This is a genomic window from Winogradskyella sp. ECml5-4 (assembly GCF_036903175.1).
GTDB classification, from domain to species: domain Bacteria; phylum Bacteroidota; class Bacteroidia; order Flavobacteriales; family Flavobacteriaceae; genus Winogradskyella; species Winogradskyella damuponensis.
Genome location: NZ_JAYJLF010000002.1, coordinates 57,672 through 115,342, shown reverse-complemented (window position 1 = coordinate 115,342; position 57,671 = coordinate 57,672). Strand labels below are relative to the sequence as shown.

The 57,671-nt window shown below is 32.4% G+C and carries 43 protein-coding genes and 1 pseudogene (2 of these 44 cut by a window edge); 17 read left to right on the top strand and 27 right to left on the bottom strand.

The window, feature by feature from the left end; all coding sequences use genetic code 11:
* From VDP25_RS02120 to VDP25_RS02105, 4 genes are all read right to left on the bottom strand, one after another.
* Positions 1–848, bottom strand: the 5' portion of a protein-coding gene (locus tag VDP25_RS02120; protein ID WP_334466276.1) for a hypothetical protein. It extends 268 nt beyond the left edge of the window; only the first 848 of its 1,116 coding nucleotides appear in the window; its start codon is at positions 846–848; its stop codon lies off the left edge, out of view.
* Between the two features lie 156 nt (positions 849–1,004).
* Positions 1,005–1,868, bottom strand: a complete 864-nt coding sequence (locus tag VDP25_RS02115; protein WP_334466275.1) for a DUF5694 domain-containing protein — start codon at positions 1,866–1,868, stop codon at positions 1,005–1,007.
* 299 nt (positions 1,869–2,167) lie between these two features.
* A complete protein-coding gene (locus VDP25_RS02110) occupies positions 2,168–2,542 on the bottom strand; it encodes a GreA/GreB family elongation factor (protein ID WP_334466274.1) in 375 nt (124 codons plus the stop codon).
* 384 nt (positions 2,543–2,926) lie between these two features.
* Positions 2,927–3,181 carry a hypothetical protein gene (locus VDP25_RS02105; RefSeq protein ID WP_334466273.1) on the bottom strand — a complete coding sequence of 85 codons (255 nt, stop codon included), beginning with the start codon at positions 3,179–3,181 and terminating at the stop codon, positions 2,927–2,929.
* Between the two features lie 427 nt (positions 3,182–3,608).
* On the opposite strand from VDP25_RS02105, the pseudogene VDP25_RS02100 reads away from it, so the two are divergent.
* Positions 3,609–4,480: pseudogene (locus VDP25_RS02100) on the top strand (IS110 family transposase); the annotation flags it as partial.
* A gap of 53 nt (positions 4,481–4,533) precedes the next feature.
* Here the strand turns inward: VDP25_RS02100 and VDP25_RS02095 are convergent.
* The 4 genes from VDP25_RS02095 to VDP25_RS02080 form a co-directional block, all read right to left on the bottom strand.
* Complete coding sequence (locus tag VDP25_RS02095; protein WP_334466272.1) at positions 4,534–5,238, bottom strand: hypothetical protein; 705 nt, start codon at positions 5,236–5,238, stop codon at positions 4,534–4,536.
* 153 nt (positions 5,239–5,391) lie between these two features.
* A complete protein-coding gene (locus VDP25_RS02090; protein WP_334466271.1) occupies positions 5,392–6,006 on the bottom strand; it encodes a hypothetical protein in 615 nt (204 codons plus the stop codon).
* An 88-nt stretch (positions 6,007–6,094) separates the two neighbouring features.
* Positions 6,095–8,242 (bottom strand): M3 family metallopeptidase, encoded by a 2,148-nt coding sequence (locus VDP25_RS02085; RefSeq protein WP_334466268.1) that lies wholly within the window; start codon positions 8,240–8,242, stop codon positions 6,095–6,097.
* Positions 8,243–8,427: 185 nt separating this feature from the next.
* A complete protein-coding gene (locus VDP25_RS02080) occupies positions 8,428–9,141 on the bottom strand; it encodes a peptidylprolyl isomerase (protein ID WP_334466267.1) in 714 nt (237 codons plus the stop codon).
* A gap of 2 nt (positions 9,142–9,143) precedes the next feature.
* Here VDP25_RS02080 and VDP25_RS02075 point away from each other — a divergent pair, with 2 nt between their 5' ends.
* Both VDP25_RS02075 and VDP25_RS02070 read left to right on the top strand, forming a co-directional pair.
* Positions 9,144–9,788 (top strand): NUDIX hydrolase, encoded by a 645-nt coding sequence (locus tag VDP25_RS02075; RefSeq protein WP_334466266.1) that lies wholly within the window; start codon positions 9,144–9,146, stop codon positions 9,786–9,788.
* 49 nt (positions 9,789–9,837) lie between these two features.
* Positions 9,838–10,638 carry a lysophospholipid acyltransferase family protein gene (locus tag VDP25_RS02070; RefSeq protein ID WP_215925823.1) on the top strand — a complete coding sequence of 267 codons (801 nt, stop codon included), beginning with the start codon at positions 9,838–9,840 and terminating at the stop codon, positions 10,636–10,638.
* 1 nt (position 10,639) lies between these two features.
* Here the strand turns inward: VDP25_RS02070 and VDP25_RS02065 are convergent, their stop codons facing one another.
* Together VDP25_RS02065 and VDP25_RS02060 are read right to left on the bottom strand one after the other, a co-directional pair.
* Positions 10,640–11,272 carry a hypothetical protein gene (locus tag VDP25_RS02065; protein ID WP_334466263.1) on the bottom strand — a complete coding sequence of 211 codons (633 nt, stop codon included), beginning with the start codon at positions 11,270–11,272 and terminating at the stop codon, positions 10,640–10,642.
* 4 nt (positions 11,273–11,276) lie between these two features.
* Positions 11,277–11,771, bottom strand: coding sequence for an RNA polymerase sigma factor (locus VDP25_RS02060; RefSeq protein WP_215925821.1), 495 nt, complete (start codon positions 11,769–11,771; stop codon positions 11,277–11,279).
* Between the two features lie 137 nt (positions 11,772–11,908).
* Here VDP25_RS02060 and VDP25_RS02055 point away from each other — a divergent pair, with 137 nt between their 5' ends.
* The gene (locus tag VDP25_RS02055; RefSeq protein ID WP_334466864.1) at positions 11,909–13,180 is read left to right on the top strand and encodes an NAD(P)/FAD-dependent oxidoreductase; all 1,272 of its coding nucleotides are present in this window, start codon (positions 11,909–11,911) and stop codon (positions 13,178–13,180) included.
* Positions 13,181–13,183: 3 nt separating this feature from the next.
* Here VDP25_RS02055 and VDP25_RS02050 read toward each other — a convergent pair whose 3' ends face one another.
* A complete protein-coding gene (locus VDP25_RS02050; RefSeq protein WP_334466244.1) occupies positions 13,184–13,909 on the bottom strand; it encodes a lysoplasmalogenase in 726 nt (241 codons plus the stop codon).
* A 161-nt stretch (positions 13,910–14,070) separates the two neighbouring features.
* On the opposite strand from VDP25_RS02050, the gene VDP25_RS02045 reads away from it, so the two are divergent.
* Both VDP25_RS02045 and VDP25_RS02040 read left to right on the top strand, forming a co-directional pair.
* Entirely contained in the window at positions 14,071–16,215 is a 2,145-nt protein-coding gene (locus tag VDP25_RS02045) for a TonB-dependent receptor (protein WP_334466861.1), read from the top strand.
* 91 nt (positions 16,216–16,306) lie between these two features.
* Positions 16,307–17,038, top strand: coding sequence for an energy transducer TonB (locus tag VDP25_RS02040; RefSeq protein ID WP_334466241.1), 732 nt, complete (start codon positions 16,307–16,309; stop codon positions 17,036–17,038).
* 150 nt (positions 17,039–17,188) lie between these two features.
* On the opposite strand, the gene VDP25_RS02035 is transcribed toward VDP25_RS02040, so the two are convergent.
* The 5 genes from VDP25_RS02035 to thrA form a co-directional block, all read right to left on the bottom strand.
* The gene (locus tag VDP25_RS02035) at positions 17,189–17,539 is read right to left on the bottom strand and encodes a ribose-5-phosphate isomerase (RefSeq protein ID WP_334466238.1); all 351 of its coding nucleotides are present in this window, start codon (positions 17,537–17,539) and stop codon (positions 17,189–17,191) included.
* A gap of 57 nt (positions 17,540–17,596) precedes the next feature.
* Entirely contained in the window at positions 17,597–18,403 is an 807-nt protein-coding gene (locus VDP25_RS02030) for a hypothetical protein (RefSeq protein ID WP_334466235.1), read from the bottom strand.
* A gap of 67 nt (positions 18,404–18,470) precedes the next feature.
* Entirely contained in the window at positions 18,471–19,760 is a 1,290-nt protein-coding gene (thrC, locus tag VDP25_RS02025) for a threonine synthase (RefSeq protein ID WP_334466232.1), read from the bottom strand.
* 85 nt (positions 19,761–19,845) lie between these two features.
* On the bottom strand, positions 19,846–20,772 hold the full coding sequence (locus tag VDP25_RS02020) for a homoserine kinase (protein WP_334466229.1): 927 nt from the start codon (positions 20,770–20,772) through the stop codon (positions 19,846–19,848).
* 25 nt (positions 20,773–20,797) lie between these two features.
* A complete protein-coding gene (thrA, locus tag VDP25_RS02015; RefSeq protein ID WP_334466226.1) occupies positions 20,798–23,269 on the bottom strand; it encodes a bifunctional aspartate kinase/homoserine dehydrogenase I in 2,472 nt (823 codons plus the stop codon).
* 484 nt (positions 23,270–23,753) lie between these two features.
* Between thrA and VDP25_RS02010 the strand changes: the two genes are divergently transcribed.
* Positions 23,754–25,307 carry an NAD(P)H-hydrate dehydratase gene (locus VDP25_RS02010; RefSeq protein WP_334466224.1) on the top strand — a complete coding sequence of 518 codons (1,554 nt, stop codon included), beginning with the start codon at positions 23,754–23,756 and terminating at the stop codon, positions 25,305–25,307.
* Between the two features lie 61 nt (positions 25,308–25,368).
* Here VDP25_RS02010 and VDP25_RS02005 read toward each other — a convergent pair whose 3' ends face one another.
* Entirely contained in the window at positions 25,369–26,406 is a 1,038-nt protein-coding gene (locus VDP25_RS02005) for a TlpA family protein disulfide reductase (protein WP_334466222.1), read from the bottom strand.
* Between the two features lie 133 nt (positions 26,407–26,539).
* On the opposite strand from VDP25_RS02005, the gene hutH reads away from it, so the two are divergent.
* On the top strand, positions 26,540–28,069 hold the full coding sequence (hutH, locus tag VDP25_RS02000) for a histidine ammonia-lyase (protein WP_334466220.1): 1,530 nt from the start codon (positions 26,540–26,542) through the stop codon (positions 28,067–28,069).
* Between the two features lie 7 nt (positions 28,070–28,076).
* On the opposite strand, the gene VDP25_RS01995 is transcribed toward hutH, so the two are convergent.
* Complete coding sequence (locus VDP25_RS01995) at positions 28,077–28,448, bottom strand: hypothetical protein (protein ID WP_334466218.1); 372 nt, start codon at positions 28,446–28,448, stop codon at positions 28,077–28,079.
* A 100-nt stretch (positions 28,449–28,548) separates the two neighbouring features.
* Positions 28,549–31,098: an ATP-dependent Clp protease ATP-binding subunit gene (locus tag VDP25_RS01990; protein ID WP_334466216.1), complete on the bottom strand. Its 2,550-nt coding sequence runs from the start codon at positions 31,096–31,098 to the stop codon at positions 28,549–28,551.
* A gap of 273 nt (positions 31,099–31,371) precedes the next feature.
* On the opposite strand from VDP25_RS01990, the gene gyrA reads away from it, so the two are divergent.
* Both gyrA and VDP25_RS01980 read left to right on the top strand, forming a co-directional pair.
* A complete protein-coding gene (gene gyrA, locus VDP25_RS01985) occupies positions 31,372–33,930 on the top strand; it encodes a DNA gyrase subunit A (protein ID WP_334466214.1) in 2,559 nt (852 codons plus the stop codon).
* A 26-nt stretch (positions 33,931–33,956) separates the two neighbouring features.
* Positions 33,957–35,246 (top strand): tetratricopeptide repeat protein, encoded by a 1,290-nt coding sequence (locus tag VDP25_RS01980; protein ID WP_334466212.1) that lies wholly within the window; start codon positions 33,957–33,959, stop codon positions 35,244–35,246.
* 48 nt (positions 35,247–35,294) lie between these two features.
* Here VDP25_RS01980 and VDP25_RS01975 read toward each other — a convergent pair whose 3' ends face one another.
* Both VDP25_RS01975 and VDP25_RS01970 read right to left on the bottom strand, forming a co-directional pair.
* Positions 35,295–36,044, bottom strand: coding sequence for a C40 family peptidase (locus tag VDP25_RS01975; RefSeq protein ID WP_334466209.1), 750 nt, complete (start codon positions 36,042–36,044; stop codon positions 35,295–35,297).
* A gap of 9 nt (positions 36,045–36,053) precedes the next feature.
* Positions 36,054–37,232: an acetyl-CoA C-acyltransferase gene (locus VDP25_RS01970; RefSeq protein ID WP_334466206.1), complete on the bottom strand. Its 1,179-nt coding sequence runs from the start codon at positions 37,230–37,232 to the stop codon at positions 36,054–36,056.
* Positions 37,233–37,346: 114 nt separating this feature from the next.
* On the opposite strand from VDP25_RS01970, the gene VDP25_RS01965 reads away from it, so the two are divergent.
* The gene (locus tag VDP25_RS01965) at positions 37,347–39,398 is read left to right on the top strand and encodes an HD family phosphohydrolase (RefSeq protein WP_334466203.1); all 2,052 of its coding nucleotides are present in this window, start codon (positions 37,347–37,349) and stop codon (positions 39,396–39,398) included.
* Positions 39,399–39,502: 104 nt separating this feature from the next.
* Here the strand turns inward: VDP25_RS01965 and VDP25_RS01960 are convergent, their stop codons facing one another.
* The 4 genes from VDP25_RS01960 to VDP25_RS01945 all read right to left on the bottom strand — a co-directional run bounded on the left by VDP25_RS01960 (position 39,503) and on the right by VDP25_RS01945 (position 44,858).
* Positions 39,503–40,654 carry an alpha-hydroxy acid oxidase gene (locus tag VDP25_RS01960; RefSeq protein WP_334466200.1) on the bottom strand — a complete coding sequence of 384 codons (1,152 nt, stop codon included), beginning with the start codon at positions 40,652–40,654 and terminating at the stop codon, positions 39,503–39,505.
* 76 nt (positions 40,655–40,730) lie between these two features.
* A complete protein-coding gene (gene fucP, locus VDP25_RS01955; RefSeq protein ID WP_334466198.1) occupies positions 40,731–42,035 on the bottom strand; it encodes an L-fucose:H+ symporter permease in 1,305 nt (434 codons plus the stop codon).
* Between the two features lie 90 nt (positions 42,036–42,125).
* The gene (gene aldA / locus VDP25_RS01950) at positions 42,126–43,565 is read right to left on the bottom strand and encodes an aldehyde dehydrogenase (RefSeq protein ID WP_334466195.1); all 1,440 of its coding nucleotides are present in this window, start codon (positions 43,563–43,565) and stop codon (positions 42,126–42,128) included.
* 393 nt (positions 43,566–43,958) lie between these two features.
* Positions 43,959–44,858, bottom strand: coding sequence for an AraC family transcriptional regulator (locus tag VDP25_RS01945; RefSeq protein ID WP_334466192.1), 900 nt, complete (start codon positions 44,856–44,858; stop codon positions 43,959–43,961).
* 192 nt (positions 44,859–45,050) lie between these two features.
* On the opposite strand from VDP25_RS01945, the gene rhaD reads away from it, so the two are divergent.
* The 6 genes from rhaD to VDP25_RS01915 all read left to right on the top strand — a co-directional run bounded on the left by rhaD (position 45,051) and on the right by VDP25_RS01915 (position 54,681).
* Entirely contained in the window at positions 45,051–45,845 is a 795-nt protein-coding gene (gene rhaD / locus VDP25_RS01940) for a rhamnulose-1-phosphate aldolase (RefSeq protein ID WP_334466189.1), read from the top strand.
* Positions 45,846–45,860: 15 nt separating this feature from the next.
* Positions 45,861–47,648, top strand: coding sequence for an L-fucose isomerase (locus VDP25_RS01935; protein WP_334466186.1), 1,788 nt, complete (start codon positions 45,861–45,863; stop codon positions 47,646–47,648).
* 65 nt (positions 47,649–47,713) lie between these two features.
* Positions 47,714–49,024, top strand: a complete 1,311-nt coding sequence (locus VDP25_RS01930; RefSeq protein WP_334466183.1) for an FGGY family carbohydrate kinase — start codon at positions 47,714–47,716, stop codon at positions 49,022–49,024.
* Between the two features lie 19 nt (positions 49,025–49,043).
* Positions 49,044–50,045 (top strand): class 1 fructose-bisphosphatase, encoded by a 1,002-nt coding sequence (fbp, locus tag VDP25_RS01925; protein WP_334466181.1) that lies wholly within the window; start codon positions 49,044–49,046, stop codon positions 50,043–50,045.
* A gap of 41 nt (positions 50,046–50,086) precedes the next feature.
* The gene (locus VDP25_RS01920) at positions 50,087–54,217 is read left to right on the top strand and encodes a hybrid sensor histidine kinase/response regulator transcription factor (RefSeq protein WP_334466179.1); all 4,131 of its coding nucleotides are present in this window, start codon (positions 50,087–50,089) and stop codon (positions 54,215–54,217) included.
* A 104-nt stretch (positions 54,218–54,321) separates the two neighbouring features.
* Complete coding sequence (locus VDP25_RS01915; RefSeq protein ID WP_334466176.1) at positions 54,322–54,681, top strand: hypothetical protein; 360 nt, start codon at positions 54,322–54,324, stop codon at positions 54,679–54,681.
* Between the two features lie 429 nt (positions 54,682–55,110).
* Here VDP25_RS01915 and VDP25_RS01910 read toward each other — a convergent pair whose 3' ends face one another.
* On the bottom strand, positions 55,111–56,697 hold the full coding sequence (locus tag VDP25_RS01910) for a hypothetical protein (protein WP_334466173.1): 1,587 nt from the start codon (positions 56,695–56,697) through the stop codon (positions 55,111–55,113).
* A 71-nt stretch (positions 56,698–56,768) separates the two neighbouring features.
* Positions 56,769–57,671, bottom strand: partial view of a T9SS type A sorting domain-containing protein gene (locus VDP25_RS01905; RefSeq protein ID WP_334466170.1) — the 3' portion only. The gene runs 1,023 nt beyond the window's last position; 903 of the gene's 1,926 nt are visible here — the last part of the coding sequence; the start codon falls outside the window, past its right edge; the stop codon is at positions 56,769–56,771.

Below are 57,671 nucleotides of genomic sequence, written 5' to 3'. Positions count from 1 at the left end.
GATTGATTAATTGTTAAATATTTTTTTGGAATATTAAAATAGCCTCCTTGACTCAATGTGATATTTATTTTAGGTTGAAGGATATTTGTTTCAATTTCATTAATAAGGTTGTTGTTTTCAAATATTCGTTTTAAATTTTCAATAGTTTTTGTGTCGCTTTTTTTATTTAAAATAAAAAAGTCAAAAATCAGAGACGTAATTTCTTCATATTCGTATTCCGTTTCTTCGAGTATGGCATCTAGCATTATTTCTTCAATTTCCTTATTCATAAGGTTTTCAGATTTTGCCTCATCTAATATGGCGTCAAAATCAGGTATAACTTCTAATTTCAAAACATGGGATAAATCTTTAAAGAAAACAAGTCGTTTCGTTTTATAGTCGAGTTCTGGTTTGTAATGAAATAAAACTTTACTTATCAAACTATATTCATCTAAATCATAATATGTGGTGGCTAAATCAAAAATGGAAGGCAATGAAAATATTGAATCATCTAATTCAAATTCATCATAGTAATTCAAATATTTAAATTCATAATCTATATGAAATGTATACGTTTTTAAATTTTCTTTTGTTGTCTTATCAAGGAAATCTAGATAAAATTCATCGTTAAAAGGGAAGTTAATTTTTAAACCATTTTTAGATTTAATATCAAATTGTGAGCTGTTATTTCCGCCATAGATATAATTATATATTAAAATATCAGAACAAACCTCCTCTATAAATGCTTTGCTTTTTTGCATTTCTTTAGGAAACTGTTCTAAACTATATAAGCTTTTAAGAAAGTTTTGAGCATTAATAGGACATATTGAAAAAGTAAGTATTAATGTAAGTAGTAGTGTTTTTCTCATAGTTTACAATGGGTGTTGGATAAAATTCGTGGCATGAATAAACACCTAATTTAGGAAATAAAACCGAATAGCCCCAAGTGTAGAAAACATGAGAAGTAACATCTACAAGAGGATTATAAGTAGGCCAACGCCAGCAATTACTTCAGAGGTTGTTTTTTATTTTAAATATTCAAGAGTGTTTACCATTTCAAACTTTGGGCTTCTTTTCATAAACTCTCTTAAAAAAGCAGTATGCGCTGCTCCCATAATTATAAATACTCTATCTTTTTTTGTCATTGGAATTCTGTTTAGATTAGAATATATTTTCATATTTCTATGATAAAAGATGGCAGCATTGTCAGCACCTTCAAATCCATCATCTATTCCAACGTAAAGAAGTTTGTCTGCATTGGTGTTTATTGAGTAGTCAAGGTGTATTGGCTCATTAATTAATTTTAATTTTTCGAGTAAAGATAATTTGTCATAGTTAGCTTCACGTTTAGCCATTTCGGGATATTCTTTAAATGGTTCGTTTGTAAGTTGTAAATAGGTTTTTGAATCAATAGCGTTTTCATGGTCGGGACTGTTTTCAATAAAATCTCCAACACTGTAATTATAGCCCATATGATTATCAATCCCATATATTTTTTTTACATTACTTAGCCTACCTACATCAAATCCAATCATACTACTTTCCCCATAATTTGTATTTAATGTAGAAGGGGTATTTAAGAACTCTTGGTAGGCCTTATTGATCTCGTCATTAAATTTTGGTAAGTTCTCGATACATATTATTGTTGGTTTAAATTCCGCTAACATTTTAGAAATTTCTCTAATTTCTTTTTGTGCATCATCACTATGTTCATCAAATTCTGTTTTGTTGGCATCAGGAGTATAACCAAAGTGAAATGTTCCAAAGTTTAGAACTTTTATTTTGTCACTTTTTTGTTCGGTTAAGCTTTTATTTTTTAATTCCTGCGATTCATTTTTAGTATTACAGCTTAAAAATAAAAGGCATAAAAGTAAAATTGTTTGTTTCATCTGTCAGTTTTTAAATTGGCGACAACGGTCTCAATATGGTTTGTGATGTATATATAAAACTAATTTAGCAAAAATGAAACGAACTAAAGGAAATTCTGCTAAAATTTCTAAGTAGTTGAGATCTAGCTAATAATGACGCACGGTGATGTGAGTTGTTTTTTATTCTAGGTGAGGTTAATATAACTCTAATCTTCAGATTAAAGAGAGATTATCTTTTTCTTAGCCTGCAAGTATATTAATTGTATTAAAAAAATAAAAAGAGTCTTTGTGTTATTAGAACAAAGACTCTTTTTATAAGTTTAAAGATTTTCAACCATTAAAATTTCTAGTTTTCTTTCTCCATCTTTAAAAGGCCAATTTATTATATCGCCTACCTGTCTGCCAATTGTAGCAACCGCAACATCGCATAAAATAGATGATTTTCCTTTTTTGTTATTTGCTTTTGTGGTTGACACAAACGTATATTCTTTTTCTTTGTTTTCTGTATGATCTTTAATTTTTACACGTCGGTTAACTGTAACGATATTATTTGGTAAGTCTCGCCTAAGTACTTGTTTGGCGTTTTTTAATTCTAAAAGTAATAGTTCTTCTTCTTGTTTAGTTACTTTTTTTCTTCGAACATGATCTTTAATCATATCGTATATTCCGGTTGTTAAAATTACATTTTTTGACATAATATTTTTTTTGAATTTCTTTCTTAATACTATGTATAGTTGTGACTCAATCATCCAAAATAGTGTGCAGTAAATAGAGCTGCTATTTTTTGAATGCTAGTAATAGTGTTAAGAATAAAATAAGATTAAATTTTAAGAATAATCGAGAGTATCCCTGTTTTGAGTCGTAACAGGGATTAATTAATAAACTCTTTTGAGTTTTTTAAAAAAATATCGTCATGTAAATAAGATAATGATAGCGCTAATCCGTGAGGATTTTTTTTAAGATATAGAACATAAATTGCTGCCATTGGTATTAAATATAATGAGTTACAAACATAATCATTAGATTTAATATTTACAATGTTATACCTACTAAGGTACTATTAAAATTGTTCTACAGATTTATTCTAAAGCCTCATATTTTTGAGTATAGCGAAACATTTCAAATAGATAAGCTCCATAATCGCCTTTTTCTGTTTTTAATGTAATCGGATTTTTAATTGCATAACCTTGTTTCGATTCGTCTCTTTCAGTTCCAAATCGTATAAAATCGTCTCTAACATCAGGAACAAAAACAAATTCTTTATAATATTTAGTTCCTTTTTTTACTTGACTGCCTTTAATCGGATAATGCTTAATCTTAACTTGGTCAAACATATTAAAATCAAGGTAGTAAAATGTAAATTTTATTCATTCAGTTTTGGGTTTGGTTAAATTATGCACAACGGTTTTGTGTATGATTTCGTTGCGTGGTTAAGCACCTGATTTAGCAAATAAAAACCGAATAGACACGAGCGAAGCGAACTGTGCGTAGCAAAAATCTACGAGGGTTTTCGTAAGTAGGCTAGAACTAGTAATAAATTATATACGGCTTAAGTTTGTAATTCACTAAATTTAATTAATAATCAGAAAGAACAAAAGAGAGCATTAAGGTTACTATACACGGTGAAGCATTTGACTTCGGCAACATTGATAATCCTCTCTCTTTTACTACTTAAACTTCGTTCAGTTCTGTGAGACCTAGATCTCGTTTTTAAGTTGTTGAAATATGAGTAGCGTTGTTCTTTCCAAATTTCAAGTTGTTATGACTAAAGATAGAAAAATTTATGGTATTGACATTAGTAAATCTGTGTTTGATATTTACAATCAAGATACAGGACATTATCAATTACAGAATGATGAAAAGGGTTTTAAAAAACTATTAAAAAGTCTATCAAAAGATGCTTTGGTAGTCATGGAAGCTATACGGGATATTATCATTACAGATTAGCTCAGTTTTTATATAAGAAAGGGGTATTAGTATCTGTTGTAAATCCCTTGTCAGTAAAACGTTTTATTCAAATGAAACTAGCCAAAGTAAAGACCGATAAGAGTGATGCTAAATCTATTTGTGAGTATGGTATTTTTAATGATGTTCCGTTGTACAATGCTCTAACAGATGTACAGGCAGAATGCTTACAGCTCTTTAGGTTATTGGATAGTTACGTAAAAAAGAGTACAGCTACAAAAAATAAGCTACATGGAGAAGACACTCTGGGGATTCCATCCAAAACGGTTTATCGCTCTTTAAAACGAGACTTAAACCATTTAAAGAAAGAGATTTTAATATTAGAGAAGCGCTTATTAGAATTAGTAAAACAAGACCAACAAGAGCAATTAACATTATTGCAAACCATACCAGGAATAGGCTTAAAAACAGCTTTGTTTTTAATCGTAGTAACAGATGGGTTTAAAAAGTTTGAAAGTGCAGCACAGCTTTGTAGTTATGTTGGAATTACACCAACGATTCGAGAATCAGGAAGCAGTGTACGAGGGCGTAGTAGAATAAGTAAAGTAGGCAACAAGAAATTAAGAAATCTTGTGTTTTTAGCAGCCTTTTCAGCCTATAAATATAACAGAGCCTGCAAAGCCTTATTTGATAGAATTGTAGCTAAAGGAAAGCGTGCTGAATTAGCTTAAAGTTGATTGTTTTTTAACTCAGTTCTTTGTTAGGTGGCGTTTTTTTATATTCAGTTGTTAATTTTTCCGTTTATTTCATTCGAGTAAATTTTGTTGTCTCCAAGTCGAAACCTCACTCTAAATTTTGTTTTATTCGTTCCATAATTTTGTCTCAAAGCAGAAATTGCAATTTGATTTGGTGGAAGATAGAATTCAGTCAAACCTGTTCCACAATCATATATAAATTGTCTCTCAATTTGTTTCCAATTACCAATCGAGTCTTGTACTTCTGTAAGCATAGGTAATACATCTCCAAATCCGATAGTCAAAGTGTCAGAACTTTGGTTTTTAATAAAAATAGGATATGACTTTTTATTTACGCGATGTTCAGGTGCTTTATAATATTCCCAAATCCACATTGGAAATCCGATTGTTCTTGTTGTGTCAATGAATATATTTAAGTCTGTAGTCTTTGGACTTCTATATTTTCCCCAATCAATATCCTCAATTCTATATCCGATTTTTGAGGTTTTATAGCATAATTCAATAGAGTCTGTTATTTGTCCAATATAAACTGGTGAAAATTGAGATTCCCTTCTTTTTGAAATAGTGTCAAGAATTAATTCATTTTCAAAATTGTCATAAATAATTAAGTTCGAATACGGTTCGCTGAATTGTTGCTTTAGTTCAGTTTTGGCAATTCCGTTATTTTCCTTTTTGTTTTGACAAGAAGTTAAAATCAGAAGTAGTAATATGATGCTTGCAAAATGTTTCATTCAAATGACACCTAACAGTTTTGTGTATGATTAGTGGCGTGTTTTAAGCACTAAAGTTAGCAAATAAATCACAGATAGAAAGTCCGCGAGGACTTTCGTAAGTAGGCTATAACCAGCAATTAATTATACACGGTGTTACCAAAAGTAATTTTATCAACTTTTTTTATCTAACAACTCCAAATATTTTTTCAGAACAAGATTTTTTCTCTTTTCTTTTTTATATGCTTCATACAACTCTGTATGTTTTTTTAACTCTTTCTTTATGAATTTTTTCGACAACAAAAATCTCTTATTGTTTTTTAATGAAACTACCATAGTTTCATCACCCCCATTTGTGCCAAGATTAGTATTTGGATTAATTATATCATTTCTAGGATAGAAAAAATCATAATAGATATATTTTTCTCCTATGAAATTCGCTTTGAAGTACATTTTATCTTGAAAATCACAATCTTCACAAAATTTAGATGGTAAATAAAGATTTTCGCCGTCTGAAAATCCGAAAATTTCTCCTGTTACATTTCTGTTCTTGTCTTTTTCTTCATCAGAATTAAATTCCATGTAGTAATACGAAATTTGACTTTTGCCTTTAAATACTCCTAAAGATTTGTTTTTTCCTTTTTTTATTTCAAAATTCAGTTCGTAATTAGGATAATTAGATTTAAAATTACTTTTCCATTCATAAACACCTGATTTTATTTTTTGATTTTCATTTTGTGAGTGTGAATTAAATACACTCATTATTAGTAAAATAATTATCAGTCTCATCTTTTTTTTATTTTTGGTAATTCGTTATATCCATATAAAAAATACGCTTATCCATTAAATGAACATGGATAAGCGTGCTTTTTAATTTTTAGATCTTCTGTACAGGGAATCCTCGGTCTCTCATGAGAGCTTCAATCTTAGCATCGCGACCTCTAAATTTTCTGTAGGCTTCTGCTGGATCCATAGCGTTGCGTGGTGCAAATAAATATTTCACCAATTTATCTGCAACGGCTTTATCATAAAAACCACCTTCGGCTTCTCTAAAGGCTTCAGAAGCATCACTAGTTAGTACATCTGCCCACATATAGCCATAATACGCTGTAGCATAGCCTTCACCAGAAAACACATGACCAAATTGCGGTGTTCTGTGACGCATTGGTAGTTCTTTAGGCATGCCTAATTCGTCAAGTGTTTCGCGTTCAAATTTATCGATATCAATATCTGTAGGATCTGCTAGGTGTAACTTCATATCAATTAAAGCCGAAGCTAAATATTCAGTTGTTCCAAACCCTTGATTAAATGTTGAGGCTTTCTTTATTTTTTCAACTAAGGACGCAGGAATTGGTTCTCCTGTTTTATAATGCACTAAAAATTGATTGATAACTTTGTCTGTAGATAACCAACGTTCTAATAATTGCGATTGAAATTCTGTGTAATCTCTAACACCTCCATTTAAGGTTGGGTATTTTACATCGGCAGAGAAGAAGTGAAGGGCATGACCAAATTCATGGAAAAACGTTGTGGCATCATCCCACGATACTAAAACCGCTTCTCCTGGTGCTGGTTTAACAAAGTTGGAATTGTTAGAGGCTAACACATTTTTTTCGCCTTCAAAAGAATCTGAACTTCTATAGGTTGTTGCCCAAGCGCCAGAGCGTTTGCCTTCGCGCGCAAAAGGATCTAAATACCATAAGCCAATATGCTTACCAGAATCTTTATCGGTAACTTCCCAAACCTTCACATCCTCATGAAACACAGGAACAGTACCTTCTGCTACTGGTGTAAATTTATAATTAAACAATTCGCCAGCGGTAAAGAACATGGCTTCTGTTAGTTTATCTAACTGTAGGTATTGTTTTACTTCGTCGCTATCTAAATCGTATTTCTTTTTACGCACTTTTTCTGCATAGTATCTATAATCCCATGGTTCTATGCTTATGTTATCTCCAAGTTCGTTAGCTACAGTTTGCATATCTGCCACTTCTTCTTTAACTCTTGCGGTTGCAGCTGGCCAAACGGCCATCATTAGATCCATTGCGTTTTCTGGCGTTTTTGCCATACGGTCTTGTAATCTCCATTCGGCATAATTATCATAGCCCATTAAGCCCACACGTTCTTTACGTAATTTTAAAATTTGAGCAATGATTTTGTTATTGTCGTATTGGTCTCCGTTATCTCCTCTAGAGTAGTAGTTTTCCCAAACTTGCTTACGTAATTCGCGTTCAGTAGAGTAGGTAAGGAAGGGATCTATTGATGAGCGTGTATTGGTAATGGCGTATTTTCCGTCTTCACCTTTATCTGTAGCAATTTTAGCAGCAGATTTAATAAAGCCTTCAGCTAAACCACCTAACTGATCTTTGTTTAAATAGGTGATGTAGTTTTCTTCATCGTGCAGTACATTGTTTGCGAAATCGGTGTAAAGCGATGATAATTCTTTGTTGATTTGGGCATAGCGTTTTTTCTTTTCGGCATTTAAATTTGCGCCATTCATTTCAAACTGCTTGTAGGTTAAATCAACTACGCGTTGTGCTTGCGGTTCTAAAGGTGTTTTTTGAGACGCTTCATAAACCGTTTTTATACGTTGGAATAGTTTTTCGTTTTGCGAAATTTGAGATCTAAAATCTGAAAGTTTTGGTGCTAATTCGGCTTGTACTTTTCTAAATTCTGCTGAGGATACGTTGCTTCCCATAACACCATAATAGGCAAAGACTCTGCTCAATTCTTTACCAGCACTTTCCATGGCCACAATAGTGTTTTCAAAGGTGGCAGGTTCGGTGTTGTTAGCAATAGCTTCAATCTCGGCAAGGTTAAGCTTCATGGCTTCTTCCATTGCAGGTTTTATAGCTTCAACAGAAACTTTATCAAAAGCAGGAACACCTTGGTAAGGTCCTGTCCATTCTTGGATTAATACATTATCACTCATGTTTTTTTCTGTGGGTTTTTTTATGTCTTCTTTACAACTTGAAAAAAGGACAATGCTACAAATTAAGGTTGCTCTAAGGGAATTAGAAATCATAATTATTAGTTTATGAAAAATGGTTGCTGTTTTATCAAGTCATCAAAATACTGAAAATAGGAATAAACTCTCTTAAATATTTTATAATTTTTTGAAGGAAATCACTTTAGGATTACAGGGATTATATAGGCTTAAATAAGGCTAAAAAAATACGTAATATCTTAAAGTTATTTACGCAATATGCGTTACTCAATCAATTCAATTTTTCTAATATAAACATTATGTAAAGGCCAATCTCCTTCGTCTGTTTTAACAGCATTAATTTGATCTACGACATCCATGCCTTTTGTGACTTCTCCAAAAACGGTATACTCACCATCTAAATAATGGGCTCCACCTTCACGTTGAATTATAAAAAACTGAAATGGAGAGGCTAATTTATAGGCATTTTCTATTTCGCTACTTGGCATAGAAACGGCTCCTCTTTTGTGTGTGTAGCCGCGTTTGGTATCTGGAGGTAATAAATAATGTCCTATATTTTGACGTCTTTTAGCAATGTTATAATCGTCACTGCTTCCGCCTTGTATTACAAAGTTTTTTACGACTCTGTAAAACTGTGTGCCATCAAAATATTTACGCTTAGTAAGGTAAACGAAATTTGCTCTATGGAATTTTGTTTTATCATAGAGCTCGATTTCTATAATGCCAAAATCTGTGGTAATTCGTACTTTGTTTTCTTTGTTTTCTTTTTCGTATTCTAAAAAGAATTCCATCGCATTAGCATCTGTTAGTTTAGGATAGTCTATTTCTTGTTTCTTTTTAGGTGTAACTTTGGTTTGGGCAACTGTAGAATCTTTTGCAATTGTTGTATCTGTTTTTTTTGAAGTTTGTTTATCTTCACAATTCAGAAGTAATAATCCAATTCCAATAACCATTGGAAACAATAATCGAAATTTCATAAATGTTATTTAACACGTTTTTAGAATCTGTAGTAAAAATAAAACATCTAGAGCTTTTTGGCGAAGACTCTCATGCTAAAATGTCTCCTCCTTACCGTTTAGAATTAGCAGAAAAAATGAAAAAGAAGTCTAAAGCGGCTAAAAGAGCAGGAGTTATGGCTTTGTTTTATCCTAATACTAACGATGAAACTCACTTGGTTCTTATTCTACGTAAAACTTATAAAGGAGTACATTCTGCTCAAGTTGGGTTTCCTGGAGGAAAATATGAAGATAATGATAATAACGATTTAATGGAAACTGCCATTAGAGAAACAGAAGAAGAGATTGGAGTCTCAAGGACTCATATTGATGTTTTAAAAACAATGTCTCCTATTTATATACCACCAAGTAATTTTATGGTGCATCCTTATATTGGAATTTCAAAAGAATATTTAATTTTTACAAAACAAGATGAAGAGGTTGAAGAAATCATAGAAGTAAAACTTGCTGACTTTTTAAACGATAATAGCACTATAACTACAACAGTACCAACCTCTTTTGATGAGCATGTAGATGTGCCAGCTTTTAAATTTAATGGCCATATTGTTTGGGGAGCAACTGCAATGATGCTTGGAGAAATAAAAGACTTGTTAAAACAAGTTTTATAATTTAACTTAATGGTTACATTTGTAATTGACAAAATTTGAAAAATTAACTATGGGATTATTCAAAAGAAATCCTTTCGGACATATACTTTGGGTTAAAAAATGGCTTATAAGAATTCTTGGAGCTTTTACACACAGACGTTTTAGAGGGTTTAATGATTTACAAATAGAGGGGTCTGAGATTATTAAGGACCTTCCAGATACTAATGTGCTGTTTATTTCTAATCATCAGACCTATTTTGCAGATGTTATTGCTATGTTTCATGTATTCAATGCTAGTTTAAGCGGACGATTAGACAGCATTAAAAATGTAGGTTATTTGTGGAATCCTAAGCTAAATATGTATTATGTGGCAGCAAAGGAAACCATGAAATCTGGTATACTTCCTAAAATATTTGCTTACACAGGTTCTATTAGTATTGAGCGCACGTGGAGATCTCAAGGTAAAGATGTTAATCGCCAAGTAAAAATGAGTGATATTACCATGATCAAAACCGCCTTAGATGATGGTTGGGTAGTAACATTTCCGCAAGGTACAACCACTCCTTTTAAACCTATTAGAAAAGGAACAGCCCATATCATTAAAACCTATAAGCCAATTGTAGTGCCTATTGTTATTGATGGTTTTAGACGATCGTTTGATAAGAAAGGATTGCGAATTAAAAAGAAAAATATTTTTCAATCTTTTGAAATAAAACCCCCTTTAGAAATAGATTATGAAAATGAATCTATTGCTAGTATTGTTGAAAAAATAGAGTATGCTATTGAGCAACACCCTTCATTTTTAAAAGTAATTCCACAAGATGTACTTGAAGAAAATGAACGATTGAATAGAGAACTTAGAGATATGTAATTTATATTTCTAATTTTTTTAACTCTTGATAATTTCGGTTTAATCGTCTTATTAGAATGCCATAGATTAATTTGTAAAACAACCATACAAGTCCTAAAAATGCGATTGTAATTCCTATAGCTACTAAAGACATAATAACTAATTTTTCGGTAGAAGCATTGCTTAGTTGTTCTGATATTTCAGGATGTTCGTTTATTGAAAAATACAGCGAAATAGGTATACTGATTAATGCAATTGATAGATTGTAAAGCACGTAATACTTAATTATTTTTCTTGTTTTCAAAATACTTTCCATGAGTTTCTTTGCATTATCAGTAACAGATATTGCTTTGTGAGCTCTCCAAAGTAAATACACAAATAAAATGATAACAAGGTAGCTAATGATATTTAAACTTACATATATCCAGCTATGACTCATTTCTTCTAAGTGCGCCTTCATTTTCTCTGAAAGGACATAAGGTAGAAAATTGATGAGTACCCAAAAGACTAATTCAGCCACACTGATATAAAACAAGGTTTTAACAATGGTTGATGATTTTTTGTGACTCATTTTATAGATATCGTTATCCGAAAATGATTTATATTGGTTATCGGATCTCTTCCAATCCTTTTTTAATAATTCTAATTCATCCATAATCTTACGGATTTAGTATGGTTTTTAATTTCTTTTTAACACGATTCATTTTCACTCGTGCATTCACTTCTGTTATACCTAAAGTCGCGCTAATTTCCCTGTAGTCTTTATCTTCTAAATACAAGAATACTAAGGCTTTTTCTATATCATTTAATTGATGTACAGCTTGGTATAAGAGTTTTAATTGTTGTTCTTCAGTATCGTCATATTCTTCTGCTTTAATTTTAAACTGTACAGCATCAAAATCTTGTGTGTTTATGCGTCTTTTCGATTTTCTGTATAACGTAATTGCAGTATTAAGCCCTACACGATACATCCATGTGCTAAATTTAGAATCACCTCTAAATTTTGGATAAGCTCTCCATAATTGTATGGTAATTTCTTGAAACAGATCGTTATGGGCATCAGCATTATTGGTATACAAACGACACACCTTATGCACAATGTTTTGATGCTTTTGTAACTGTTCTACAAAACTATGTTCTAGTTCTTTATTCAATTGATGAAATTGGTTAGTTATTTTATTAGTAGTAGCTAATTGTGTTTTGTTACAAATTTATTTAACTATTGTTTTAAAAGACAATTTTTAGGCTTGATAATTCGTATTTTTGTATGAGAAATTACAATAGATATTTAATGAATATTCCGCAGTCTAACCTGCCAAGAGTTGTCATTGTAGGAGGTGGCTTTGCAGGTATAAATTTAGTTAAACGCTTAGCAAATAAAAATCTTCAAGTTGTTTTAATAGACAAACGTAATTACCATACGTTTCAACCATTATTATACCAAGTATCTAGTTCTGGTTTAGAACCAGATTCTATTGCTTATCCATTGCGGAAAATTATAAAAAAACATAAAACTACTTTTTTTCGTTTGGCAGAAGTTGAACAAATTCTACCTGATAAGAACGAAATTATTACTTCTATAGGTCATTTAACTTATGATTATTTGGTTATTGCAACAGGAACAAAAACCAATTACTTTGGTAATAAGGCCATTGAGTCATCTAGTATGCCAATGAAAACGGTTCCTCAAGCTTTAGACATTAGAAGCTTGATTTTACAAAATTTTGAAAAAGCAGCTATTGCCGATTCTAAAGAAGAACGTGAAGCCTTTCTTAATTTTGTAATTGTAGGAGCAGGACCAACAGGAGTAGAGCTCGCTGGTGCCATAGCAGAGTTAAAGAATAATATTTTACCAAGAGATTATCACGATTTAAATCCTGATGACATGCATATTCATTTATTAGAAGGTGCAGATCGTGTATTACCTCCTATGAGCAAACATGCCTCTAAAAAAGCAGCTAAATTTTTGAATAAATTAGGTGTAAAGGTACATTGCAATACGTTTGTAAAACATTATGATGGCTTAACGGTAACGACAAATTCAGATTTAACAATGGAATCTGAAACCTTAATTTGGGCAGCAGGCGTTACTGGTGCTCCTGTACAAGGTTTAAAAGCAGAGGCTGTAATAGCCGGAGCAAACCGTTATAAAGTCAACCAATTTAATCAAGTAGAAGATTACGCTAATATTTTTGCCGTTGGCGATATTGCTTTAATGACATCTGAGGAGTATCCAAAAGGGCATCCTCAAGTTGCACAACCAGCCATACAACAAGGGGAGTTATTAGGAAAAAATATATTGCGATTAATAGAAAACAAACCTTTGAAACCCTTTGTTTATAAAGATAAAGGTTCTATGGCCACGATTGGTAGAAATAAAGCGGTTGTAGATTTAAAGCATTATAAATTTGGAGGCTTCTTTGCTTGGTTTATTTGGATGTTTGTACACTTGATGTCTTTAGTAGGTTTTAGAAATCGCGTTATTGTACTGTTTAATTGGACCTATAATTATATCAATTTTGATAAGGCAGCACGACTTATTATAAGGCCATTTAAAAAGTAATATTTAGTGCACTTTCAACTTTAATATGCCTAAGACTATTAAATATTGCGCTAAAGCATAGGTCAGCATTATGCTTATATTAGACCATGGAATAGAGGTGTAAAACTTATTGAGCGCCAAAATACTATCTGACACCATAAATAATAAGGCTCCTAAAAAAACGAGTCCATAACTGAGTATATTCACTTGGTCTTTTCGTAAATATGCTGTTGTGGCCATGCTTAATATGACCAACATGTATACAAGAACAGGAATAAATAGTTCACCTAAATTTCCATTTAAAAAATAAAATAAGCTCGCTGCATAAACGAGCAATACGGCTATAAACCCTAAAGGTGATTTGTGTTTATGTCTATGTTTTAAAAATACGATGACATACATGACGTGAGCTGTTAAAAACGCAATCAATCCCAATGTAAAAAAGTGAGGTGAATGGTCTACAAACATCAATAATACATCTCCTAAAACGGAAAAGGCGAGTGCCAATAGCGTTGTCCGTTTTATGGCCTTAGGAAGTGATTCAGATGTTCTTAAAAACAACACAATAAGACTAATCACAATTGCTGGTTTGGCTATGTAATGGATGCTGTTTAGCCATATTATACTTCCTGTTACAAGTTCAACAAGTACAATTATAAAGAAGAGAATGCTGAATTGTTTTTCGGTAGAAGTTAACATATCTGTTGGTTTTAGTAAAGATGTCTTATGTCCAGAACCAAATATATTCAATTCGTCATTGATATTATACAGTTCAGTACAATAGAATTCATATCGGTTTAAAAATCGGTCAAATTTGTACTATCAACAAAAACGAACTTTTAATGACCAATCACATTATGAAATCACAGACTTACGAATACCTAAAGAACCATAGAAATGTGGTGGGTAAAATGCTAGTTACAATCATTACACTCTTTATAAGTATAATTACGTTTGGACAAACTACCATTTCAGGACAAGTAACAGATCATAAAGGTGAAGTTGTTATTGGTGCCAATGTGTATTTAGAGGGGACTTATGATGGCGACACTTCAGATGAATATGGTAAATTTTCGTTTTCTACTGATGAAAAAGGTGTACAAACCTTAATTATTTCTTTTTTGTCTTTTGAAACCAAAACAATTATCGGAGATGTTTCTAAATTTTCAAACCTTCAAATTAAATTACGAGAAGACGTTGAATCCTTAGATACTGTAATTATTAGTGCTGGTACTTTTGAAGCAGGTGATAATTCTAAGGTTTCTGTTCTAAAACCGTTAGATGTGGTAACAACAGCAAGTGCCTTAGGCGATTTTGTTGGAGCCTTACAGACGCTGCCAGGAACGTCAAATGTGGCAGAAGATGGCCGTTTATTTGTACGTGGAGGTAATGCAGATGAAACTCAAATTTTTATAGATGGTATTCGTGTGTTTACACCGTATGCACCAACGACTAATAATATGCCAACACGTGGACGTTATTCTCCATTTTTATTTGATGGTATTACATTTTCAACAGGAGGTTATTCTTCAGAATTCGGACAAGCTTTATCGAGTGTATTACTTCTAAATACCATTGACGAACCAGACCAAGAGAAGACAGATATTGGTATTATGAGTGTTGGAGCAAGTATAGGTAATACACAGAAATGGGAAAAATCGTCTTTAAGTTTTAATGCTAGTTATATTAACCTGGCTCCTTATTTAGCTGTTTTTAAAGATAGAAACGAATGGAAAACCCCTGTTTCTGGAGCGCAAGGTGAAACTGTTTTTAGACAAAAACTAAATAATGGCATGTTGAAATTTTATGCGGCTTTTGATGCTTCAAAATTTGAATTAAATCAAGAAGATATTAATTATGAAGAAGGCATCGATTTTAAATTGAAGAATAATAACTTCTATCTCAATACATCTTATAAGGGTGTTTTAGGACATAATTGGACCTTAACTTCAGGCGTGAGTTATACTTATGCTAAAAATAAGATAGGCATTCAAACTAGTACAATTAATGCTACTGAAAATTCCGCTCATTTAAAGTTGAAATTAAAAAAACGATTTAATAGTCGGTTTAAATTGAGTTTCGGTGCCGAACAGTTTATTACGGATTTTAAGGAAAATTATAATGAAGGTTTTATTGACGAAACCTATGGCTTTAACAATAATATAACTGCTGGATTTGCTGAAGCAGATGTCATTTTTTCTAAAGCCTTGGCGTTAAAGATAGGAGTGAGAGCAGACCATAGTTCAATTTTTAATGCTATAGATGTGGCTCCACGAGCAGCATTGGCTTATAAAAGTTCTAAAAACGGACAGTTTTCTTTAGCTTATGGTAACTTTTTTCAGAATCCCAATAGCAATGTTTTAAAGTTTAATCAAGATTTAAGAGCACAAAAGACATCACATTATATATTTAACTATCAATATGTAAATGATGGTAAACTATTTAGAGCAGAGGCTTACAGAAAGGATTACGACGATTTAGTAAAGTTTGATACTGATATTGCGCAGTTTGATAGCAATTTTAATACATCAGGACAAGGCTATGCGCAAGGAGTTGATTTCTTTTGGAGAGATAATACGAGTATAAAAGCAGTAGATTATTGGGTAAGTTATTCTTATTTAGATACAGAACGCGATTATAGAAACTATACAACTACTGCACAGCCAAGTTATGCTACAAACCATAACTTATCTATTGTTGGTAAATATTGGATTGAAAATTGGAAAAGCCAAGTAGGATTATCTTATGGATTTTCTTCAGGTCGTCCCTATACCAATCCTAATACTAATGCATTATTAAGTGAGCGCACAAAAGCATTCAATAGTTTAAGTGTTAATTGGGCGTATTTATTAAGCCCACAAAAGATCTTATATTTTTCTGTTAATAATGTCTTAGGCTTTAAAAATATTAATGGTTACCAATATGCAAATACATCAGATTTTAATGGACAATTTAATAGACGCGCTTTAACTCCAGCAGCCGATCAGTTCTTTTTTGTTGGATTCTTTTGGACCATAAGTGAAGACGGAAAAGAGAATCAATTAGACAATTTGTAATGCTTAAGGTGTTGATTCTAAGTGAAACATGATATATGTCATAAATTTTAAGCGTTATGATGCGTAAATTTATGTAACAAAATTAAACGTCATGGAACTCAAGAAAAACCCAAAAGCCAATGTAGGTCGAAACAGTAGTTTATTTTTTGCTGTTGGCTTAAACGTAATGTTACTCCTAACATATATAGGATTAGAACATAAGACTTACGACAGAGAAGCTACAAAGATTGATGTCTTAATGGTAGATGATTTAATAGATGAGGATATCCCTATTACAACTATTGAAATTGCTCCGCCACCACCTCCAGCTCAAAAACAAATTGTAACAGAAGTCATAACTATTGTTGAAGATGTTGAAGATGTTGAAGAGAGTGTTATAGAAAGTACAGAAATTGGTCAAGATGATATTATTGATGAACGAGAAGTTGGAATTGAAGAAGTTGCTGTTGTGGAAGTTGAAGAAGAAGTAGAAGTTCCTTTTGCGGTAATTGAAAGAGTGCCAAGATTTCCAGGCTGTACAGGAAACAATGCAGAGTTAAAAGCTTGTTTTGAAAAAAAAATACAAGAACATTTACAGAAACATTTTAAATACCCAGAAACTGCGGCAGAACTTAATATTCATGGTAAAGTATTTGTATTCTTTTTAATAGATAAATACGGAAAGGTGACTAAAGTTAAAAGTAGAGGTCCCGACAAACTTTTAGAAACTGAAGCAGAGCGAATTATTAATTTGCTACCAACAATGGAACCCGGAAGACAGCGAGATATGAACGTAGCTGTACCTTACAGTATTCCAATTAATTTTAAGTTAGAAACACAATGATTTTAATAACAGTTTTAACTTAAGTTGTAGTCGGTTTAGTTTAATAAAATGTCATTTTGAGGATAGTAAAAACAAAAATAATTAAGTTTTTTACAATTCTTAAAATGACTTTTTTGCGTTCTATATTAAATAGAAGCAATGGATAAAAGGTTAATTAAACCAAACTGCATAACCTTCTCTTCTTAATTCTAAAGCAATTTGTTCTTCAGCTTTTAAAGCTTCGGCTCTGGTAAAAAAAGGATCAATATGATTAAAAAGACTAGGGCGTAAATAGGTGCCATATTGCTCTACAATATTTGAAGATATTTTATACCCTTTTTTATTCCGATGTCCTGTTTTGTGTTGTAAAAAGCGTTCTTTAGGTGTTTTACTTGTCATACCAACATATAAACACTCTAAAACACCATTAAACTGCGGATTTGCTTTTCTAAACTTAGTGTTTTCAGTAAACACGCGTTTAGAAAGTTCTATGACATATATGGTATATAGTGTTTTAGACATTTTAGGAAAACTAGATTTCTTACTGTTTAAAATAAGGAATTTTAAATGATTTAATAGCTAGTGATATGTATATTTAAGTAATGCTAGTAATTTTCCTTTTTTAGAAAAATACTCTTTTTTTTCTACTAGTCCATTGTCTAATCTTGTTTCTATACTTTTACCGCCTTTTTCTAATACTAACTTTATTCCCGACATATAACCTGTACGATTTGTTGAAAATTTTCTAATTTCTTTGTTCCTTTCGGTACATTTATTAGACACAACAGTCCTGTTTTCATTTCTCATTTTTACACAGTTCCCATTTATATGATATGTGTAAATATCTTTGTTTATTAGATTTCCGTTTTTGTCAAATTTTGCTTTGGAAATTAACATTCCACCATCATTGTAATTCCATGTGTAACTAACAATCCGTTTGTTTTTTATGATATTATATAGAATGCTATCCTTTAAGTTTTTATCTCTAATTCTAAGTTGATGTACTAAAGTATCGCCTTCGGCATTTAATTGTAACCTTCGCATAGAGCGATTTTCGTAATCTTTAGTAATAATGTGTGAGTAATTTACCGCTCCTTTTTCATCTAATGTTGTACTATATTGTGTCTTCCCATCATCAGAAATTTTATAATTCGTTTCTTTAATTAAAGAGTCGTTTAAATCGTATGTTTTAAATGCTGTTGTATTTCCATAATTATCAATTTCATTAACGTGATATGTCTGTTTTATTAGTGAATTGTCTTGGTATTCATACCCTTGAATTATAATCTTAGTGATTTTATTTTTAGTTAACAATTCAGGAGCATTATTTTGACTGAAAATAACAGAAGTAAATAAGCTAAAAAAAAGGATATGTATGTTTTTCATATTCAGATTGTAGGCATAATTAAAATTAAATAAGCTTTAAAACTCAAATATGAAGAAAAGAATAGTATTAGCTCAGTAAAAAGCTTTTTAATTTTTCATAAATAGCAATTTTATTGGATACTTTTTCTTTATCTATTACAGCTTCAATTTGAGAAGGTAAAGGCAACGTTTTTTTAATGACATCTTCCACAACATCTAAAAACTTTGTTGGATGTGCTGTTTCTAAAAACACCACATGTGCATCATTGTTTTCTAAATAGGTTTTAGCACCTAAATATCCAACAGCACCATGTGGATCAGCGACATAGTTGAATTCTTTGTATAACTCTAGTAATGCCGTTCTAGTTTCAGCATCTGTAAAACTGTAAGATGATAAATTAGTTTTTAGGGCATCAAAATCGTTATTATGTAATTCTTGGATACGTATAAAGTTACTTGGGTTACCAACATCCATGGCGTTACTAATAGTTTGTACAGATGGTTTTGGGTCGTAAGATTGTGTGGTCATGTAATTTACAACCGTGTCATTAGCGTTGTTTGAAGCTATAAAATGTTTAACAGGTAATCCTAATTTTTGAGCGACCATACCAGCACAAATATTTCCAAAGTTACCACTAGGAACAGAGAAAGCAATGTCTTTGTGTTTTGATTTTAATTGCTTGTATGCAAACATAAAATAAAAGAGTTGTGGTAACCAACGTGCAATATTTATAGAATTAGCCGAAGTTAACTGCATTTTACTAGTCAACTCTTCATCCATAAAGGCCTGTTTTACCATGTCTTGACAGTCGTCAAAAACTCCATCAACTTCTAAAGCTGTAATATTTTGACCAAGTGTTGTTAATTGTTTTTCTTGAATATCACTCACTTTTCCACTTGGGTAAAGAATCACAACGTTTACACCTTTTACACCTAAAAAACCATTAGCAACAGCGCCACCTGTATCTCCAGAAGTAGCTACTAATACCGTGACATCATTAGTATTGGTTTTGTTGAAATACCCTAAGCACCTCGCCATAAAACGTGCTCCAACATCTTTAAATGCCATAGTTGGTCCATGAAATAACTCTAGTGTTGAAATGTTTTTATTTATTTCAACTACGGGAAAATCAAAACTTAAGGTTTCTTCAACAATCGTTTTTAAGACATCTTCAGGAATTTCAGGAACAATGAATTGTTTAATTGCTTCAAATGCAATTTCTGTATTTGATTTGTCTTCAATCGTTTCAAAAAAAGAGGCCTCTAAAGGTGTAATAGATTCTGGGAAATATAAGCCTTTATCTGGTGCTAATCCTTTTACAACAGCATCTTCAAAAGTTGTGTTTGGTGCTTTTCTGTTTAGTGAATAGTAGTTCATTAGTTGTTTTATATTATGTTCAGAAGAATGATTTATTGGTAAGGTTCATCCCAATATTTTAATGGCGTTAAGAGTGACCTCGTGTTTACTTTAAAATTTTTATACCTTCTGTGTTAATTTTTGAAACATAAGTTTCGAATGCAATATCTGTTTTAGCATAGACATCTCTAATTGCTTTTTCTACATTTTGAGCAGTAGCGTCTCCTTTGCTTAACATAAAAATTGATGGTCCAGAACCTGAGATTGCACAGCCCAAAGCTCCTGCTTGTAATGATGCCTTTTTGATAGCGTCGAAATGTGGAATCAGTTGTTTGCGATACGGTTCAATAACCACATCGTTTAATGAGTCTTTTAATAACTTATAATCCGATGTGTGTAAAGCATGAACCAAGCTTCCAACATTTGCCCATTGTGTAATGGCATTACTTAATGGAATGTCTTTTGGAAGAATTGCTCTAGATTCGGATGTTTTTATTTCAATCTGTGGGTGAATTAGAGTTGCAAATACATCTGAAGGTGTAGGTAATTCTAAAACATGTAATGGACAGGCACTTTTTACCAGTGTAAAACCACCAAAAATAGCTGGCGCTAAATTATCGGCATGTTCGCATTTACTGGCTAAGGCTTCACCTTTCATAGCAAAGTTAGTTAGCTGTGTTTTGTTTAATGGATAACCTAGTAAAACATTCATTCCAAAAACACTTCCAGCTGCACTTGCAGAGCTACTTCCAATACCACTGCCAGGTTTAATTTTTTTATAGATTTCAATTTCAAAACCGCAATCTGGTTGTAAAGCATTGTACATCGCTAATGCTGAAACACCAGCAACGTTTTTCTCGGCTTCAAAGGGCAAATCGTAGCCTTCAATTTTGGTGATTTTAATACCTTTTTTTTCTGTTTTTCTAATGACCATTTCATCACCAATGGTGTCTAAGCAAAAACCAAGGACATCAAATCCACATGCCACGTTTGCTACTGTTGCAGGCGAAAATATTTTGATTTCGTTTTTCATATTTATTTGCCGCGATAGCGGTCATCTAATTATTAGCGATTCTTATAATATCTGCAAACAAACCAGAAGCTGTAACGTCTGCACCAGCACCAGCACCTTTAATAATCATGGGTTGTTCTGGGTAACGTTGTGTATAAAACATAACGATATTGTCTTTACCTTTAAGGTTGTAAAATGGATGCCCTTCAGGAATTTCTTGAAGTCCAACTTTAGCTTTTCCGTTATTAAACTCTGCAACAAATTTTAGTTGACAATTTTTATCTTCAGCCGATTTAAATAAGCTTTGGTAATAGGTTTCATCTTTTATTAATGTTTTAAAGAAGTCTTCTACAGAAGCTGCTTCCATGGCATCATTGGTTAAGAAATTATCAGATTCCAAATCAGATAGTTCTAAAGCATGACCACTTTCTCTAGCCAGAATTAGAACTTTTCTTGCAACATCAATTCCGCTTAAATCAATACGAGGATCTGGTTCGGTATAGCCTTCTTCTTGGGCTTGTTTTACCACATCATAAAATGTAGTTTCAGCATTAAAGTTGTTAAATATAAAATTAAGACTCCCCGATAAAACGGCTTGTATAGTATTTATTTTATCTCCAGAGGTAACTAAATGATTTAAGGTGTCTATGACAGGTAGTCCTGCGCCAACATTGGTTTCAAACAAAAATGCTGCGTTGTATTGTCTAGACAATGTTTTTAATTCATTGTAGTATTCAATGTTTCCAGAACAAGCAATTTTGTTGCAAGCTACAACTGAAATACTATGCTTAAGATAATCTCCATATATATTAGCAACGGCATCATTAGCTGTAATATCTACAAAGACAGAGTTTCTTAAGTTTAGTTTTTTTACATGATTTAAGAAGCCTTTTAAACTTGCTTTTTCTCCGTTTTCTAGCTGCTGTTTCCAGTGTTTTAAATTGATACCATCGTCATTAACAACCATAGTTCTAGAATTGGACAGGCCAGCAATTTTTAAACTGATTTTAAAGTTTTCTTTAAGGTAAGATTTTTGTTGATGAATCTGTTCAATTAGGCGTTCACCAACATTACCAACACCTGTAATAAACAAGTTGATTTGTTTTGTTTTAATTTCAAAAAACTGCTCGTGTAAGCTGTTTAGTGCTTTTTTTACATCATTTTTATGAATAATAGCAGAAATATTACGTTCCGAAGCTCCTTGGGCAATCGCTCTAATATTAACATTGTTTTTACCTAGTGTACTAAACATTTTGCCACTAATGCCTTGGTGGTTTTTCATCTTATCTCCAATAACAGCAATAATGGATAAGTTGGTTTCAACAATGATTGGATCTATTTTTAAAAGTTGAATTTCATATTCAAAAACAGTATCTATAACTTCTTTGGCACGTTTGGCATCGTTATCTGAAATTCCGAAGCAAATAGAGTGCTCAGAAGAAGATTGTGTAATTAGAACAATGTTAATTTTTTCTTGAGCTAAAGTTTCAAACAAGCGTTTTCCAAACCCTGGAACACCAACCATACCATTACCTTGTAAAGTCAGTAATGCTATATTTTCAATATTACTAATACCTTTAACAGGTGAGCCATTTGGTTGCGTGTTTTCTGTTATTGTAGTTCCTAGTGCCTCAGGATCTAAAGTGTTTTTAATCACAATAGGAATTTTCTTTTTAAGCACAGGCATCACTGTTGGTGGATATAAAACTTTGGCTCCAAAATGTGATAATTCTACAGCCTCTTGGTATGATAGTTCTACAATAGGAGCAGCTTGTTTTACCAATTTTGGATTGGTGGTGTACATACCACTAACATCTGTCCAAATTTGTAATTCATCTGCATCTATGGCAGCTGCAATTATTGCGGCAGTATAATCGGATCCTCCGCGACCTAAAGTCGTTATTTCTCCGTGTACAGATTTAGAAACAAAACCTGGTAATAAGACTATAGCGTTTGAATTTGAATTAAAATATAATTGAATATTAATATTGGTAATCTCAAAATTAACAGTGGCATTATTGAAGTTAGAATCTGTTACAATTAACTCTTGTGCGTTTTTGTACGCAACATCAACTTGTCTGGATTTTAAAGTGTGGTAAATTATAGTTGATGATAAGGCTTCACCAAAACTCAATAATTTGTCCTTAGTTTTAGGAGACAATTCATTAATTAAATAGATACCATCTAAAAGGCTTTTTAATTCATTTAATTTTTCTGAAATTAAATCATATAAGGCTTCATGGCTCTTTTTGAGATTTTTATCATGATCTGAATTTTCAAAAAGCCCCTCAATAACTTTACTGTGTTGAGACCAAATGGCATTATAGGTTTGTTTATATTCTAAGTCTTTATTACAAGCTAAGTTTGCCGCTTCTAATAATTTATCTGTAATACCACCAACGGCAGAAACAACTACAGCAATATTAGTGTCTTTAGATTGTTGCTCTAAAATAGAAATAACTTTATTTATGTTTTCGGCTGAACCTACAGACGTTCCGCCAAATTTTAGAATTTTCATGTGTTTATGTAATTTAAGAGAATAAAATGTCTAAATAGACAATAAGGGACGGAGAGCATATTATAAATTACCCCAAAGGGTAATAATAGTTGAAATGAAAAACATAGAAATACACATGCTGTTAGCATTACCCATTGTATGTGATGTTATTTTAAGATTTGTTTTCATTACATACCAAAAGTATTATTTTTATAACAATAAAAAAACTAATCATAGCTTTTTAGGGAATTAGTAAAAAAGAGGTAATCTTTATTAAAAAAATGAATTATAATTAATAAATATGGTCCAGTATTAAATTATTCACATGTAACGTTTTGTGACAAATGTTTTCTATAGAGTAAGAATGATTTGTGAACTCTTATTAACTGAATTTAATCTGATAAATAATATACAAATGAAACGAGCATGTTCAAAATTCTATTATCAATAAAATGAATTGATTGAGAGTGCCATGTGACTTATAAAAAATAAATATAGACAATACATGAAATTATTTTCAAAAGAACAAATTTATGAAGGCGATAAATTAACTACAGAACGCCAAAAAATATCATCAACAGAATTGATGGAAAGAGCAGGAACACAAATTTTTAATTGGATGCATATGCGCATGCAAGGTGCGCAGGTGCCTATTCATGTATTTTGTGGTATTGGTAATAATGGTGGAGATGGTTTAGTTTTGGCTAGACATTTAATTACCCATGGCTATAATGTGGTAACCTACATTGTAAATTGCAGTGATAAACGTACTAAGGACTTTTTGCTTAACTATGATCATATAAAAAACGTTACTAAAAAATGGCCTACAATGTTAAGTTGCAAAAGCGATTTTGAAGATGTTGTTATTGGAGTAGATGATATTATTGTAGATGCTGTTTTTGGAATAGGATTAAATAGGCCACCTAATACTTGGGTTCAAGAATTATTTCAAAAGTTTAGGGATTCTAAAGCGTTTACATTATCTATAGATATTCCTTCGGGACTTTATACAGATAAAGCTGTAGAAGATAGTAAAGCAGTTGTTCATGCTAATTATACACTGAGTTTTCAATCTCCTAAATTGGTCTTCTTTTTACCAGAAACAGCCAAGTATACATCACAATGGGAAGCTTTAGATATTGGTATAGATCGTGATTATTTAATGCAAACAGAAACAGAAGTAGAGCTTATATCTAAACATGAAGTTTTGCCAATTTATAAACCAAGACAAAAATTTGCACATAAAGGAGATTTTGGGCATGTTTTAATGTTAGGAGGTAGTTATGGTAAAATAGGCGCTGTTAATTTAGCTAGTAGAGCAGCTTTAGGCTCTGGGTGTGGTTTGGTAACAGCTTATGTTCCTAAATGTGGTTATCAAAGTTTACAGACGGCTATTCCAGAGGTTATGGTAATTACAGATGAAGATGAAACTAATATTTCTAATATTCAATTTGAGATAGAACCAACAGTAATTGGTGTTGGAGTAGGATTGGGAACTTCAGAAAAAACAGCAAAAGCATTTGAGGCCTTTTTAAAACAAAATAAAAGTCCTTTAGTAATAGATGCAGATGCTCTCAACTTGCTTTCAAAAAAGAAAGCCTTATTAAAATTATTACCAGAGCAATCTATTTTAACTCCGCATCCTAAAGAATTGGAACGTTTAGTAGGAGCTTGGTCTGATGATTTTGAAAAGCTTAAAAAGGTAAAAGCATTTTCAAAAAAATATAATGTTATAGTTCTTATAAAAGGAGCACATTCTATAACTGTTTATAATGAAAAACTTTATGTGAATACCACAGGAAATCCTGGTATGGCAACAGCGGGAAGTGGCGATGTTTTAACAGGGATTATTTCCGGATTAGTAGCGCAAGCATACGAACCGTTAGCAGCAACTATTTTTGGAGTTTACCTCCATGGAAAAGCTGCAGATATTTCATTAGAAGATTACGGTTACCAAAGTTTAATTGCTAGTCATATTGTAGCAACCATTGGTGAGGCTTATATTGATTTGTTTAAACAGCCAGAGCAACCTCAGGAAGAAGAAAAACAAAACAAATAATAAAAAAAAGCCTGTTTCAATAGAATGTTTGAAACAGGCTTTTACTAATTGAGATTTGAAATTATAGTCCCAATTTTTCAAATAATTTAATAAGTTGAGGGCTTGATGGTCTTGGAGCATCTGCATCAACAATATTTCCATTAGGATCTACAAGAATAAATCTTGGAATTGAATTGATTTTGTAACTTTTAATAAAGTCAGAAGCAAAACCATTATCTGCCATTAATTGAATGCCTCCAAGTTCTTCATCGGCAACCATTTTTTTCCAACCTTGGTATGCTGCAGCGGCATCATTTTTATAGCCACGACCATTATCTACAGAAATACTTACAAAAGCTATGTTTTTGCCTTCAAATTGTTTTTCAACCTTTTTAAGAGAAGGAATTTCCTTAATGCAAGGTCCGCACCAAGTCGCCCAAATATCAAAGTAAACATATTTTCCTTTTAAGTCTGAAAGCGATAAGTCACCACCAGCAAAATTTTCATAATTTTCAAAAGTAGGAGATGGTGATCCTTTAGGAAAAGCAGCACGTGTTGCTATTTTAGACGCCATAAATCTATTTAATTGTACAATAGAACCTTCAATATTTCTATCCATTAGTGCTACTCGAGTTGAGTCTACTTTAGGATATTTGATTTTTATATCATTATATGCCGATTTGTAGTCTTCAATTGCTTTTTCTAAATCTTCTTTTGTGCCATAATTAATAAGGTCTTCTGTAAAATAGTCTTTAGAAATTGAAAATGATCTAACAGAAAAGTTATTAATATCCGAATTATCACCTTTAAAAACAATTGATTCTAAAAAGGAGTCGTTGTCTACTTCAAAAGCAGACGTTTTGTCATTTTTTAAATAGATTGATCCGTATTCTTTTCCATGTAAAAAGGTGTAATCTCCTTCAACAACTTTTAATGTATCTTTAAACGTACCATCATCATTAAGCTTAATTATTTTTTCGTACTCGCTACCTTTAAAAACTTTTAGAGTTTTACTATTATCTGGGTTTTCAATTTTTCCAGAAATTGTTGCATAATCTTTAGGTTCTCCCTTACAAGCTAAAATAGTTGTAGCTAAGCAAAGCACTAATAATCGTTTCATAAATTTTGTTTTTTTTTCGATTGCAAAAATAACCATTAAAAAATAAAATTAATATTGAAATGAATTATTAACAAAACCTTGTAGAATCCAAAAATATTCTCAATTTTGAAAAAAAACATTAAAATTCTTCCTAATGGATAACTTTCATATAATTTCTTCTGATGCTTTAGATATTGTAACGATTTATAATATTTTTTATAAGAATAAAAAGCTAAAACTTTCAGAGGCATCTAAACATAAGATACAGAAATGTAAAACGTATTTAGACAATAAATTGGCAAATGAAAAAAAACCTATGTATGGAATTAATACAGGTTTTGGATCGTTATATAATGTAAAGATTTCTGATACGGATCTTAGTCAGCTTCAAGAAAATTTAGTAATGTCTCATGCATGTGGAACAGGTGAGCGTGTACCAGAATCTATTGTTAAAGTGATGCTGCTTTTAAAAATTCAGTCACTGAGTTATGGCCATAGTGGAGTGCAGTTAGCAACCGTAGAAAGATTGATTGAATTTTTTAATAACGATATTTTTCCATTTGTGTTTACGCAAGGTTCTTTGGGAGCTTCAGGGGATTTAGCACCTTTAGCACATTTGGCATTACCTTTATTAGGAAAAGGAAAAGTGATGCATAACAATAAGGAATATGATGCAGCAACACTTTTAGAAGAGTTTAATTGGGAGCCTATAACACTTGAAGCTAAAGAAGGTTTAGCTTTATTAAATGGTACGCAATTTATGAGCGCTTATGGTGTTTATTTGTTGCTAATGTCTCATAAAACATCGTATTTGGCAGATATTATTGCTAGTATTTCTTTAGATGCTTTTGATGGACGCTTAGATCCTTTTCATGATTTGGTACATGCAGTAAGACCACATCCAGGACAACGAAAAGTAGCAAGACGCTTTAATGAATTTTTAAACGGAAGTGAATTAATCACGCGCGAAAAAGAACATGTACAAGATCCTTATTCGTTTCGTTGTATTCCACAGGTGCATGGAGCAACAAAAGACACTTTAGATTTTGTTGAGAAAGTGATTTTAACGGAAATTAATTCTGTAACAGATAATCCTAATATTTTTCATGAAGAAGATTTAATTATTTCTGGAGGAAATTTCCATGGTCAGCCGTTAGCATTAGCTTTGGATTATTTGAAGATTGCTATGGCTGAAATAGGTAATATTTCAGAACGACGTGTTTTTCAATTGGTATCTGGTTTAAGAGGTTTGCCTGCATTTTTAGTAGATAATCCTGGTTTAAATTCGGGCTTTATGATTCCGCAATACACTGCAGCAAGTATCGTAAGTGCTAATAAACAAATGGCATCTCCTGCTAGTGTAGATAGTATTGTCTCTAGTAATGGACAAGAAGATCATGTGAGTATGGGAGCCAATGCCGCGACACAGGCTTATACTTTGATAAAAAATGTTGATCGTGTTATTGCTATTGAATTGATGAATGCTTCACAAGCCATAGAGTTTAGAAGACCTTTGAAAACTTCTCCTTTGTTAGAATCATTTTTAGAGCAATACCGAAAAGTAGTGCCATTTATAAAAGTAGATGAGGTGTTACATGATTCTATTGAAGCTTCTATTCAGTTTCTAAAAGATGTTGATATTGAAATAGAGGAGTTATTTTTAAATCATTACGATTTAAAATAAGGATGCATTAGCTATTGCTAATTAGCTCATCAGCCCAATTAAAAGCTTCTGTTAAAGTGGCGAAAATTTCAAAAGGTTTGTGAAGAAATAATTTTTCGATTTGAGCATTCCTTTTGGCTTTATAATCGTGAGTTACTACGGCTAAACCAGCTAAATTTTTAGTTTTAGAAGTTCTTGGGTAAACATTGGGATTTACGGAATAAGAATTTACTCTGTGGCTAATGTATACAAAAGGTTGGTTTGAATAATAGTTTTCTGCTATTTTGATGAGTGCTTCATTTTGTTCCTTATCTACATGAACACCTTCATTTATAGTTGTGATCATATAATTTTTGTAGAATTTTAATGTACAGAAGCCTATATCAATAAATTTTTGCATAAAAAAAGCACTTATTTTTCTTACAAAATACAAAAAACTCCTTTAATTATAAAGGAGTTTTTTTATTATGAATGATTTTTAAAATATTAAAAATCGCTATTTATGATTCTGTAGTTTTACCCGCTGATTTTATCTTTATGCTTAAGACATCATTTTTTTCATCTAAATCCATAGTGATAATATCTCCTTCTTGAATTTTAGAATTAATGATTTCTTCAGCTAGAGCATCTTCAACATATTTCTGAATGGCTCTATTTAATGGTCTTGCTCCATACTGTTTGTCAAATCCTTTTTCGGCGATATAACCTTTAGCGTTATCTGTAAGTTTAAGATCGTAACCTAAATCTTTAATTCTATTAATAAGCTTAACTAGTTCAATATCAATAATTTTATTAATATCTTCTTTCTCTAGAGCATTAAAGACAATAACATCGTCAATTCTGTTTAAAAATTCAGGTGCAAACGCTTTTTTAAGTGCATTTTCAATAACCCCTTTTGCATGATCTGATTCTTGAGCTATTGCTGCAGAAGTGCCAAAACCTACACCAGTACCAAAGTCTTTTAACTTTCTGGCTCCAATGTTAGACGTCATAATTATGATAGTATTTCTAAAATCAATTTTACGACCTAAACTGTCTGTTAAGTACCCGTCATCTAGAACCTGTAATAACATATTAAAGACATCTGGATGTGCTTTTTCAATTTCATCTAAAAGGACAACAGCATAAGGCTTACGTCTTATTTTTTCTGTTAATTGACCACCTTCTTCATATCCAACATATCCTGGAGGTGCACCAACTAAACGCGATATAGCAAATTTTTCCATGTATTCACTCATATCTATTCTTACTAAAGAATCATCACTTTCAAATAGCTCGCGAGCTAATACTTTGGCTAATTGTGTTTTTCCAACACCAGTTTGCCCTAAGAATATAAATGATCCAATAGGTTTGTTAGGGTCTTTAAGTCCAGCTCTGTTTCGTTGAATCGCTTTTACAACTTTAGCAACAGCTTGATCTTGTCCAATAACTTTACCTTTAATTAATTCTGGTAATTTAGATAATTTAGTGATTTCTGTTTGTGCTATTTTATTTACAGGAATTCCTGTCATCATAGAAACTACATCAGCAACATTATCTTCAGTAACAACTTCTTTGTGTTGTTTTGTTTCTTCTTCCCATTTTTCTTGGGCAGTTGCGAGTTCCTTTTCTAATCGTTTTTCGTCATCTCTAAGCTTTGCTGCTTCTTCGTACTTTTGCTTTTTAACAACGCTATTCTTTGTTTCTTTTACTTCTTCAAGTTTCTTTTCTAGTTCAAGAATTTGTTTTGGTACATCTATGTTAGTAATATGTACACGAGAACCTGCTTCATCTAAAGCATCGATAGCTTTGTCTGGAAGAAAACGCTCTGTCATATAACGATTAGTTAGCTTTACACAAGCTTCAATAGCTTCATCTGTATAATCGACATTATGATGCTCTTCGTATTTTCCTTTAATATTATTAAGGATTTCGATGGTTTCTTCAACAGAAGTTGGTTCAACAATAACTTTTTGAAAACGACGTTCTAAGGCACCATCTTTTTCAATATATTGTCTGTACTCATCTAAAGTAGTTGCACCTATACATTGTATTTCACCTCTTGCTAAAGCTGGTTTAAACATATTAGAGGCGTCTAAACTTCCTGTAGCACCACCAGCACCAACAATAGTGTGAATCTCATCAATAAAAAGAATAATATCATCATTCTTTTCAAGCTCGTTCATAACGGCTTTCATACGTTCTTCAAACTGTCCTCTATACTTTGTGCCTGCAACTAAGCTTGCCAAGTCTAAAGTGACGACACGCTTATTAAATAAGGTACGAGATACTTTTCGCTTTACAATGCGTAATGCTAAACCTTCGGCAATAGCAGATTTACCAACACCAGGTTCTCCTATTAATAAGGGGTTGTTTTTCTTTCTTCGACTTAAAATTTGAGAGACACGTTGTATTTCTTTTTCTCGTCCTACAACAGGGTCTAATTTGTCTTCTTCAGCAAGTACAGTTAAGTCTCTACCAAAATTATCTAAAACTGGTGTTTTTGATTTCTTGTTTGTTTTACTAGATTGGCCTCCAAACGGATTCTGTTTTGCATCTTCTTGTTCGTTCATATCATCATCAGAAAACGATTCTGCTTTTGGGGTTTCTAAATAATCATCTTCGTTAGTTGCCATAGATTTAAATTCTTCTTTTACGTTATCATAATCTACTTTTAGCTTGTTTAAAAGCTTTGTTGTAGGATCATTCTCATTTCTTAAAATGCACAATAATAAATGTGCTGTGTTTATTGAGGTGCTCTGAAATAGTTTTGCTTCTAAAAACGTTGTTTTTAGTGCACGCTCTGCTTGCCTTGTTAAGTGCAAGTTCTTTTTTTCGTTCGATGTAGTTACGATATTTGGGTTGGCAGGACTTAAAATCTCTACTTTACGTCTTAGGTGATTTAGATCTACATCTAAGGCGCTTAAAATATCTATAGCTTTACCGTCTCCATCTCTTAAAAGTCCAAGCATTAAATGCTCAGTACCAATAAAATCATGACCTAAACGTAAAGCTTCTTCTTTGCTGTAAGCAATTACATCTTTAACTCTTGGGGAAAAATTATCATCCATACTATATTCCTTTCTGCTTTAAAAATAATAAAAACATATTGAGTATAAGTCAAAAACCGTACCTTAATTATATGATTATTATAAGTCGTAAACGAAGAGAGTAAAAAAGCTTTTTAAATCAAAGGAAAATTGCAGATACTTATTAACGAAAAAGATATCAAATATTGTTAATAAAAAATACCAAAAACCAAGTGGTATTTCTCTAAAAACAGTGGTATTTTGGTTATATTAGCGCGTTATGAAAATTCACAAAAAAACTAATTAATTTTATATATGGCAGAAGGAGAAAAACTCATTCCAATTAACATTGAGGATGAAATGAAATCGGCTTACATTGATTATTCAATGTCGGTCATAGTGTCACGTGCGCTACCAGATGTAAGAGACGGTTTAAAACCAGTTCATAGACGTGTACTTTACGGTATGCACGAATTAGGTGTTAGAGCAACTGGAGCACATAAAAAATCAGCAAGAATTGTCGGTGAGGTTTTAGGTAAGTATCATCCACATGGTGATACTTCAGTTTATGACGCTATGGTACGTATGGCTCAAGAATGGAGTTTGCGTTATATGTTAGTTGATGGACAAGGTAACTTTGGGTCTGTAGATGGAGATAGTCCGGCTGCAATGCGTTATACAGAAGCAAGAATGCGTAAGATATCTGAAGATATGTTAGCAGATATTGATAAGGAAACTGTAGATCATAAATTAAATTTTGATGATACTTTAGAAGAGCCAACAGTTCTTCCAACGCGTATTCCAGGTTTATTAGTTAATGGAGCTTCAGGTATTGCTGTTGGTATGGCAACAAATATGCCACCACACAACTTAACCGAAGTGGTAAATGGAACAATTGCTTACATCGACAATAATGATATTGAAATAGATGAATTAATTCAACATATCAAAGCACCAGATTTTCCAACAGGTGGAACCATTTATGGTTATGATGGGGTTAAGGAAGCTTTTCATACAGGTCGTGGGCGTATTGTAATGCGTGGTAATGCAATTATTGAAGAAGTACAAGGTAGAGAATGTATTGTAGTTACAGAGATTCCTTACCAAATCAATAAAGCAGATATGATTAAGAAAACTGCTGACTTGGTTAATGAAAAAAAATTAGAAGGTATTGCTACTATTAGAGATGAATCTGATAGAAATGGTATGCGAATAGTTTACGTTTTAAAGCGTGATGCAATACCTAATATTGTACTTAATAAGTTATTTAAATATACAGCTTTACAATCGTCATTTAGTGTTAATAATATTGCATTAGTAAATGGTCGTCCGCAGTTATTAAACCTAAAAGAACTAATTCATTATTTTGTAGAACACAGACATGATGTAGTTGTTAGAAGAACCACTTACGAATTGCGTAAGGCTGAAGAAAGAGCTCATATATTAGAAGGCTTAATTATAGCTTCTGATAATATTGATGAGGTTATTAAAATTATTCGTGCATCATCAAATGCAGATGAGGCTCGTAATAGTTTAATAGAACGTTTTAAATTATCTGAGATTCAGGCCAAAGCTATTGTTGAGATGCGTTTGCGTCAGTTAACAGGTTTAGAGCAAGATAAGCTGCGAAGTGAGTATGAGGAAATTATGAAAACAATCATAGACCTTAAAGATATCTTAGACAAGAAAGAACGTCGAATGGATATTATTAAAGCAGAGCTTGAAGTTATTAGAGATAAATATGGAGATGATCGTCGTTCAGTAATAGAATATGCAGGAGGAGACTTGAGTATTGAAGATATGATTCCTGATGCACAAGTGGTAATTACAATTTCTCACGCAGGTTATATTAAACGTACATCACTTTCAGAATATAAAACACAAAATAGAGGTGGAGTTGGTCAGAAAGCATCAACGACTCGTAATGAGGATTTCTTAGAGCACTTATTTGTTGGTACTAACCATCAATACATGCTATTCTTTACGCAAAAAGGAAAATGTTTCTGGATGCGAGTTTACGAAATTCCAGAAGGAGCTAAAACGTCTAAAGGTAGAGCAATTCAGAACCTAATAAATATTGAGCAAGATGATAAAGTCATGGCTTTTATCTGTACTCAAGATTTAAAAGACGAAGATTACATTAACAATCATTATGTAATAATGGCGACCAAAAAAGGTCAGGTTAAGAAAACCTCTTTAGAGCAATATTCAAGACCAAGATCTAACGGAATTAATGCCATTACCATTAAGGAAGACGATGTTTTATTAGAAGCAAAATTAACAACAGGTGAAAGCCAAGTGATGTTAGCTTTAAAATCTGGTAAAGCTATCCGTTTTGAAGAAGCGAAAACACGACCAATGGGTAGAAATGCATCTGGTGTACGTGGTATTCGTCTTCAAGATGAAAAAACCGATGAGGTTATAGGTATGGTTGCTGTAGACGATATGGATAGCAATATTCTTGTGGTTTCTGAAAATGGATACGGAAAACGTTCTAGTTTAGAAGATTATAGAATTACCAATAGAGGTGGTAAAGGTGTAAAAACCATTTCTATTACAGAAAAAACAGGAAACTTAGTATCTATTAAGAATGTAACCGATGAAGATGATTTAATGATTATTAATAAATCTGGAATAGCTATACGTATGGCTGTGGCAGATTTACGTGTAATGGGAAGAGCAACACAAGGTGTTAAATTAATCAACCTTAAAGGAAATGATTCTATTGCAGCAGTTGCTAAAGTGATGAAAGATGAGGAAGAAGATATTGAAGGTATTGATGATGCCGAAGTAATTAATTCTGAATCAATTGATAATGAAGATGCAGCTGAAGATGGCACGGCTATTGATAATAATGAAACTGAAAACGAATAATTAACAACAAAACTATTTATTACAAGATGAAAAAATTACTGACATTAGTGTTACTTTTAATTGTTTCCTCAATGTCTTTTGCACAAAAGAACGAGATTAAAGCCATTGAAAAAGCACTAAAAAATTCGAATTTTGGAGATGCTAAATCTGCAGTATCAGCTGCAGAAGCATTAATAGGAAATATGGATGATAAGTCTAAAGCCAAATTCTATTTCCTTAAAGCTAAAGCTCTTTATGCAGAAGGAAAAGGTTCTGATAAAGATATAGATGAAGCTATAGTAAGTTTAGATGACTTGAAAGAATTAGAATCTAAAATGGGGAAATTAAAATATACCCAAGAAGCTAATGAAATGTCATTAGGAATGGTTAATACATTTCTAACTAAAGCTAACAATGCGTTTAGTAGTAAGAATTACACTGTTGCTGCAAAAGGCTTTGAAAAAGTTTACAGAATGTCTCCTAAAGATACGTTATATCTTTATTACGCTGCTTCTGCTGCTGTAACTTCTCAAGATTATGATACTGCTTTAGACTATTATGTAGAATTAAAAAACATGGGATATACAGGTATCCAAATGAATTACTATGCTACAAATGTAGAAACTGGTGAAGAAGAATTGTTTGCCAATAAGCAAACAAGAAATTTTTCTGTAAAATCTAAAGCTCATACTAAGCCTAGAGATGCTAAAAGCGAATCTAAAACAGCTGAAATAGTAAAGAACATCGCTTTAATATATGTATCACAAGGAGATAATGAAAAAGCTTTAGGAGCTATGGCTGATGCTAGAGCAGAAAATCCTGATGATTTAGGTTTATTATTATCAGAAGCTAATGTTTACCTAAAAATGGGTAACAGAGAAAGATTTAAAGAATTAATGGAAGAAGCAACTACTAAAGATCCTAATAATGCTGAATTACAGTATAATTTAGGTGTGTTAGCTGCTGAAGGTGGTAACCCAGAAGCTGCTATAAAATATTATGAAAAAGCTATTTCTATTAACCCTGGTTATGTAGATGCTTATAACAATATTGCAGTTGTAATGTTAGAAGGTGAAGCTAAGATTGTTGAAGAGATGAATAGCTTAGGAAATAGTTCTGCAGATAACAGAAAATATGATGAGTTAAAAGAAAAACGTTCACAATTGTATTATCAAGCTATTCCTTTTTTAGAGAAAGCTTTAGAGTTGAGAAATACTAATATAGATGCGGCTAAAACGTTAATGAACATATATAGCGCTTTAGGTGAAACTGATAAGTTTAAAGCTATGAGAGCTAGGATTGAAAAAATGGAAGCTTCTGCTGCAGGTGGAAATTAAAATTAGATTCAAAATAGTATAAAAAAAGCGGCTGAAAAGCCGCTTTTTTTATACTATTTTTTTAATAACTCTCAATTTGTGGGTATGTGTATTCTTATCAATATTATAAATACCACTATGATCTAAACGATCAATTCTTACTTTGCCATGCGCATGGATAATGTAATTATCTTTCATGATAATACCTACATGAGTAATGTTGCCTTCTGCATTATCAAAAAAGGCTAAATCACCAGGTTCACTTTCTTCAATAAAGCTTAGAGCTTCCCCTTGTGTTGCTTGTTCAGAAGCATCTCTAAATAATTTATACCCATTGAGTTTATATACCATTTGTGTAAATCCAGAACAATCAATTCCAAAAGGTGATTTTCCACCCCATAAATAGGGGGCATTCAAGAATAAAAAAGATGATTTAACAATATTTTCTTTAGCGCTTTTTGAGGTTAAGGCAGTACCATCAAAGTTATGCTTAAGTATGTTTAACCCATTTAAATCTGAACCAACAGGAATAGGATATAAATTATTTGAAGCATCTGATACAAATTCAATTAAATCTTTGGATAAATTAACACCAGATTTATTTAGGTCATTATAATTAGATGCGTCAATTTCTAAGTATTGCTTATTATCTATCCAACCTTCATATTTATCGAAAGCAAAACGGATGCGACTCCACTTTTTTCGTTGCTCAAGCACTTTAAAAAAGTCACCATACAGAGCTTGCGTTACCATTTCACTGGTATCGCTAGGTTCTAATCGTATAGGTACAATGCCAAGATTGCAAATGCCGTATTGCATAGAGTTTGGTTAAGCGCGTTCTAATACCACTGCAGAAGCACCTCCACCGCCATTACAAATAGCAGCTGCTCCAATATTGGCGTTATTTTGTTGTAATACGTTAATTAAGGTCACTAAAATTCTTACGCCAGAGCATCCAAGTGGATGTCCTAAAGAAACGGCACCACCATTAACATTTACATTACTATCGTCTAATCCTAAAATTTTCATATTAGCTAATCCAACAATAGAGAATGCTTCGTTAAATTCAAAGAAATCAACGTCTTTTATATCAATATTCGCTTTAGCTAATGCTTTTGGTAAAGCTTTAGCAGGCGCTGTTGTAAACCATTCTGGTTCATGTGCAGCATCTGCATACCCTTTTATAACAGCAATAGGTTGTAAGCCTAATTCTTCAGCTTTTTCTCTGCTCATTAATATCATAGCAGCAGCTCCATCGTTAATTGTAGATGCATTTGCAGCAGTAACTGTTCCGTCTTTAGTAAATGCAGGACGTAATGCAGGAATTTTATCCATTCTCACATTCGTATATTCTTCATCTTTATCAATAATTACAGGTTCTCCACGACGTTGAGGAACTTCAACAGCAATAACTTCATTCTCAAATTTTCCAGCATCCCAAGCCGCTTTAGAACGTTCATAAGACTGAACAGCAAAAGCATCTTGATCTTCTCTAGAGAATTTATATTCAGTTGCACATAAATCGGCACAAACACCCATGGCATTATTGTCATAAGCGTCAACTAATCCGTCTTTTTGCATACCGTCTTCAAGCGTTGCTGGTCCAAATTTTGTACCAGTTCTTGCATGATAATAATGTGGAATTAAACTCATGTTCTCCATTCCACCGGCAACAACTATTTCTGCATCACCTAATTGTATAGCTTGAGCAGCTTGCATTACAGCTTTCATTCCTGAAGCACATACTTTGTTAACTGTAGTACATGGAATTGTGTTTGGTAATCCTGCGTAAATAGCAGCTTGTCTTGCAGGAGCTTGTCCTGTACCAGCTTGCACAACATTTCCCATAATGACTTCATCTACTAGCTCTGGTTTTAAATTAATTTTATCTAAAGCTCCTTTAATAGCCGCAGCTCCTAATCGAGGTGCTGGTACTGTAGATAAACTTCCTAAAAAACTTCCAATTGGTGTTCTAACTGCTGAAACTATAACGACGTCCTTATTCATTGTGATTATATTTGATGTTATTTGGAGCGAAATTAAACATTTTTTAAGAGATTTTAGAATGTATTAATGATATTAGCAGTCTAAAATTCTAATATTTATTACATTTGATTGTATATGAATGTATTCCTCAATAAATGGTATAAGAATCATGCTTTAGTTTATAAGATATTATTATTCTTATTAACCACATTGTTTATTGTTTACTTGTTTCCTAAAACAGGGAAGTTTAGATACTCTTTTGAAAAGGGTAAGCCATGGCAATCCGAAAACCTATATGCTCCATTTAATTTTGCGATAAAGAAATCCCAAAGTGAAATAGACAAAGAACAACGCGAAATTAAAAATCATAGTCCTTTGTATTTTGAGGTCACTAAAGGTGTTGAAGACGATGTTTTGTTAGATTTTACGATGAGATTTAACCAAGTATTTAAAGACTCTAGTACTCTTAGAACTGAAAATACAACGTTATTTAATCATGGTAAATCAATTGTAAACAAGCTTTATAATTCCGGAATATTAGATTTAGATTATAATTATGATAAAGATAGACCTGTATTTTTAACGTCATCTAATACCATTCAAAAAGAGTTGCAATATGGCAGTTTGTATGAGTTAAGTGAATGGAGAGCACTTGTAGAGAAGGATTTAGGAAATACATTATCTATAGATACAAAAAAGCGTATAGTCTCTATTTTTTTCGATGTTATTAAACCTAATATAAAACTCAATAAAAGTCTTAGTGATAAAGCTTTAGAAGAGGAATTGTCACGAATTTCTTTAACGAGAGGACGTATTGAAAAAGACCAACTCATAGTTTCTAAAGGACAAGTAGTAGAGGAAGATCAATACGTTATTTTAAGCTCTTTAAAATCCGAATATGAATCTCAAGTATGGAATTCTGCTAATTATAATTGGGTTCTTGTAGCTTACACACTATTGGTGGCATTGGCATTACTTATGTTATTATTGTTTTTAAGAAAATATAGACTCGAAGTCTTTTTAAACAACACTAAAGTGACGTTTATATTTTTTAATATCGCATTAATGATATTGTTAAGCACTTTGGTTATTAACTTTAATTCTCAGTATATCTATGTGGTGCCATTATGTATTTTACCACTCGTACTAAAAGCTTTTTTCGATGCAAGATTAGGTCTCTTTACACATGTACTTACGGTATTACTTTTAGGTTTTATTGTACCTAATAGTTACGAGTATATGTTTCTTCAGATTATTGCAGGAATGGTAACGATTTTAACGGTCTCAGAATTATATAAAAGAGCTAACCTTTTTATATCAGTAGGACAAATAACATTTATTTATATCATTGCTTATTTTGCGTTTTTCGTTATTCACGAAGGGCAATTAACAGGTCTAAAATGGGAAACCTTTGGTTTATTTGTGCTTTGTGGTTTAGCGACTTTGTTTGTTCAGCCTTTAATCTATATTTATGAAAAGATTTTTGGACTGGTGTCTGACGTATCTTTATTAGAATTGTCTGATACAAATACAAAATTGCTAAAAGAATTATCAAACAGAGCTCCAGGGACATTTCATCATTCATTAAATGTAGCTAATTTGGCTGAAGCTTCAGCTAATGAAATTGGAGCTAATGCTATGTTAATTAGAGTAGGAGCCTTGTATCATGATATTGGCAAGATGAATAATCCAACGTATTTTACAGAAAACCAGAGTACGGGTATTAATCCTCATGACGAATTATCGAATAAAGAATCTGCGAAAATCATTATTGATCACACAATTAAAGGCATTGAAATTGCTAAAAAATACAATTTACCAGATCGTGTTATAGATTTTATTAGAACACATCATGGTACCAGCTTAGTGTATTATTTTTATATGAAAGAAAAAGCTGAGAATGAAAATGTTGATATCAGCGATTTTACTTATCCAGGTCCAAAACCATTTAGTAAAGAAACAGCAATTTTAATGATGTGTGATAGTGTAGAAGCTGCTTCAAAAAGTTTAAAAGATCCTACAAGTACAAAGATTAATGATTTTGTTGAAAACATAATCAATAAGCAAATGGAGAGTGGTCAGTTTTTAAATGCGAATATTACGTTTAAAGAAATTCAATCTATCAAAAAAGTGCTTAAACATAAATTAGCGAATATTTACCATCTAAGAATAGAGTACCCTGAATAATAAAAAAAAGCCACTCCCTACAGCGGCTTTTTCTTCTAAAAAAATAATCGTTTACTAAACAACAATTACTATGCTTTTAATTAAGTTTTATTATTAGGGGAAATTTATTTTATTAATAAATGCTTCGGTAAATCTTCAACGCGTTCACAACATAGTTGTTCCATCACTTGTTGTAATTCTGTTTTTAAAAGTGAAATAGTATGATCACCACCTTTATGCCCTAAAGCCGAAACTCCATACATAAATGAGCGTCCCATAAATGTAAATTTAGCTCCAGTAGCAAGCGATCTAGCAACATCAGGACCTGATCTGATACCACTATCCATCATCACTTCAATTTGATCGCCATATTTAGCAGCAATATGAGATAGAGGTTTAATTGTAGATTCTCCTGCGTCTAATTGTCTTCCTCCATGATTAGAAACAATAATACCATCCAAACCTAAACGAATTGCTTCTTTAGTATCTTCTTCTGAAGCCACACCTTTAAGTACAATCTTACCTTTCCACATATCACGGATAGGTTTTATTTTTTCTTCGTTTAAACGACCAGAAAACGTCGCATCCATAAACTTACCCAATTGTTTTAAATCTAAACCTTTAGGCATGTATGGCTTAAGAGTTTCAAAGTTAGGCTGACCGTAACGTAAGGTATTCATGGCCCATTTTGGTTTTCCTAAAACTTGCAAAATGTTTTTAACAGACATCTTAGGTGGCATTGCCAAACCGTTTCTTATATCTCTTGGTCTAAACCCAAAAGTTGGCACATCACATAGAATGACTAATACAGGACATTCTGCAGCAGCAGCTCTCTTTATAATATCGTCTCTTAAACGATCTTCCGTTGGGTGGTATAACTGAAACCAAGCTTTTCCTTCGGTGAGTTCTGCAGCCCGTTCTATACTTGTTGTTGTTACCGTACTTAAAATGAATGGCACATTGTGTTTGTGTGCCGCTTTTGCTAAGATTTCTGGAGCATTTGGCCACATTAAACCTTGTAATCCTACTGGTGCGATTCCAAAAGGAGCATCATATTCAATACCAAATAACTTTGTTTTTAAATTAGCTCCGTTAAAATCTCTTAAGTATTGTGGAATTAATTGTACATCTCTTAATTCTGAAGTATTTCGGTGAAGATTAACATCTTCGTTGCAGCCACCATCGAGGTATTCAAAAGCAAATTTGGGTATCATTTTTTCTGCCTTTGTTCTTAAATCATCTACTGATGGGTATTTTGAGTTAAATTCTATAGCCATTGTTATGCGTCTTGTAGTTGGTAATTTTTATCTGTTAATTTTCAGTTTTTATTGAAAGCAAAATCAAAAACTTTCATTATTGGTGCTTATATTTTTTTAGAGTTCTATAACCGTAAAGCGCAATAAAACAGAAACAAATAAATGGTAGAATGAAAGAGAAGTTAACACCAGAAAATGGCCCTATCTTTTCAGTATCTATCATTAATCCTTGTAAAATTGGCATTAAAGCCCCACCAACAATTGCCATTACTAAACCAGCTGCACCAATAGCAGTATCGTCTGCTCTTAAACCGTCTAATGCAATACCGTAAATGGTAGGGAACATTAAAGACATAAATGCTGAAGTAGCTACTAGTAAATAAAGACCTGCTATACCTTCAATTAATATAACACCAGATGTGGTTGCCATAGCACAAAGTGCAAAAATCATAAGTAGTTTTCTAGAGTTAACATACTTCATTAAAAATGTACTTATAAATCGACTGCATAAAAATATAGCCATGGCTACAATGTTGTAGTTTTGAGCTTCTGCTTTTGGTATGCCTAAGTTTCCTGCGTATTGAATGATAAATGTCCAACACATAATTTGAGCGGCAACATAGAATAATTGCGCTAAAACTCCTTCTTTATATTTTCCGTTTTTGAATAATCTTTTAAATGACGATGCCGCACTGGTTGGATTATCGCTAACCTTCCTTTTTGGCATTTTAGTGATAGAAATAACCACTAACATGGCGATAACAACAAAACCAAGAATAACATAAGGGTTTCTAATAATTTCTAAATCGTGAGTTCTAATAACGGCTTTTTGAGCTTCGCTTAACGTATTGAAAATAAGTTCGCCAGCCTCGTTACGTTTGTCAGAATCTAAAGCGGTAAGTATAAATTTAGATGCTACAAACATGCCAAACAACGACCCGATAGGGTTGAAGGCTTGTGCTAAGTTTAAACGTTGCGTTGCCGTACGTTCATCTCCCATTGATAGTATAAAAGGATTGGCTGTGGTTTCTAAAAAGGCTAATCCAAAGGTTAATATATAAAGTGAGCCTAAAAAGAATCCAAAAACTTCAAATTTTGCCGCTGGATAAAACAATAAAGCTCCAAAGGCGTAAAGGGTTAAACCTAAAAGAATTCCTTTTTTATAACTATATTTTCTAACAAAAAGTGCCGCAGGAATAGCCATCGTTGCATAACCACCATAAAAAGCTAATTGTACTAATGCGGCTTTTGCTGTTGAAATTTCCATTACAGTTCCAAATGCAGCTACCATAGGATTTGTAATATCATTAGCAAAACCCCAAAGTGCAAACAAAGATGTGATGAGTACAAATGGTACTATGACCTCTTTAGATACTACTGGTATTTTTGTTGAATTCGTCATTTAGTCTTAGTTTTTTGTTTCAATGAAAAAAAGCACCATTCAAATTAAAATCTAAAAATGAATAGTGCTTTAATAATCTGATATTAATGTCTATCTGTATTGTGCGTAAATCACTTTTGTTTGAAGGTATTCTTCCATACCATGTTTTCCATCAGCTCCACCAATTCCAGATTTTTTCCATCCAGCATGGAAGCCTTGGATAGCTTCAAAATGTTCTCTATTGATATAGGTTTCTCCATATTGTAATTCTTCAGCAGCATGCATTACTTTGTTGAAGTTTTCTGAGAAAATTGATGATGTTAAACCATACTCAGAATCATTGGCCAATGCAATAGCTTCATCTAGCGTACTAAATTTCATTACTGGTAATACAGGACCAAAAACTTCATCTTGGATGATTTGCATATCCTGTCTTACGTTAGTTAATAATGTAGGTTGGTAAAAATAACCTTTATCAAACTGGGTAGATTTACCTCCACCAACTAAAACTTCTGCACCTTCTTTTTTAGCAAATTCAACCATTTCTGCTACTTTATCTAATTGCGCTTTAGAAACCAATGCACTCATGTCAGGATTGTTTTCAGAAAAAGCATCTTCTACTTTTAAAGCGTTCATTTTAGCCGTAACCATTTCTAAAAACTGATCGTGAATAGATTCTTCAACATACACACGTTCTGCACAATTACATACTTGTCCGCTATAAATAATTCTAGAACCAACAACGGCATTAACCGCCAATTCTAAATTTGCATCGGCACAAACAATCGCAGGAGCTTTACCACCTAATTCTAAAGATACTTTTGTAATATTTTCAGAAGCAGCTTCCATAACTTTCTGACCTGCAAATACACTACCAGTTAAACTGATAATACCTGTAATTGGACTTTTAGATAAAGCGTTTCCAACTATTGGTCCAGAACCACACACAAAGTTTAATACACCAGCAGGTAATTCTATTTTTTGGATTAAATCTACCCACTCCATAATTGTGTTTGGTGCAATGCAACTTGGCTTAATTACACAAGTATTTCCTGTAATTAATGATCCAGCAACTTTTCTTGCCATTACAAAAAATGGGAAGTTCCAAGGTAAAATCCCTACAGCAACACCAATAGGTGCTTTATGTAAAAAGATGTGTTCTTTTTTACGGTCACTTTGTATAATTTCACCTTCTATTCGTCTTGCAAAACCTGCATAATAATCAAAATAATCAGCTGTAACATCAATTTCTACTTGCGCTAAGCCTATCACTTTTGCTTGTTCTGCTGCTAAAGTTTCAGCTAAAAACACACGATTTTCACGAATGACATCAGCCATTTTATGTAAATAGCCAGCACGTTCAACGGCTGTAAGAGATTTCCAAGCATGTTGTGATGCTTTAGCCGCATCTAATGCTTTATTTGCATCTTCAACAGATCCATGTGGTATCTCTGACAATACTTCTTCTGTACAAGGGTTAAGTACTTTTGTTACTTCTGAAGAAGTAGATTTTACAAACTTTCCGTTTATAAATTGATTAAATTCTTTCATGAGTGTTTACGTTTAGTTTATGTTGTGATATGTTTAATAAATTCGATGTTTTTATTATAATTAAACAAAAAATCGAATTCTTATTTGCCAATGTGGTTAACAAACATATATAACAATGTGTTTTTAGAATTTATCCATATTAATCAATAATATGTATAATTTAAACATCGAAGGGTTTCTGTGTTTAAAATTCAAACAGCATATAATGTTGAAAACCCCATAAATTGTTATAGAAATTTGTTGACCTACAACCGAATGGTATTGGTCTCTACAAAGAATGATATAATTAACTAAAGCACGTTTCTCAAATCCGTCAATTGCTTGCTCAAAATCCTCATAAGCTTAAAAACACACATAATAAGACAGAAACCTTAAGTATTTGGAAAGAGAAGTTTAGGTGTATTTTCCAGATTTGTAGGATGCCGGAGTTAATCCTGTAACCGATTTAAATACCCTTGAAAAATGATAGCGGTCCGAAAACCCTAAATTGAATGCGACATTTTCAATGGATTTATTAGTATGCTCAAATAACTCGCAGGATTTTGCGATTTTTCTGTTTTGAACAAATTGATGTAAGGTTACATTCATCTCTTCTTTAAATAATCTGGCAAACGAATTTGGTGCCATATTTACCAGTGCAGACATTTGGGTATTGCTGAGTTTTTTATCAAGATTGACTTCAATATAACGGATGACCTTTAAAACACGCTCGTCTATATTAATGGTTTTCCATAATTCTGGACCAATATTAGTGAGTGCTTCTTTAATAAAGGCTTGTAACTTTAAATTAAAAGTGAGTTTAAAATCTTTGTTTTCCACTTTTAGGCGATCGGTTAAATAGTTTAATCTGTCTTTTAAGTAATCGGTTAATTCAATTTTTAAAATACCAGGAAAAACACTGTCAAAAGGCACACCTAGGTTAAAATGCGCAAAGAAGTGAATGAGAAACATATTTTCTAAATCGGCTTCATTGTGTTTAGCGTTCAATTGTTTCCCTGAAACATGAATGCCTTCATTATAAATATGATTCTTTGTATAGCGCGACGAAAACGAGGTAAATGGAGGAATTATATAAATATGATTCGGATCCATTTCAAAAACAGTGTCTTGGTGAATTAATTGGCCTCCTGTGTTTTTATTCCAATATAGCCTCCAAAACGGAAAAACCATTTCATGACAGTCCCATAAATCTAATAACCAATATCGGCAACATAACATCTTTAATTTCAGGTCAATGAAATTTTGATGATTTGCTGAAGGATCGCCTAATTCAATTTCTTTTACAAACTTCATGAAGCACTAATGTTTGAATTAGATACAAAAATACAGATTTTGAATATTTAATAAGGAGTAATGTGTGTCTAATTTTGTTACAATAATTTTATTTAAAACGATATGAACCATCCATAACTAAAAACGCAATACTTAATGTTATGATTAATATGGATGCACCATTTGACAAATAAAAATAATAAACACAAACAAATGAAAACGATAAAACTCCCAGTACAGGTAGAAGCAGAATTAAAAAAAGTATCCGAAGTCGCGGGTTATTTATGGCAACGTGAATGGGCAGAGCGAAATGCAGGAAACATTTCAATGAACTTAACCTCTTACTTTACAAAAGAAGAAGTACAAGGTATTGGAACAGAAGTTCCGTTTGAATTTCCAAAAGGAGCTGCTGGATTTGTAATTTACATTACAGGTACAGGTTGTTATTTGAGAGATTTAGTAGATAAGCTTGAAGAAGCGTCTTGTATCTTATATATCAATGAAGATGCTACAGCGTATTCCGTTATTTGGGGTGGTAAGCGTGAAAATTTTGGACCAACGTGTGAGTTAATTTCTCATGCAAGTATCCATTTATTTAACTCTATTCATCATCCAGAAAATTTAGCGGTTGTGCACACACACCCATTAGAGTTAATCTGTATGAGTCATCACGAGTTATTTGATAATGAAGAAGAATTAAACAGACAAATCTGGATGATGTGTCCTGAGGTTAAAGTATTTGTACCAAAAGGTATTCACTGTACACCTTATGCTTTATCTAGTACAGCAGCTTTAGCAGATGTAACTATGGAAGCCTTTAAAACAAGAAACGTATCCTTATGGGAAAAGCATGGAGCAACAGCTACAGCGCCAGATGTAATGCAAGCTTGGGACTTTTTAGATGTTGCCAATAAAGGAGCTAAGATGTTAATGATGTGTTGGGCAGCAGGTTTTAAACCCGCAGGACTTTCAAACGAACAATTAACAGAATTAGAGCAATTCACATAATAAAAAAATATAATCATGAGTAGATTAATAGGTAGACTACCAAAAGTAGGCATTCGTCCGGTGATTGATGGACGTGAATTAGGAGTTAGAGAGTCTTTAGAAGTTCAAACTATGGACATGGCTAAAGCCGCAGCTAAGCTAATAGAAGACAATTTACGTTTCCCTAGCGGAGAAAAAGTAGAAGTTGTTATTGCAGATACCACTATTGGAGGTGTTGCAGATGCAGCAGCTTGTGCAGATAAATTTAAAAGAGAAGGAGTAGAAGTATCATTAACAGTAACACCATGTTGGTGTTATGGAACAGAAGTTATGGATACCGATCCTTTAACACCTAAAGCAGTTTGGGGTTTTAACGGAACAGAAAGACCAGGAGCTGTATATTTAGCAGCAGCCTTAGCAGGTTATTCTCAAAAAGGATTACCAGCGTTTGGAATTTATGGTAAAGAAGTTCAAGATAGTGGTGATCAAACCATTCCTCAAGATGTTTCAGAAAAAATATTACGTTTCACAAAAGGCGCTTTAGCAGTGGCTCAAATGAAAGGTAAATCGTATTTATCTATAGGATACAGTTCTATGGGTATTGCAGGTTCTATGGTAGATGTCAACTTTTTACAAGATTACTTAGGTGTAAGAGCTGAGTTTGTAGAGTCTGTAGAGCTTTTAAGACGTATTGATGAAGGTATTTACGATCATGACGAATTTGAAAAAGCTTTAGCTTGGACCAAAGCAAACTGTAAAGAAGGTAAAGATTATAACAGTCCTGAAGCTCAAAAATCAGCAGAAGAAAAAGATGCTGAATGGGAAAAGGTTGTAAAAATGACATTAATCTGTAAAGATTTAATGAACGGAAACCCTAAGTTAAAAGAAATGGGATTCGGTGAAGAATCTAAAGGTAGAAATGCCATTATGGGAGGTTTCCAAGGACAACGTCAGTGGACCGATTACCAACCCAACGCCGATTTCACAGAATCTATTTTAAACTCGTCTTTTGATTGGAATGGTATTCGTCAAGCGTACACATTTGCAACTGAAAACGATTGTTTAAACGCAATTTCTATGTTGTTTGGGCACTTGTTAACCAACAAAGCGCAATTATTCTCAGATGTCCGTACGTACTGGAGTCCTGAGTCAGTAGAACGTGTAACAGGTAAGAAATTAACTGGTATTGCAGAGAACGGAATTATTCACTTAATCAATTCTGGTTCTACAACCTTAGATGCTACAGCACAACAAACAGATGCTGATGGTAATCCTACAATGAAACCATTCTGGGAAATTACAGAAGAAGAAGTTCAAAAATGTTTAGATAACACCAAATGGCCAGCAGCAATTGCTGAATATTTTAGAGGTGGAGGATTCTCTTCTCAGTTTAAAACAAGAGGTGAATTACCAATGACGATGTGTAGATTAAACTTGGTAAAAGGGATTGGACCAGTGTTACAAATTGTAGAAGGCTGGAGTGTTGAATTGCCTGAGGATGTTCACGAAATTTTAAATGAAAGAACAAACCCAACTTGGCCAACAACTTGGTTTGTACCAAGAACAACAGGGACTGGTTTCTTTAAAGATGTGTATACGGTAATGGCAAAATGGGGAGCCAACCATGGAGCGATTTCTCATGGACATATTGGTGCCGATTTAATTTCGTTAGCTGCCATGTTACGTATTCCTGTGAACATGCATAATGTTAGTGAAGACGACGTATTTAGACCAAGTGCATGGTCTGCTTTTGGCGAAGGCTTAGAAGGCGCAGATTATAGAGCTTGTGAAAATTATGGTCCGTTATATGGATTTAAAAACTAATTAGAATAACTCAAAAGGGTGCTTGGCTTTAAAACCAAACACCCTTTTTTTAATTTAGAACTGTGATGGTGAATGTAATTGCTGTAATTGATATAGGGAAAACAAATAAAAAAATACTCTTGTTTAATGAAGAGTTTGACGTCGTATACAGAAATGCAACGCGATTTGATGAAGTTGCTGATGAAGACGGTTACCCTTGTGATGATATCGAATCTATAGAAAACTGGATTCAAAATGAGATAAAAAGAATACAAGCTGAAGGCGACTATGCTATAAAGGCTATTAACTTTTCTACGCATGGTGCTAGTCTTATTTATTTAGATAAAAATGGTCATAGGATTACACCATTATATAATTATTTAAAGCCGTTAAGCTTAGATACGTATCATGAGTTTTATGATGCTAATGGAGGTCAGGAAGAGTTTTCTAGAAAAACAGCATCTCCGGCTTATGGTATGCTAAACACAGGACTTCAAATTTTAAAATTACAAAAAGAAAAACCAGAATTTTGGAATAAGGTAGATAAGATTTTACATTACCCACAATACTTAAGTTATCTTTTTACCAAAAAAGTAACTGCAGATTTTACATCTGTAGGTGCACATACAGCAACCTGGGATTTTGATACCATGCAGTATCATCAATGGATTTCTGATTATAAATTAAATTTACCGACACCACAAAATGGGAAAGAAGCTATAGTCACCACATTTAATGGACAAGAAATAGCCGTTGGAACAGGTTTACATGATAGTTCGGCGTCTATTATTCCGTTATTAGAAACAGAAAAAGACAACGAATTTATTTTACTATCTACAGGAACTTGGATTATAGCCATGAATCCGTTTAGCAAGGAAACCTTAACACAACACCAGTTAAAAAATAACTGTCTGTGTTTTATGACTCCACATAAACAGCAGATAAAATCGTCTATGCAATTTCTTGGAAAAATCCATGAAGTCTATATCGCTGCTTTAAGTACGTATTTTAAAGTAGATATTGATACCCATTTACAATTAGAGCTAAATGAAACGCTTTGTAATGAACTTATAAATACAAATGCACGCGTATTTTTAGCAGAAGGTATTGATAGTGATTTTGAAGCACATCCTTATTTATTAACTAATTATAAGGATTACGAAGCGGCTTATTATCAATTAGTTTTTGAAATTAGCAAAAAAGTAATTCAAGGTATTAATTTAATTTCTGATGAAAATTCAGCAATTAAAGACATTTATATTTCTGGTGGATTTAATAAAAACCTAATATTTATAGCCTTCTTAAAGCTGTTAAAAACAGATATTGAAATAAAAATTTCTGATTGTAAAAATGAAAGTGCTTTAGGTGCTGCATTGATGATGAAATCATATATCTAAAGAAATTAAAGCAACTATTATGAGTCATCAAAAAACGACTTTAGGGGAATTTATTATAAAAAACCAAGCTTCGTTTCCCTTTTCTAGTGGAGAACTATCAAGTCTTTTAAACGCATTGCGTTTGGCTGCAAAAGTGGTGAATCATGAGGTGAATAAAGCGGGTTTAGTAGATCTTTTTGGCGATTCAGGTGATGTTAATGTACAAGGAGAGCATCAACAAAAATTAGATGTATTTGCGAATAAAACATTTATTCAATCTTTAAAAAATAGAAATATTGTTTGTGGTATAGTTTCAGAAGAGAATGATGAATTTATAACCATTGAAGGTCGTGATAAAGAATCAAATGGGAAGTATGTCGTATTGATGGATCCTTTGGATGGTTCTTCTAATATTGATGTGAATGTGTCTGTTGGAACTATTTTTTCAATTTATAGACGCTTAACTCCGCCAGGTACTCCTGTAGAAGAAAAAGACTTTTTACAACCAGGCAGAAACCAAGTGGCCGCAGGTTATATTGTGTATGGCACGTCCACCATGTTGGTGTATACCACAGGAGATGGTGTTAATGGCTTTACGCTTAATCCAGCCATTGGTTCTTTTTACCTTTCGCATCCAGATATGAAATTCCCAGAGCAAGGTGCTATTTATTCGGTAAACCAAGGTAATTATAGTCATTTTCCAGAAGGGGTAAAGCAATATATCAAATACTGTCAGCAGATAGAAGCAGATAGACCTTATTCACAACGCTATATTGGTTCTTTAGTTTCCGATTTTCATAGAAACATGATAAAAGGAGGGATTTATTTATACCCAAATAGTACTGTTAATACCGATGGTAAATTAAGATTACTTTACGAATGTAATCCCATGGCATTTTTAACAGAGCAGGCAAATGGTATAGCTACTGATGGTGAGCGAAGTATATTGGATATTGTGCCTACTCATATTCATGAGCGTGCTCCGTTTTATTGTGGAAGTCGTGATATGATAAAAAAATTACTTGAATTTATTAGTCAATAAATTAAAATACGTATATTCTTGTGTCAAACTAAATATATAACATGCGTAGAATTATATGCTTTCTTTGTGTTTTAATAACACTATTGATTCAACAAGCTTATTCTCAAAACTTTGAAAGAATTTCTAATAAAGAAGGGTTTAATCAAAATACGGTTAATGCCATAGAACAAGATAAATATGGATTTTTATGGTATGCCACTCCTAATGGTTTAATTCGTTATGATGGCTATGAGTTTAAAACATTCAGCACCCAATCTAAAGATGAGCAAACCATTTCTAGTAATAATATTACTTATTTATTTAACGATAACAATGGTATTCTTTGGATAGGTACCAATGTTGGAGTTAATATCTATGTGCCTTGGCTAGAACGCTTTTTTACAGTTCCAATAAACTATAATATTGATGTTAATAAGATTGCTTCCAAAAACGATGACTATGTTTGGATTACGTCTCCTAAACAATTAATACGCTGCCAATTAAAGGATGTAAATAATGGTGTTTTTGAAGTTTCTGAGAATGCACTTGATTTAAAAGAAGCGGATTTAGAGGTTAATACATTTACATTTGGTCAAAATGCTTCAATCTTTTTAGGTACAACAGATGGCTTAAAAAAAGTGAAGTACCCATCGGAAAGTCCAATATTAAAATCGGCACTTCCAGCTGTAGATGATTTTGATTTTTTTAAGGATAAAGAAATCACTGAAATTATAAAAGTGGATAACATATTTTGGATTGGTACAACAGAAGGGTTGTACAGTTCAAATTTAGATTCAAACTCAGATTACCTTGTTAAGAAAATAAAAGTTCCAAATCAAGATTCTACATTTTATGTCAATAGTCTTTTTAAAGATAATGATAATGCCATTTGGATAGGAACAACAGGTGACGGGCTCTATAAATTTAATCCAATTCTAAATTCTTTTAAGCATTTTAATTACGATCCAAAGAATAAAAACAGCATCAGTAGTCATCAAATTAATGCCGTATATCAAGATAGTTTTAATGTGCTTTGGGTAGGTACAGCACAAGGTGGAATTAATAAATTAGATCTTTTTCAAAAACCATTTTATTCCTATACTAACAACCCTTACGATAAGTTTTCTATTGGTGATAATTTAATCACCTCAATTTTAGAAGATAACACCGGCAAGATTTGGATTTCAGGTTACAATAAAAAATTATTTAGAAGTATAGATGCCATTACTGAAAACAATATAGATAAGCTTAAATACGAAGACTTACAAAGTCAATTACCTATTGAAAGTACCGATGTTATACGATGTATTTATCAGGATGATAAAAACTATATTTGGTTTGGTACCGATAAAAAAGTCATTGTTTACAGTCCTATAAGAAAGGATTTTAAAGGCGTTCAGCTTTTATCTAGAAATGGAAAAGCGTCTTTATTCTTAACACGAAAAATTGCGCAAATCAATGATACAGATATTGTTTTAGCAGGGAATAGAATTATTGTTTTAGAAAATCCTTGGAAGGACATCGATAATACTAGGCAACCTAAAATCACTATCAAATCTAGTTTAAAAATCGCTGCCAATAGAGTGCAGTCTTTTTTGCAAGATCGCAAGAATCAATTGTGGTTTGGTACAGATAAAGGTTTATTACAATGCAGTTATATAGATGGTAAAATTGAAACTATAAGAGAATATAACGACTCTAAAGCAGATAATAGTAAACTAAGTTACAATAGTATTTTTTCACTCTATGAAGATGATAAAAAGAATATTTGGATAGGGACTTTTGGTGGAGGTTTAAATAAACTGACCTTAGATAGCGATAGCAATCCTTTGAGCATGGAGTATTTTCGAAAAAATGATGTTTTACCAGATGATGTTATTTATGGAATTCTACCACAAGACAATAGCGATAACTTATGGATTAGTACAGATATGGGATTAGTTCGGTTTAATACGGACTCAAACAAAGTCAATGTTTTTGATGTAAGTGATGGTTTAATTCAAAATAATTTTAGACAATCGGCATATACCTTAGGCGCATCTGGTTATATGTATTTTGGTGGTTTAAATGGTCTAACAATTTTTGATCCTCAGAAAATAGCCTTAAATAGACAGTCGCCAAGAGTTTTAATTACATCGTTATTAATTAATAATAAACCTGTAAAAATTGGTGAAAAATTTAATGATATTACGATACTAGAAAAAGCAATTTCAGAAACAGATACCGTAACTATCTCTAAAAGTCAGCGTATTATTTCCTTTAATTTAGTTGCAGAACATACTTCAGCTCCTGCTAAAAATAAGATAGCTTATAAATTAGAAGGTTTTAATAAAGATTGGGTAGAAACAGACGAAGGTAAATCTGCTGTAACTTATACTAATTTATCTGATGGGACTTATACATTAAAAATGAAATCGGCTAATGGAGATGGTATTTGGAGTGATTCAACCAAATCTTTAACCTTAGTTGTTTTACCACTTTGGTACCAAACATGGTGGAGTTATACATTATTGGTACTCATATTTTTAGGAATTGGGGTCGGAATTGTGTTCTATTTTGTTCAGCATGAAAAATTGAAACAAAAACTTATATACGAGCAATTAGATAAAGATAGGGTAGAAGTCATTAACCAAGGTAAATTTAAATATTTTACCAATTTATCTCATGAGTTTAGAACGCCTTTAACTTTAATTTCAGGGCCTTTAGATAGAGTAATTGAAAACAATACCAATCCAGAAAGTGAACGCTTTTTAACGATTATAAAGCGAAATACACACCGACTTTTAAGTTTAATAGATCAATTAATCACGTTTAGACAAGCAGAACAAGGGTATTTGAACTTAAATTATACAAAGTCTACTTTAGGTGACTTTTTATATCCAACTACAGAAGCTTTTGAAAATTATGCCTTAGAAAAGAACATTAATTTTTATTATAAAATAAGCTCTCCAAACGAAGAGATTGTTATTGATGTTGAAAAATTGGAAAGAATACTTTTTAACCTGCTTTCAAACGCTTTTAAAAACACACCAGTTCAAGGAACGATTAGTATTGATGCTTCTATTGTATTTGAAGAGGGCGTGAAAAATATAAAAATAGATGTTATCGATACAGGAAAAGGTATTCCAAAAGAGAGTTTAAATAACATTTTTGAACGATTTTATCAATTAGGAAATCAAGATGGCAATGTAAGTGGCGGAGGTATTGGTTTATCTTTTTGTAAATCTTTAGTAGAATTATTTAATGGTCGTATTTCGGTAAAAAGTAAACCAAATAAAGAAACCCGTTTTACAGTTGTGATTCCATCTTCAACTATTGAAGAAGTTAATATGGAAGGCAGTGATGCAAATAAATCATTCATTAAAAATTGGGTGCCTTTACAAGGTAATACCATTGAAGAGGCTAATCTTAGCAAAAAAAGTGAGAAACAGCACAATGTTTTAGTTGTTGAAAACGAATTAGATATTCAAGACTTTCTGAATAATGCCTTATCAGATAAATATAATATTACCATAGCAAATAATGGGGTAGAAGCACTAGAAGAAATTAAAAAGACAGAATTTAGCACAATTATAAGTGATGTGATGATGCCAGAAATGGATGGCTTTGAATTGTGTAAACGTATTAAAGCAAATCCAGAAACTTGTCAATTGCCTGTTTTACTATTAACGGCTTTGGGTGATAATGTGGATTTAATTAAAGGTTTAGAATTTGGAGCCGATGAATATATTAGCAAACCATTTTCTTTAAAACACTTGGAGCTTAGGCTCAAAAAATTAATTGAAAATAACGAGAAGATAAAAGATTATTTTTCAAAGAATAGCTTGCCTCCAAAAAATAAAAAAGAATTAGGCTTTTCTAAAAGAGATTTAGAGTTTTTAGAAAATATAACTGAAATAATAGAGCAAAATTTATCGAATTCAAATTTTGGGGTAGAAGAATTGTCTAAAGAAGCAGGCTTGAGTTCATCTCATTTTTATAGAAAATTAAAGCAATTAACGGGGCAAGTTCCAAATGCTTATTTACGTAATTTTAGATTACAAAGAGCAGCAGAGTTGTTAGATAGTAATCATGGTTATAATGTTGCAGAAGTCATGTATCAAATAGGTATTGAGTCTAATTCTTATTTTTCTACATCATTTAAAAAATTGCATGGAGTATCGCCTTCAGAATATTCAAAAAGAGGGAAATGATAGTTTTCAGCAACTAAATGATGAATGAAAGAACGTCATAAAAGCATATATAAATTATGTTTGTTGTTCAAACAATTAATTAATATTAAAACCATTTTAACATTATGAAAAAAACAATATTATTTGTCGTATTTAGTATCGCAATGTGTACGTCATTATTTGCTCAAAAAAATGTAGACAAAAAAGTAAATGCATACGTAGAAGCTGTAGAAAGTAAAATAACTTTAACAAGTGAAGAAAAGGCTACTTTAATAACATTAAAAGAAGCACACGTAAAAGCTGTTTCTGAAGTTAATGAAAAGTATGAAAAAGGTTCTGAAGAATTAAAGGCAAAAAGAAAAGAAAGCAATAAGGAATTTTCGAAATCGCTTAATAAGGCCTTTGGAAAAGAGAGAGCCAAAGAAATAAAAAATGCTTCTAAGAAGAATAAAAGCAAAAACAAAAAGAAGAAAAAGAAAAATTAATTTTTCTATAATTAGGTGCTATACAATGTTTAGTTTTTAAACAGATTAAGTTTATCCTAATTTAAATAAGTCTAAATTTTAGTGTCCTTTAAAATATTCAGATAGTGAATATTTTAAAGGACATTATTTTTATTGAAATCTGAGAGATATAATTTAACAAAGCCTTTATGCTGAAGGCGTAAAAAGTATGGATAGATAGGCTTTCTTTAATTAGCTAAGGTTCCGTCACCTGAAGTGATAATTAACGTTTATAACTCATCTATAAGAAGATAATGAGTTGCAAACGAGGTCTAGGTTTAAAGATTCCAAATCTTATTAAAATGATTTAGTACCTAAGTCTCTATTTGCAAACAGCATACTAAATTCTTTTTAAAATTTAATATGCTGTTATGGATTTTGTTATATCTAAAAGGTAAAATGAGCCTAGATTTACCAAGTTGCTAAGTCAGCTCTTACCCAAGTATTAGCCGCAATACAAACATAAATATGTGTGGTAGTAACTCTTATTTCTCCTTCAACTCCAGCTGCTGTAGCACTAGCAGGTGCTGTATTTAATGCAGATAACTTATATTGGGTCGCTTCAGTTGTACCTTCTACTTCTAAAGCATTTGTCGTTGCTATTTTACCAATACCAACTCTGTCATTCGCAAAATCACCATAAATCAATGGTATTGAATCACTTTCATTTTGAATTAACAACGTATTTGAAGTCGTATCAAAAGCATTATCATAACCTGAATGATAACCAATAAAAACGTTAGAACTTCCTGTTACACCACGACCAGCATTTTTTCCAAGATACACATTTTCACCTCCTGTTGTGGTTGCTGGTGACACATTCTCACCACGACCAGCATGTATACCAACAAATACATTCTCATTGCCACTTAATCTATTGTTACCTGCTTGGACGCCTACAAATACATTTGAGTTCCCAGAACTCTCATTTCCAGCAAATGAACCCATAGCAGTATTATTACCAGAACTATTTAAACTAAGTGCTCCATGACCAAATGCAGAATTATTATTTTGAGCAACATTACTACTTAGTGCCTCGTATCCTACACTTGTATTACGTTCTCCGTCTACATTTTGATGTGAAGCATGATAACCAACAGCAGTGTTAGCAGTAATACGGCTAGCATCTGGCGCTGTTGTATCATTAAATAAAGCTTCTGCACCAATTGCTGTATTGCCAACTCCAGTTAGATTAGTATATAACGCTTGATTACCTATCGCAACATTTTCTGCTCCAAAAGTATTGCTAAACATTGTACCATTACCCACTGCTGTGTTTCTAGCGCCAGTAGTTAGAGGATCCGCTATACTAGTATAATTATTTCTTAATGCATCTGCACCTATGGCTGTATTATGATTTCCTGTAGTATTATCTTCTAAAGCTCTTTTACCAAAAGCAGAATTTCCTACTCCAGAGGTATTAAGTTGTAATGCTGTAAATCCAAAAGCCGAGTTATTATTGCCCACATTGTTTGCTAAAGCTGTATAACCAAAAGCAGAATTATGAGTACCATTTGTATTCACTTGTAATGCTCTATAGCCTATTCCAACATTGTTATTGTCAGTAGCATCATCATTTTGTCCTGCATCTATACCTATAAAAATAGAAGAACCATCTTCTGAGCCATCTACATCTGATTTTGCATCAGTAAGGTCGTTTAGTTTTTCTATACTTGAAAACCTAACCCAACTTGTAGTTGCTTGATCCCAATAATAAAAGCCTTTAGAGTTTAAACCAACTGCTGTAGTAAGGTAAACTAGCATTCCGTCTTGTGCAGCTGTAGGTGCAGTTAATGGAAATGCATCAATCCTAGGAATTAATATGCCATCTTCATTTGAAGGTGTGGCTTGGTTAGATGCTGTAATATCTAAAGTGGCTTGTGGATTTGTATTTCCAACACCAACTTGCCCGTAAGAAAAAGAGACCATAAATAATATAACATATAATACAATATTCCTTTGTCGTACTTCTCTTTCTTTATTTGATTTATTTTTCATATTAGTAGGGTAATTTATATTTTTCTTAAAATTTAATGTTGTGTTTAGATTGATATCAATAATTGTAATTTTTATTGTTTTATAAATTTAAAAACCTGAATTTCACTATTAGCTGTATATGCTTTTATAAAATAAACTCCTTCAATAAGTGTTGAAACATCAAAAGAAGCTTGGTTGTTTTTAAATTCTAAAATTTTCTGACCATTGGAATTGTAAACCATAGCGGAAGCAATCTCTTTTGATAATTTAAAGTATTGCTTTACAGGATTTGGAAACAAAGCTAGTTTTTCAAAATAATCGTTAGAATCTACACTTAAGGTTTCACCAACTAAAAATGCTCCTTCTGGTCTAACATAAGCTTCGTAATCTGGTTTAGGCATTTGTACCATTCTGTTATTTATCTCTTGCATTATAGCCATTTCATCTGCAGTAATTAGACCGTTGGTGATTGTAGTACTCCAGGTCATGGTTGCACCTGCATCTGTGAAAGTTCTAACAAAGCGGTAAGCTTGTTCAACTTCAAAAACTAAGTCTGCGCTAGCAACACTCCATCGTTCTCTAATAGGTACAAAATAATGTTTTAATGCTAGCTTGCTACCATCATAAGAAGACCATGGGTTTTCAGTAATTAAAGGGAATGAAAACTCTTCATAGGCCCATGAGTTGGGTGGTGCACCTTGACCCAAAGGGGTAGGGTGACCAGCTGTAAAATCCATATAAGGGTCATTAGCTTCTAAAAAGAAAACTTTATAGTCCGTAGGGTCTTCGTCATCAATGGCATCTGAATCTACATATATATTATCACCATTTTCATCTTTTATATAAGATTTAGTTAAATTGGTAGCAATAGCAGCATCTGGATCTACGTCTCTAATCATAGCAACAAAATCATTAACATCTCCTGGTATGTTAGACATATTGTCTATCCAATAACCATCAACCAAACCATTAAAGCGTTCAAAAAATCCTCTAGC

Excerpts from the sequence above, each read along its gene's own strand:
- VDP25_RS02070 (WP_215925823.1), top strand. The coding sequence starts at position 9,838 with ATGGGATTATTCAAAAGAAATCCTTTCGGACATATACTTTGGGTTAAA.
- thrA (WP_334466226.1), bottom strand. The coding sequence starts at position 23,269 with ATGAAAATTCTAAAATTTGGCGGAACGTCTGTAGGTTCAGCCGAAAAC.
- VDP25_RS02105 (WP_334466273.1), bottom strand. The coding sequence starts at position 3,181 with ATGTTTGACCAAGTTAAGATTAAGCATTATCCGATTAAAGGCAGTCAA.
- VDP25_RS02055 (WP_334466864.1), top strand. The coding sequence starts at position 11,909 with ATGAATATTCCGCAGTCTAACCTGCCAAGAGTTGTCATTGTAGGAGGT.
- VDP25_RS01970 (WP_334466206.1), bottom strand. The coding sequence starts at position 37,232 with ATGAATAAGGACGTCGTTATAGTTTCAGCAGTTAGAACACCAATTGGA.
- VDP25_RS01995 (WP_334466218.1), bottom strand. The coding sequence starts at position 28,448 with ATGCAAAAATTTATTGATATAGGCTTCTGTACATTAAAATTCTACAAA.
- VDP25_RS02075 (WP_334466266.1), top strand. The coding sequence starts at position 9,144 with ATGTTATTTAACACGTTTTTAGAATCTGTAGTAAAAATAAAACATCTA.
- VDP25_RS02080 (WP_334466267.1), bottom strand. The coding sequence starts at position 9,141 with ATGAAATTTCGATTATTGTTTCCAATGGTTATTGGAATTGGATTATTA.
- VDP25_RS02115 (WP_334466275.1), bottom strand. The coding sequence starts at position 1,868 with ATGAAACAAACAATTTTACTTTTATGCCTTTTATTTTTAAGCTGTAAT.
- VDP25_RS02090 (WP_334466271.1), bottom strand. The coding sequence starts at position 6,006 with ATGAGACTGATAATTATTTTACTAATAATGAGTGTATTTAATTCACAC.
- VDP25_RS02045 (WP_334466861.1), top strand. The coding sequence starts at position 14,071 with ATGCTAGTTACAATCATTACACTCTTTATAAGTATAATTACGTTTGGA.
- VDP25_RS01910 (WP_334466173.1), bottom strand. The coding sequence starts at position 56,697 with ATGAAAAATAAATCAAATAAAGAAAGAGAAGTACGACAAAGGAATATT.
- VDP25_RS02035 (WP_334466238.1), bottom strand. The coding sequence starts at position 17,539 with ATGTCTAAAACACTATATACCATATATGTCATAGAACTTTCTAAACGC.
- hutH (WP_334466220.1), top strand. The coding sequence starts at position 26,540 with ATGGATAACTTTCATATAATTTCTTCTGATGCTTTAGATATTGTAACG.
- VDP25_RS01915 (WP_334466176.1), top strand. The coding sequence starts at position 54,322 with ATGAAAAAAACAATATTATTTGTCGTATTTAGTATCGCAATGTGTACG.
- VDP25_RS01965 (WP_334466203.1), top strand. The coding sequence starts at position 37,347 with ATGAATGTATTCCTCAATAAATGGTATAAGAATCATGCTTTAGTTTAT.
- VDP25_RS01960 (WP_334466200.1), bottom strand. The coding sequence starts at position 40,654 with ATGGCTATAGAATTTAACTCAAAATACCCATCAGTAGATGATTTAAGA.
- VDP25_RS02005 (WP_334466222.1), bottom strand. The coding sequence starts at position 26,406 with ATGAAACGATTATTAGTGCTTTGCTTAGCTACAACTATTTTAGCTTGT.
- VDP25_RS01980 (WP_334466212.1), top strand. The coding sequence starts at position 33,957 with ATGAAAAAATTACTGACATTAGTGTTACTTTTAATTGTTTCCTCAATG.
- aldA (WP_334466195.1), bottom strand. The coding sequence starts at position 43,565 with ATGAAAGAATTTAATCAATTTATAAACGGAAAGTTTGTAAAATCTACT.
- VDP25_RS02095 (WP_334466272.1), bottom strand. The coding sequence starts at position 5,238 with ATGAAACATTTTGCAAGCATCATATTACTACTTCTGATTTTAACTTCT.
- VDP25_RS02085 (WP_334466268.1), bottom strand. The coding sequence starts at position 8,242 with ATGATTTCTAATTCCCTTAGAGCAACCTTAATTTGTAGCATTGTCCTT.
- VDP25_RS01990 (WP_334466216.1), bottom strand. The coding sequence starts at position 31,098 with ATGGATGATAATTTTTCCCCAAGAGTTAAAGATGTAATTGCTTACAGC.
- thrC (WP_334466232.1), bottom strand. The coding sequence starts at position 19,760 with ATGAACTACTATTCACTAAACAGAAAAGCACCAAACACAACTTTTGAA.
- VDP25_RS02020 (WP_334466229.1), bottom strand. The coding sequence starts at position 20,772 with ATGAAAAACGAAATCAAAATATTTTCGCCTGCAACAGTAGCAAACGTG.
- rhaD (WP_334466189.1), top strand. The coding sequence starts at position 45,051 with ATGAAAACGATAAAACTCCCAGTACAGGTAGAAGCAGAATTAAAAAAA.
- VDP25_RS01945 (WP_334466192.1), bottom strand. The coding sequence starts at position 44,858 with ATGAAGTTTGTAAAAGAAATTGAATTAGGCGATCCTTCAGCAAATCAT.
- VDP25_RS01975 (WP_334466209.1), bottom strand. The coding sequence starts at position 36,044 with ATGCAATACGGCATTTGCAATCTTGGCATTGTACCTATACGATTAGAA.
- fucP (WP_334466198.1), bottom strand. The coding sequence starts at position 42,035 with ATGACGAATTCAACAAAAATACCAGTAGTATCTAAAGAGGTCATAGTA.
- VDP25_RS02110 (WP_334466274.1), bottom strand. The coding sequence starts at position 2,542 with ATGTCAAAAAATGTAATTTTAACAACCGGAATATACGATATGATTAAA.
- gyrA (WP_334466214.1), top strand. The coding sequence starts at position 31,372 with ATGGCAGAAGGAGAAAAACTCATTCCAATTAACATTGAGGATGAAATG.
- VDP25_RS01930 (WP_334466183.1), top strand. The coding sequence starts at position 47,714 with ATGGTGAATGTAATTGCTGTAATTGATATAGGGAAAACAAATAAAAAA.
- VDP25_RS02010 (WP_334466224.1), top strand. The coding sequence starts at position 23,754 with ATGAAATTATTTTCAAAAGAACAAATTTATGAAGGCGATAAATTAACT.
- VDP25_RS02030 (WP_334466235.1), bottom strand. The coding sequence starts at position 18,403 with ATGAAAAACATACATATCCTTTTTTTTAGCTTATTTACTTCTGTTATT.
- VDP25_RS02065 (WP_334466263.1), bottom strand. The coding sequence starts at position 11,272 with ATGGATGAATTAGAATTATTAAAAAAGGATTGGAAGAGATCCGATAAC.
- fbp (WP_334466181.1), top strand. The coding sequence starts at position 49,044 with ATGAGTCATCAAAAAACGACTTTAGGGGAATTTATTATAAAAAACCAA.
- VDP25_RS02040 (WP_334466241.1), top strand. The coding sequence starts at position 16,307 with ATGGAACTCAAGAAAAACCCAAAAGCCAATGTAGGTCGAAACAGTAGT.
- VDP25_RS01935 (WP_334466186.1), top strand. The coding sequence starts at position 45,861 with ATGAGTAGATTAATAGGTAGACTACCAAAAGTAGGCATTCGTCCGGTG.
- VDP25_RS01920 (WP_334466179.1), top strand. The coding sequence starts at position 50,087 with ATGCGTAGAATTATATGCTTTCTTTGTGTTTTAATAACACTATTGATT.